Raw genomic sequence first — 57498 nt, 5'->3', positions numbered from 1 at the left:
CGGGCGGGCTGACCGATCAGGCCTTTTCCTACCTGACCGGTACCGGGCGCAGCTGGCAGCAGAACGATCTAACCGTATTGATGGGGGTTCTGTCCGGCACGCTGGGTGACTATGGCATCAAGAGTCCCTTTGCCACCAATGGTATCGGCTTTGCGGTGGTCGCCGAGCAGCGAAATGTCCGCTCGCAATCGCGCGGAGACGGCGTGTGGAGTGTGTGGACGCAGTTCGACGGTCGTGCGCGCGTGCGCGAACTGGCGGGTGAAATTGATATCCCGCTGATCGAGAACAAACCCTTCTTCCATGAGCTTTCGGTGAACGGCGGCTATCGCATCTCTGACTACACCACCTACGACAAGCTGGTGCATACCTGGAAGGTGGAGAGCACCTGGGCTCCAGTGGAGGGGTTGCGCTTCCGCGGCAGCTACAACCGGTCGTTGCGTGTGCCGGTACTGGAGCGGTTGGAAGGAGAGAACCGTTACCCCAACACCTTCGCAACCGATCTATGCGCCCCGCCGCGCCAGCCGACCACGGGGGGGCAGGTCGCTATTCAGCGCTATACCTTCGAACAGTGTTCGATCGGCATGACACGCGCACAATATGACGCGCTGACCAGCTACGCAGGTTGCAACACCAGCGGCCAATGTCCGGCGATCCTTATCAACGGCGGCAATCCCAACCTGCAGCCTGAGCGCGGCCGCAGCTATACTGCTGGTGTTGTTCTCCAGCCGCGCGGGGTACCGGGCTTCTCGGCGACGGTCGATTGGTACAACATCGCAATCAATGGCGCCTTCGAGTGGTCGCGTTGGGGGCAGGCGTTCGACCAATGCTACAACAACAAGATCGAATTCTGGTGCGGTATCTACAAGCGCGACCCTCAAACTGGACAGCTTCTTGAGATCGACGCGCGATACAACAACTCCGGCGAAACGAAGACGCAGGGATTCGATTTCAGCCTGAACTACAATCTTGATCCCCAGCGTTTGGGTATTGCCGAGAAGGCTGGCACATTCGCGCTCAATTTCAACGGTACATTGGCGACCAAACTGACGCGTCAGTTCGCGCCCAACACTCCCACATGGGAATGCAACGGCTATCACGGATTCGCCTGCGGGGAACCATCACCAAAATGGCGACACGTCGCTGGTATCAACTGGGCGCTACCATGGGTCAAGGGCGGCCTAGGTTTCACCTGGCGCTATACCGGCTCGACCAAGGTTTCCAAACTATCGTCGGATACGATCCTGCGCGCGACGCCGCGGCCGAACAATCCAGACACATATCCGTTGATCGCCAAACTGCCTGCCTTCAGCTACTTTGACTTTGCGGCAAACGTGGCAGTGAACTCGCACCTGGATCTGCGGTTTAATGTGCAGAACCTGTTCGACAAGGATCCGCCAATGATCGGATGGGACGAGTTCTACTCAATCGGTCAATTTCAAAACACCTACTCGGGCTATTACACTGTACGTGGTCGGACGCTGCGTGTCGGTCTTACCGCACGGTTCTGACACGGCTTCTTGATGCCCACGCCTAGGCGGATCGACATCAATCGGAGCCAGATCATGGCGGCGAGATGGACGAAGCCGGCGAAGGGGATGGTGCGACGGTCGTAGCGGGTGGCGAACCGGTGGGAGGTGAAGAAGGTTCGTCGCTTGCGCAAGGTATGAGTGAGCGCGTTCTGGGGTGGTGACAAGGGACAGTCTTGGCGGGAGGTTCTTTCCAGAAACTGCCAGGCTGCACGTCCGAGTGTGGAGGAGCGGAACACAGTTAAGCTTTAACAGGCGCAGTCCAACCGATACGCGTAAGCGTGCCAATCAAGGTGGATCGAGCGATGCCGAAATTTCGACACACGGCCGCCTTGCTGGCGCCGCCCGCCAGCGCGGCGGTGATCGCCTCCATCTTCTCGGCATCAATCGCTGGCGGCCTCCCGCCTTGACGCCCCCGACGCTTGGCAGCAGCAAGGCCGGCCATCACCCGCTCACGCGTCAGGGCGCGCTCGTACTGCGCCAGAGCACCGAACAGGGAGAATAGCAGCTCGCCATGCGGCGTGGCTGTATCCATCTGCTCGGTAAGCGAGCGGAAGGCGATGCCGCGTGCGTTGAAGTCGGCGATGATCGACAGGAGGTGTGGGAGTGACCGCCCGAGCCGATCCAGCTTCCAGACAACGAGGGTGTCACCCTCGGCCAGGTAGCCAAGACACGCTTTGAGGCCGGCCCGATCATCGCGCGCGCCGGATGCCTTGTCGGTGTAGATGTGCCTTGGATCGACACCTGCTGCCAGGAGCGCGTCGCGTTGCAGATCGACCGTCTGGCGGTCGTCGGCTGACGACACTCGCATGTATCCAACCAGCATGTACGAAAAACCCCAGAAAGAACGTTGTCACACACTATACCAAAGCGACAGGGTTTGTCGCATGCTTTGGGAGAGCAAGAAGCTGCGCAAACAGGTTTACCGACCAATGTGTCGGTAATCATGTGTTTTCCGACAGGTTGAAGCGTCCCATTTCTCCATCGATTCGGCACCATTTCGGGAAAAGGCAATCGGGCACAGGATTTGGGAAAGCCCGCTCCTGTGGCCGCGATCCGACTTCACAGGGGCACCGTCGTTCTCGATCGACCTTCGTTTTCGGGAATGCTGTCTTGGCAACAATCAGCGCGTCGATTGCCGTAAGCGCCATGGGCCGACCAGCATCACGGCCCCGCCGACCAGTAGTTGGAGCCGGCTCACCCGATTGCTCCAAGGCTGAAGAGCGCCAGACCCGCGGCCGATGTCGCCAGCAAGGTCGTGATGACTCCCGCGCGCGTCATGAAGATCGCATAGGCGGCACCCAGCGACAGGACGAAGGCCGCCGGATCGATGCTGGTCAACACCGGCGCATCAAAGCGGAACGGCCCCGCCGCCACCAACGTCGTCTTACGAAACAGGGTGTGCAGCGCGAACCACACCGCAAGGTTGAGGACGACGCCCACGACCGCCGCGGTAATCGCGGATAGTGCGCCGGCGACTGCGGCATTGCCTCGCAGCCGCTCGATGAAGGGCGCGCCAAGGAAGATCCACAGGAAGCACGGCACGAACGTCACCCAGGTCGCGAGCAGGCCGCCAAGCGTGCCGGCCACCAGCGGCGACAGCCCGCCGGGATCGCGATACGCGCCGAGGAAACCGACGAATTGCAGGACCATGATGAGCGGCCCGGGCGTCGTTTCCGCCATGCCGAGGCCGTCCAGCATCTCCTTCGGCCCCAGCCAGCCATAATTCTCGACGGCCTGCTGCGCGACATAGGCAAGGACGGCATAGGCACCCCGAACGTCACCATCGCCATCGTCGAGAAGAAGGTCGCGATGCGGCTGAACACGTCGTCGGGGCCGAGCGCGATCAGCAGCGCCGCCACGGGCAGCAACCAGAGGGCTAGCCAAACCAGTGCCGTGCGTACCGTCTCACGCCAAGTAGGTCGAGCATGGGCCGGCAGCTCTTCGCCGAGCAGCGTATCGGCATCGGCCACGACCGTGCCCTTGGACGCGCCATGCCCTCCGCCCCTGAAGGCCGTGCTGCCCTGCCGCGCAGACCACCATCCGATGAGGCCGGCACCCAGCACGATCAGAGGGAACGGCGCGCCAAAGAAGAAGATCAGCACGAAGGCGAGCGCGGCAAGCACTCTTGCCGGGGTCGACTTTAGCGCGCGTCCGCCAATCCGTACCACAGCCTGAAGGACGACGGCCAGCACCGCGCACTTGAGGCCGAAGAACAGTGCCGACACGATGCCGACGCGACCATAGAGGACATAGACCCAGCTCAGCGCCATGATCGCGATGGCGCCCGGAATGACGAACAGCACGCCGGCGACGATGCCGCCCTTCGTGCGGTGCATCAGCCAACCCACATAGGTGGCGAGCTGCTGTGCTTCCGGCCCCGGAAGCAACATGCAGTAATTGAGCGCATGGAGGAACCGCTGCTCGCCGATCCATCGTTTCTCGTCGACGAGGATGCGGTGCATGACCGCGATCTGTCCGGCCGGACCACCGAACGAGAGTATGGCGACACGCAGCCATACCCAGAAGGCCTGGCCGAGCGTGACGGGTTCCGGGCGCACCGGGGTTGCGGCTTTCGCCGTCACCGCGGTCATGCCGACACCTTGCCACGTGCCGGCTGATGCGAGGACCAGTTGTGCTTCTCGCCCTGAGCGTCACGGCACCAGCGGTAGAGTGCATCGTACACTGCCATACCGGCTTCGAGCTGGGCGTGATCGTCGCTGTGGATGCGTGACAGGCCGAGCGAAATGGCGAGCAGTCCGGCCGCCTCAGGTACCAGGTCAAGCCGATCGGTATCGGCACCGCGAACGATCGCAGCCAATCGGACGAGCGGTACGTGCGGGTCGAGACCGAAGGCTTCGACCATCACGTCAAAGGTGCATCGTTCGCCGCGATGGCTCCAGAACACACCCTCATCGGCGACGTCGAACGGCTCGGCCTGCTGCTGCGAAGCGACGGTCAGCACCTCGCCGGGTGCAACAAACAGAAATCGAGCCTCCGGATCAACGAAGCGCCGGATCAGCCACGGGCACGCGATGCGATCCACCTTTGGCCTCGCCCGTGTAACCCACCACGTTCGGCCGTCGTCGTGGCGTGGCGGCAAATGGCGCAGCGACACGATAGGCAGTCCGCTTGCCGCCCATGCTGCGAACCCACCTTCCAGCACTTCGGCTGCCATCCCTTCACTGCGCAGGATGGCCGCCGCAGCAACTGCCGATCCGCTGCCATCAGCGTCAACAAGGACGGCTGATGACCCGGCGGCATATCCCCATCGGGCCGGATCAGGATGAGCTGGGAACAATGATCCCGGAATGGCTGCGGTCGGGCCGTCGCGCAGATCGACGATACGAGGCGCGCTGGCAGAAGCGACAAGGCGGGCGAGTTTGTCCGGTGTGATAGCGTTTGGAGCAGGCATAGCGCGTCCCTTGCGTGTTCGTGCTGGACGCGATTCTCTAGCTGACGCCTCGTGGGGAGATCGCGATCCCCATGCGCTCAATCAGCCATGCTCACCGTGCGATGTCAATCACCAGCTCTCCTTCTCAATTCTCGCTACCGGCGAGTTTCGAGACGTCTTTTTCATTCCCGTTTCTCGATCGTTTGCGGGACAGCTGGCGCGTAGCAAGCGGCAGCTATCTGCTGCGGGGCTTCTGATAGCTGCCGGGCAAGAAAGTTCCAATTGAGGTCATCAGCAACCAGATGACGGAAAACCCGGTTGCCGCCATGAATGTGCGACAAACAGGTGGTTTCGGACAACTAAGGAGTGCCATTTAGCGCTGCCAGACCGCGCCAATTAGCTCTGACGCTTACAGGCGCCCTCTCGGATCTCTAAAACTTAAATCTTTTACTTACCATTTTTGAATTATGATCATTTTTATAAATCCCGACCATTCGCCTGCTGAACCATGATTTTGGCCTGACGGGCAACCAACTGATCATGTTCGTTCCCTCGCAAGGTTGCGCTTCATTCGCCGTCACCACGAGTTGCCAGTGCGTCCAACCGCGACAAGGCGATGGTGCATTTCGTGGATTTAGCGTTCTTGTCGATGGCCTTGCGGCATCCATTCAGGGTCTCGCGATTGTCCTGTACGATGATTGCCCCTTCCACCATCGTGTCCCAATTGGCCGGCGACGCTACCGCACCGAGCCGCCTGGCCCCGTTCCACATGTTATCCGCACCGAGCGTTCGTGTCGCCATCCGCTCAGGCCAGTGCCAGCTCGCCGGTGCGACGTTGCGCGCTACGAACCCGGGCAGCACCGACCATAGGAGCGCACCGGCTGCGATCCCGCCAAGGCCGGCCTGGATCATCGCCCGCTTTTGCGCAGCCACGCCGCGCGCTTCCCTGATGTGACCGTAGAGGTCGCGCGAGGCGTCATCGAGCGTGCGCCGCGCCTCCGTGATCAACACCCGGTCCTCGGTTCGGGTGTTTTTGCCGGCGTCCACGATTCTGGCGACGACTGCGGGCGGCGTCAGCGAACCGTCAGCCGCTTTCGCCAGCTTGTCGATCCGGTGTGCGGCCGCGGTGATGTTGTTCGCGATCAGCCCCAGCGTCTCGCTATAATCGGGCAGCTCAGGCACCTCGGCGCGCGCGGCCGCCAGCCCCTCGATCGCCCGGCGCAACAGCGCGATCTCCTCGCCCTGCCGCTCGACGCGGTTGCGCAACCCATCGAACGCCAGCGCTGCCGGATCGTGATCGTCACTCATACGGATGCTTCCCCTTTCCCGCGCGCGAAAGCACGAACGTCACAGGCTGAAGCCCCGGTCGCGCTCACGCCCGCCACCCCCGGCGGAGCGCTCCAGTTCCTGCCCGATCGACCGCCCACGCTCCATCGTCAGCTCCAGCTCGGGCAGGCGCCTGGCCAGCGCTGCCTCCAACTGCGGGTCGCGGGCAACCCCGCTGGCCGCCTTCGCCATACCCGCGCGTATCCGCTCGGCACCTGTGCTGTCGCCGGCACGCTCCAGCCCGAGCCGCGCCTGCTGCATCGCCTGCCAGCCTTCGACGAACCGGGTGGCTCGTGCCTCCGGATCGAGCCGTACCTGCTGTTCCTTGACCATTGCACGCACCGTGCCCGCGGTATTGCCGCTTGCGGCCTGCTCGATCAGTTGCGGATCGCGCGCCAGCGCCGACGCCAGGTCGCGCGACGCGTGTAGGCGCACTCCGTCCAGCCGCTCGCCGGCCTTGCGCAACGCTGTCTCCTGGTGCGGCAACACCGGCAGCCCCTTGGCGCGCATCCGCTCGATATCGGCTACCGCACGGGCATAGCGCTCGATCCCCTGCACCTCTGCGGACTTGCCGGCGATCGCCGGCATCGACGCCTCGGGCGTCCGCACCTTCTCCGTTACCGGCGTTGGCCGGAAGCCGGCGAACATGCCCCGCGCCTTGGGTGGTGAGGTTTGCACCGCCGGCTCGTGCACCGGCTCGGGCAACCGGATCTCGCGCCGGTCCGCAAACGCCCGCACCGGATCGGGACGCTCCGCAAGGTAATCGCCCGCCATGTCCTTGGACCGCTCGCGCGACAGCGTGCGCACCAGCCTGCCCTCGTCGGCAAAGTCGTCGCGCCCGTAATGCACCTGTACCCCGCCGCGGTGCCGCGACAGCCCGACATAGGCCGAATGGCGGTCCATCCCCGGCGTCGCCAGCACGTGCGTGGCATCCACCGTCACCCCCTGCGACTTGTGGAAGGTAGCGGCATAGCCGTGATCGACATGGGCATAGTCCTTGAGGTCGAACGCCACCTGCCGGCCATCATCAAGACGGACGCTCATCCGCTCGGGCGACACCTGCTCCAGCGTGCCGAGCGTGCCGTTCTTTACCCCCATCCCGCGATCGTTGCGGAAGAACATCATCCGGTCGCCGGTCGCAAACTGGCGCTCGCCGCGCTCGGCCATCACCGTCACATCGGCGCCGAGCCCGCCCCCGACCCGGACATGTGCGCGGGCAAGCTGATTAAGGTCGTGCACCTCGGCATTGGTATGGGTGAGGATCATCCGCGTCGCATGCGGAGCCGCCTGTCGCTCACTATCCCAGCCCGTCATCAACGCCGCCCGTGCATCCTCCCGCGTTTCGGCCACATGGACCATGCCGTGGTCGCCGTAAGCGGCCAGCGCCTCCGCCGTCCGCCCGGTCGCCAGCGCACGTGTGGCATCCCGCTGCCAGTCCTCACGCTGCCGGCGTATCTCGGTGATCTCCACTGCACCGTGTTGCTCCGACAGCGCCCGGAACGCCGCCCCCGCCTCGATCGCCTGCAACTGCTCAGGGTCACCAACCAGCACCACCTTGGCGCCAGCCTCGCGGGCATGGGATAGCACCCGCTCCATCTGCCGCGTGCCGATCATCCCAGCCTCGTCGACCACCAGCACGTCGCGCGAGGTCAGGTGCTCGCGCCCCTTGGCCCATTGGTATTCGAGGCTTGCGATCGTCCGCGATCCAATCCCCGACCCACCCTCCAGGTTTTCCGCCGCGATCCCCGACAGCGCCGCACCGCGCACGGTGTAGCCGGCCCCCTCCCATGCCTCGCGTGCAACGCCGAGCATCGCCGACTTGCCGCTGCCGGCGTAGCCGACCACCGCCGACAGGTCGGCGCTGCTCGTGACGTGATCAAAGGCATCGCGCTGTTCGCTCGATAGCACCATCCCACGGCTCACCGCGGCATCGATCGCCGCCTGGCGATGACGCACGCCTACACCATGCCCGTCACGTGCTGCCAGTGCACCTGCGCCCTGCTCCAGCCGCTCCTCCACCGCGATCATCTCGCGACTGGTGAACCGTGCCTGCCCGCGTCCGTCTTCGCCCAATGCCACAAGCTCGGGGCTGGCGCGCACCGCCCCCATCACCGCATTGAACTGCTCCTTGCCATCCGAATGCCGGAACGCGAACGCCGCCAGATCACGCGTCGTAAATGTCGCCTGCCCACGCGTGATCGCATCCAAAGCGACACTTGGATCAGCGATGATCTTCTCACCGTTTTCGCGTGCGATCCGGATGTGATCGTCGGCACGTTCGGCATCCTTGCCGCGCTCCTCACGGCGCATCCCCGCCGGGCCGATCTTGTGCTGCGGCTCCAGCGCGATCCCTTGCGCCTCATAGCTGCGGTGATCGATCCGCGCTTCCAGCCCCAGCTCCGCCATGCGCTCGTTGACATGCGCGGCCCATGCCTCACGCCAATGCTGCAATAGCGCGGTAGCGTTCCAGTCGCGCACCTTCTTGCCGAACTCGTCGCCGTCTACCTCGCGCATCGTCATCATGACATGCGCGTGCGGCTTCGGACTCCCGTCCTTGGCCCTGTCCCAATGCACGTTGAGATCGGCAACCATCCCGCGCTTGACGAACTGCTCCCGCACGAAGTCGCGAGCGAGTGAAACGCCCTGTTCCTTCGTCATCTCACGCGGGATCGAGAACTCAACCTCCCGGGCAAGCTGCGCGTCCTTTCGCTTCTCCCCTCTCTCGACCTCGTTCCACAAAACTGTGCGATCCGACAGTCGCTCCGGCGCGCCTTCCGGTAACATGACCTCGGAGAGGATGACGCCGGCTTTGTTGGAGAAGTCGTGTACGCGCCCAAGGCGATCATCCTGCAACGCGGATGCAGAGCGATAGGCCGCAGCCGCAACGGCGCTGGAGCCGTTACCTCTGCTGACCACCTTGGCGGTAAAATGATAGATCGCCATCGCGACTACTATCATGCACTTCTCAGCGCACGTCGGCAACGACGTATAAGCGCGCACTCACGATCTGCTATGCATCTCCTGATTGACCAGACTGACCACGGTGATCCGGGTTGCTCTTCCAGCTTCGTTTGTTAGGCTGGTGTCTCGGTCAATCGATGGAGGCACCATGCGCAAGGTGCGGGATTACGACGCTGAACTGAAGGCGCTTGGTGACAAAGCCAAGGCGCTGCGAACCCGCAAGGTTCAGCAGCTGGGCGAACTGGTTGTCGCAACCGGTGCGGATGCCTTCGATGCCGAGACACTGGCCGGTGTTCTGCTTGCCGCCATCGGGTCGAGTGATGCCGACCGAAAGGAGGCGTGGCGTACCCAGGGCGCAGCCTTCTTTCAGGGACGTGGGCGCAAAGGTGCAAAACGCATTGGCGGTGACGCTGCGAGCGCTGGCGCGGACAGCACTGGCGATCCGGCGGGCTGAGGCTGGTCGGAAGCGTAGCGATACGCGGGAGTGGATGGTGCAGCGACGCGAACGTACCCGTCATCTGATCGAGCTTGGCGGCCTGGTTCAAAAAGCTGGACTGGTCGATCTCGCCGACGATGATCGCGCGACCATCTATGGCGCGCTGCTGGAGCTGGTCGGCAAGGCGCGGAATGACAGTGCTGGCGATACGCTTGCGCTCTGGAAGCGCCGTGGCAAGCGGGCATTCGAGAGCGAAACTACGAAGGTGGAGACGGTCGAATGAGCGGAGCTGACGAACGTGCGATTTCGAACGGCAGTGAACTTTGGGTGGCCCTGAGAGAGGGCTTGAATCGCGGCGATCTCCAACCCGGTCGCGATCTGCTCGCTGCCGGTCATCCGACCACCTACGCTCACCCCAATCGCGACGATTGCGTCATTCGTGAATATCCGGACGGACGTCGCGAGTTGGTCCGCTACGACGCCGGTGGCGAACACATCGTCGGCTCACCCGACGAGCGTAGCTGGCAGCTGGCAATGTCAGGCCACGGACTGGAACATGTCACCGCCGAATTGCGCCACGACATGGCCCACCTGCTCGACCTCCTGCCATCCGTCTCTCACCTGACCATCGACACCGACGACGGCGCCATCCATGTCGCACGCGACTGGCCGAGTGACCGGATTGGCAATGCCGACCGTTTGGCGGCACGCATCGCACAGGGGCAGGGCATATCTGCAATCGTCGTCCATGACCGTGATGGCGAAACAAGACGCATCAACGCGGCGTCGCTTCCTCCACCAGCCGCAGCACGGTCGGGGCCGTAATGTCTTCGTCCGGGCGATCACGATGCGGCGGGCGGCTGGGCCAGGCAAGCGCCATGCCGCTGCCATTTGAATCCTCCAGCGTGTTGAGCACCATGCCTTCAGGCACCGCGATCATGTTGCGCAGGCGATCCGCCAGACGGTTTGCGGGGCGTTCCTCGATCCGCTTGAGGCTGGCGGCATCGAGGAGAAAATCGATCGGCTTGCCGTCCCGTATGACGGACACGCGGATGCGATCGCTGCCGACCGGCGCCGGCCCCTCAACGAACAGACGGCTGTCGAGCCAGCCTCCACCGCGGAAATCCCAGCGGAAGTTCTCTCAATCGCTGACTTGTTGCGTTCGCCAGCGATCGCCCTCGCGTCGTGCGACGAAGATCTGCGTGTTCCCGGCCTTGTCGAACTTGTGATAGGTGATCATCACCCGCCCGCCGGGGTCGAAGCCGATCACGGTGTTGTTGTTGATCATCCCGCGCTCGACCGGAACGGGATCGACGATCTCGGCGCTGGACAGGCGGATTGGTAGTGTCAGCGGGGTGCCGTCGGCCCGCGTCCAATGCACCAGATCGCGGCTCTTGGCATAGGACAGGTCGTGGTTCGTCTCGGCCATCGGGCTTTCGCGCCAGACCCAGGCGAGATGGAACCAGCCATCCGGGCCCAGTCGTGGTCCGACAAAATAGGCGTTGCGCCGCCCTTCCCCATCGGTTAGCGGTGTCGACAGCAGATGGCGCCACGTCCGGGTGGCGGGGTCATAGACGTTGTAGATCTCGTTGCCGTTGCCGCTGCGCCCATCGCGATATTTCATGACGAGCCGACCATCGGCATCGTGCAGGAATATCGGATAGGTCATGCGCTGTTCGGCCGCGGGGTCCACCATCACCGGTACGCGCGCCAGGGTACGGACATCGCCCGCCTGCGTGGTACGGTAATAGACCAGCGGATCGCCGTGCAGATTGCCGACGACATGGATCTGTCCGGTCGCATCCAGCGCCATCGCGAGGTAATTGTGGCTGTCCCATCCGGTCCAGCTGTCGACCTTGTGATAGACCCAGGCCGGGGCGCCGCGCGGTCGCGAGGCGACGGTCAGTTGCCGGTTGGCATCATAATAGGCGACGATGATCCGGCTATCGGTGACGACCATCGCATAGCCGACCCGGTGGCTGGACCAGACCCGGTCGATTGCAGACAATGCCGGGGTAGCGGCTGCGATCGGCGCCTGCATCGCACCTGTCGGCGCCCCGCTCGAAAGGACCACCCCAGCGAGAAGCGCCAGGACGGAGGTGGAAAGCAGCGAAGGGGGCAAGTGCTTGGTCCTCGTCAAAAGGTGACGCGTTTACCGATCTCATAAAGTTCGCCGGTTATATCCGTATACCACTGCAGATTGATCTTGGATTTATATACTCATGCATGGAAATTATTCAGGTCTAGCGGCATAAGACTGTGAAAACAGCGGCATATTACCGGTCCTTTCTGGCATGAACACTAAACCTTCCGACCGTCAACGCTTTGACGGATCTATAGGAATTAATCAGGTTCGGTTTGGAATGCGCATATGTCACACCGGAAGGCTGCCGCGTCGCACCTGTCCGTACCCTCCCCTCGCGCCCGAAATAGGTCGATTGTAAAGCATTACACAGCGCATTGGGCATATTCAGAAATTGATCCTTATCAGGTAAACGATTGTAAAAGCTTGCGAGCAGGAGGGTGTGTCGTGTTGCGATCCGAGTTGGTGCAGATGATCAAGGAACGGCACGCCGATTTTACGACGCGCGAGGCGGAGCTCATCGTCACCGCGTTTTTCGATGCCATCGTCAGGCAATTGCAGGCCGATGGCCGAGTCGAATTGCGCGGGTTCGGGATGTTCACCACACGGGCTCGTGAAGCCCGGCAGGCGCGCAATCCGAGAACCGGCGAAGGTGTGAAGGTGCCCGCAAAGCGCGTCACCTATTTCCGGCCCGGCAAGGAACTGCGCGAGCGGCTGAACGCGGATGCTCCTGCCGATGTCGAGTATGACGACGTCCTGGCTGCCTGATCGGTCGGCATTTTCGGCATCGGCGTCATTACCGTGTAGACAATGCTGGATTTCTTCGCGACACGTGACACCGCTGTCAGCGCGAGGAAGGGACAAGGTGACGCGATCCGATCTGATTGCCCGGTTGACCCTGGACGATCGCGGATTGACGCCAGACCAGATCGATCAATTCGTCGACCGCTTCTTCGGCCTCCTGCAGGATCGTTTGCACGGCGACACCGTCATCACCGTCTTCGGGCCCGTCCAGCACCTGCAGCTTCAGTCCACCCGCACCCATTCGGCCAGCAGGACCGGGGTCGATGTCGAGGCGTCGCTGATACCGGCGACACCACCGCCCGGCAGCCTGTTGTCATAATCCGCGCGGGGGCTCGCGAACGCCGGTGATCCCGTTCCCAATGCTTCCATGCAGCTAAATGCCTGAAAACTTTGTTCATCGTTAACGCCTCGACCTTAGCGAGGGGGCCGGGCATAGGGGCCACTCACCAAGGGAGATTACAATGATCGCAAAGTTCCTCGCCGCAGCAGCGGCCACTGTTCTGGTTGCCGCTCCGGTTGCCGCTGCTCCTGCGAACCCGGCTGCCAGCCTGTCGGTCGCCAAGTCCGCCCGCGCCTCGGCACCCGCCGCCAAGTCGAACAAGCTCGCCGGCGCCGGCATCGCTGCTGCGGCCATTGCCGCCGGCATCGCGGCGATCGGCGTGATCGCGATCGTGAAGAGCGACGACGACTCCGACAGCAACTGATCGGACCGGCATTCCTGCCGCAAGGAAGGGGGCCTTCACGGCCCCCTTTTTCGTGGTCATGTCTCAGGGGCAGCACCGAGCCATCCGATACCTCTTCTGAGTTATTATCTAGATCAGTTTCGATCGATATAGTACCATAATGGTTGTAAAAACGCGCTGGCGGCAGGCGGCATCCCTGATCGCCGATGATGCCGACCGGGATGCCATCGACCACCGATTGGCGACCGAGGTTGCGCGCTGCCTGTTCGCCGATGATGCCGTGTGTATCGAGCATTGGCGATCCATCGGGCAAATGGTGGAAACCATCCTCGCACCTGACTGTCTCTGCTGATCCGGGCGCGGCCCTGCCGACAGGTAACGCCTAGGAAAATTTGCAAAACATATGCGCGCTATATGCGTTTGCCCCCGATCGATCTCGAATTGCTACGCGCACCAGGCCTAATCGCGCACCCCTGAAGGCGATCGTCACGGGACGGTCGTCGCTCCGAAGGGGTGTGACAATGAAGTTCCGACAGGCGGCCGCGATGGTCGCGTTCCTCGGCATGCCGCTCGCCGTACAGGCGCAGTCGACACCGGATGACAAGGTCCGGACGACCGACGCTCCCGCGCTCACCATCAGCGGCGCCGCCACGATCGCCTCCGACTACCGATTTCGCGGCGTGTCGCAGTCCGATCGGGAAATGGCGGTGCAGGCGGGCATCACCGCGGCGCACGACAGCGGCGTATATGCCGGGGTCTGGGCATCGAACCTTGCCGGTTGGGGCACCTTTGGCGGTGCCAACATGGAGCTGGACCTGATCGGCGGGTACAAGGCTTTGCTCGGGCCGAACGCCGCGCTCGATATCGGCCTCACCTGGTACATGTATCCGGGCGGTGCCGACAAAACCGATTTCGCCGAACCCTATATCAAGCTGACCGGCACCCGCGGCCCGGCCACGCTGACCGCCGGTGCCGCCTATGCGCCCCGGCAGCAGGCGATCGGCAAATGGTACAACACCGGCGCGGATGCGGCGAACGGCACCTATACCGATCCCGGCGACCGGGACGACAATCTCTATCTATGGGGCGACGCGGCACTGGCCGTGTCCGCTACGCCAGTCACGCTGAAGGCGCATATCGGCCATAGCCGGGGCCAGGACGGGCTGGGGCCGAACGCCACCGCCATCGCCCCGACCGGTGCCTATTGGGACTGGTCGCTCGGTGCCGACACCAGCTACCGGAACCTGACCCTGGGCGTCAGCTATGTCGACACCGACATCTCGACCGGGCGCGCAGCCTATCTCCGCCCGAGCTTCAGCAAGGGCCAGGACGGCACCGGCACCATTGCCGGGGGCACCGTCCTGGTCTCGCTGACCGCCGCCTTCTGACCCTTGGAGGACATGCCCGTGCAGGACCTGCTGTGGATCGCGATCATGGTCGGATTGGTGGCGCTGACGCTCGCCTATGTCCGCCTTTGCGACAATGCGTGAGGGGAACGGCGATGACCCTCGACCTCTGGCTGGCGGCGCTGACCGCGCTCGGCCTTCTCGTCTACCTGGTGGCGGTGCTGATCCGCCCCGAACGCTTCTGAAGGAGGCGAACCGATGACCGCTCAGGGCTGGTTCCTGATCCTCGGCTTTACCGCCATCCTCCTCGCGCTCGCCAAGCCCTTGGGCCTGTGGCTGTTCGCGCTGTACGAGGGGCGGCGCACGCCGCTTCACCGCCTGCTTGGGCCCGCCGAGCGCGGTTTCTACGCGCTTGCCGGCGTCGATCCCGCCCGGGAACAGGGCTGGCGCCGCTATGCGGTGCACATGCTGGTGTTCAACGCAGGGCTGATGCTCTTCACCTATGCGGTGCTGCGCCTGCAGGCGGTGCTGCCGGGCAATCCGCAAGGGCTGGACGCGGTCGGCGAGCATCTTTCGTTCAACACCGCGATCAGCTTCACCGCCAACACCAACTGGCAAAGCTATGGTGGTGAGGGCACCATGTCGAACCTTTCCCAGATGCTGGGGCTGACGATCCACAATTTCCTGTCGGCGGCCACCGGCATCGCGCTCGCCTTTGCGCTGTTCCGCGGGTTCGCGCGGACAGAGACGAAGACGATCGGCAATTTCTGGGTCGACATCACCCGGATCACCCTGTATCTGCTGCTGCCGCTCTGCACGCTGCTGGCCATCTTCTACATCGCCAGCGGCGTGCCCCAGGCCTTGGCCGGCGTCGTCGACATCCGGACGCTGGAGGGCGCGCGCCAATCCATCCTGCTCGGCCCCGTCGCCAGCCAGGAAGCGATCAAGATGCTCGGCACCAATGGTGGCGGCTTCTTCAACGCCAACAGCGCGCATCCCTTCGAAAACCCCACCGCGCTGACCAACTTCGTCCAGATGCTGTCGATCTTCGCGATCGGCACGGGGCTGACCTGGTGCTTCGGCAGGGCGGTCGGCAACACCCGTCAGGGCTGGGCGATCCTGTCGGCGATGATGATCCTGTTCCTTGCCGGCACCACGGTCACCTATTGGGCGGAAGCGGCGGGCAATCCCGTCCTGCACCAGCTCGGCGTCGCCGGTGGCAATATGGAGGGCAAGGAAGCCCGCTTCGGCATCGCCGCCTCCGCGCTGTTCGCGGTGGTCACCACCGCGGCATCCTGCGGCGCGGTCAATGCGATGCACGACAGCTTCACCGCGCTCGGCGGCCTCATCCCCCTGTTCAACATGCAATTGGGCGAGGTCGTGATCGGCGGGGTCGGTGCCGGCATCTACGGCTTCCTGCTCTTTGCCATCCTGGCGGTGTTCGTCGCCGGGCTGATGGTCGGCCGCACGCCCGAATATGTCGGGAAGAAGATCGAGGCGCGCGAGGTGAAACTGGCGGTGCTGGCGATCGCGGTGCTGCCGCTCGTCATCCTCGGCCTCACCGCGCTGTCCTCGGTACTCGCGCAGGGCCTGGCCGGGCCGCTCAACAAGGGGCCGCACGGCTTTTCGGAAATCCTCTACGCCTTTACATCCGCGGTCGCCAACAACGGCTCCGCCTTTGCCGGCCTGACCGCCAACACGCCCTATTATAACGGGCTGCTTGGCGTCGCCATGTGGCTCGGCCGCTTCTTCGTCATCATGCCCATGCTGGCCATCGCCGGTAGCCTGGCGGCAAAGCGCTACACGCCGGAAAGCGCGGGCTCGTTCCCGACCACCGGCGGCCTGTGGATCGGCCTCCTCGTCGGGATCATCCTGATCCTGGGCGGTCTCACCTTCCTGCCGAGCCTCGCGCTCGGTCCCATCGCCGATCATCTTGGCATGATCCGCGGCCAATTGTTCTGACGGGGGCCATCATGGCGAAACCAAGTCACAAGAGCCTGTTCACGGCCGACCTCGTCGTGCCCGCGGTCAGGGCATCGTTCGTGAAGCTGAACCCGGGCGAACTCGTCCGCAACCCGGTGATGTTCGTCACCGCAAGCGTGGCGGCGCTGATGACGGTCCTGCTCGTGATCGGGCAGGACGATCTTTCCACCGGCTTCAAGCTGCAACTCGCCGTCTGGCTGTGGCTGACGGTGCTGTTCGGCACCTTTGCCGAGGCGCTGGCCGAGGGGCGCGGCAAGGCGCAGGCGGCATCGCTGCGTGCCGCCAAGGCCGAACTCACCGCCAAGCGCCTGAAGGGCGATGGCCGGGCGTGGGACGACATGCCCGCCAGCCAGCTCAAGGTCGGCGACATCGTGCTGGTCGAGACGGGCGACCTGATCCCGTCGGACGGCGAGGTGGTGTCGGGCGTCGCCTCGGTGAACGAGGCCGCGATCACCGGCGAAAGCGCCCCCGTGATCCGCGAGGCGGGCGGCGACCGCTCGGCCGTCACCGCGGGCACGCGCGTCATTTCCGACGAAATCCGCGTGCGCGTGACGGTGGAGCCCGGCAAGGGCTTTCTCGACCGCATGATCGCACTGGTCGAGGGCGCCGAGCGGCAGAAGACGCCGAACGAGATCGCGCTGACGCTGCTGCTGGTCGGGCTGACGATCATCTTCCTGATCGCGGTTGCCACCATTCCGGGCTTCGCCGCTTACGCAGGCGGCAGCATTCCGGTCGCGATCCTGGCCGCCCTGCTCATCACGCTGATCCCCACGACCATCGCGGCGCTGCTGTCGGCGATCGGCATTGCGGGCATGGACCGGCTGGTCCGCTTCAACGTCCTCGCCAAATCGGGCCGCGCGGTGGAAGCGGCCGGCGATATCGACGTGCTGCTGCTCGACAAGACCGGCACCATCACCATCGGCGATCGCCAGGCCTCCGCCTTCCGCGCGGTCGGCGGGACCAGCGAGGCGGCACTGGCGGAGGCGGCACTGATCGCCAGCCTGGCCGACGAGACACCGGAGGGGCGCTCGATCGTCACCCTCGCGCGCGACACGTTCGGCGTCACCACGGCCCGGCTGCCTGCGGATGCCGAGGTCATCCCCTTCACCGCACAGACCCGGATTTCCGGCGTGCGGGTGAACGGCTCGCTGATCCAGAAGGGCGCGGTGGACTCGATCCTGCGCGCCAGTGCGGGCGCCGGCGCGACCGCGGCCGCGACCGAGTTGCGTCGCATCACCGACGAGATCGCGCGCGCCGGCGGAACACCGCTCGCCGTGGCGCAGGACGGGCGGCTGCTCGGCGCCATCTTCCTCAAGGATGTGGTGAAGGCCGGCATTCGCGAGCGTTTCGGCGAACTCAGGACCATGGGCATCCGCACGGTGATGATCACCGGCGACAATCCCCTCACCGCCGCGGCGATCGCGGCCGAGGCAGGCGTCGACGATTTCCTCGCCCAGGCGACGCCGGAGGACAAGCTGGACCTGATCCGCCGCGAACAGGTGGGTGGCAGGCTGGTCGCGATGTGCGGCGACGGGACGAACGATGCTCCCGCGCTGGCCCAGGCCGATGTCGGCGTGGCGATGAACACCGGCACGCAGGCCGCGCGCGAGGCGGGCAACATGGTCGACCTCGACAGCGATCCGACCAAGCTGATCGAGGTGGTGGGCCTGGGCAAGCAGCTGCTGATGACCAGGGGTGCGCTGACCACCTTCTCCGTCGCCAACGACGTGGCGAAATATTTCGCGATCATCCCGGCGATGTTCGTCGCGCTCTATCCCGGCCTCGGCGTGCTCAACGTCATGGGGCTCGGCTCCCCCCAATCGGCGATCCTGTCGGCGATCATCTTCAATGCGATCATCATACCGCTGCTGGTGCCGCTGGCGCTGAAGGGCGTGGCCTATCAGCCGATGGCGGCCGGGCCGCTGCTCGCCCGCAACCTCGCCATCTACGGTCTGGGTGGCCTCGTCGCACCCTTTATCGGCATCAAGCTCATCGACCTCGTGGTCGGTGGCCTCAGCCTCGCCTAAGGAGTTGAATATATGGGCAAGGATTTCTCCTCCGCATTACGGCCTGCGATCGTCATGATCATCCTGTTCGCCGCCCTTCTGGGGCTTGGCTATCCGCTGGCGATGACCGGCATCGGGCAGGCGCTCTTTCCGGTTCAGGCGAATGGCAGCCTGGTGCGGGGTGCAGGCGGCCAGGTGATCGGCTCGACCGTGATCGGCCAGCCATTCACCGCCGATCGCTATTTCCAGACGCGACCGTCCGCGGCCGGCAAGGGCTATGACGGGCTCGCCTCGTCGGGCTCCAATCTCGGTCCGGCCGCCCGGGCGCTGGTCGACCGGGTGGGAGCCGATGTGGGCAAGCGCCGCGGCGAAGGCGTGCACGGCCCGGTTCCCGCCGATCTCGTCACCGCCAGCGGCTCGGGGCTCGACCCGGACCTGTCGCCCGCCGCGGCATTGGCGCAGGCGCCGCGTATCGCCCGTGTGCGCGGCATCTCCACCGATCGCGTCCGCGCGCTGGTGACCGGGCGGACGCAGGGCTCGGTGCTGGGTGCTCCCCACGTCAACGTGCTGGCGCTCAATCAGGCGCTCGATGCCGGTCTCCGGTAACGGCCGCCCCGACCCGGACGCCCTCCTGCGTGTCGCCGCGCAGGAGGGGCGCGGCCGGCTGAAGATCTTTCTCGGCGCCGCACCGGGTGTCGGCAAGACCTATGAGATGCTGTCCGAGGGTGCGGCCCGCCGGCGCGACGGCGTCGACGTGGTCGTCGGCATCGTCGAGACCCATGGCCGCGTCGAAACCGACGCGCTGACCCGCAACCACGAGATCATCGCGCGCCGTGCCGTCCCCTATGAGGGCCGCACGCTGCGTGAAATGGATCTCGACGCGATCCTCGCCCGTGCCCCGCGACTGGTGCTCGTCGACGAGCTCGCCCACACCAACGCCCCCGGCAGCCGCCATCCCAAGCGATATCAGGATGTCGAGGAGCTGCTGGTGGCCGGGATCGACGTTTATTCGACGATCAACATCCAGCATGTCGAAAGCCTCAACGACGTCGTCGCCAGCTTCACCCGCGTGCGGGTGCGCGAAACGGTGCCCGACATTATCCTGGAAGCGGCCGAGATCGAGGTGGTCGACATTCCGCCCGACGAACTGATCGAGCGGCTGAAGGCGGGCAAGGTCTATCTGCCGCAGGAGGCGACACGCGCGCTCGGCCACTTCTTCTCCAGGTCCAACCTCTCGGCGCTGCGCGAACTGGCGCTGCGCCGTGCCGCGCAGGCGGTCGATGCCCGCATGCTCGACGATGTGCGCGCCCTGGGCCTGGGCGGAACCTGGGCGGGCAGCGACCGCATCGTCGTCGCGATCAACGAACTGTCCGGCGCCGACGGGCTTGTGCGTGCCGCCAAACGCGTCGCCGACAGCCTGCGCGCGCCCTGGACGGCCCTGTTCGTCGAAACCCCGCGCGCGGCCCATTTCACCGACGAACAGCATGCCCGCGTCGCCGCGGCGATGACGCTGGCGACCCAGCTTGGCGGGGCGGTGGCGACCGTTCCCGCCGCAAACGTCGTGGAAGGCATCCAGACCATTCTTCGTGACGCGCGCGCCACCCAGCTCGTTCTCGGCAAGTCGCGCCGGTCGCGCTGGTTCGAGCTTCGCCACGGCTCGGTCGTCGATCAGGTGATCCGCAACACGCCGGACGTGACGGTCCATGTCCTGCCCGTGCCTCCCGGCAGCGATGCCGGCGGGCGCGGCCGGCGCCGCCCTGTCCGGTGGGGCACACCATTCGGCTATACGGCGACGACGGCGATGGTCGCAGCCGTTACGGGCGCCGCCAGCGCGCTCTTCCACGTCCTCGACCTCGGCAACGTCGCGCTGCTCTACCTGTTGCCGGTGATGGCGGCCGCCAGCTTCTTCGGGCTGCGCACCGGCCTTTATGCCGGGATCGCCTCCAGCCTCGCCTACAACTTCGTGTTCCTGCCCCCGGTGGGTACGCTCAGCATCAGCAATCCCGAAAATCTGATCTCGGTCATCGTCCTGCTCGGCATCGCCTTTGCCACCAGCCACCTGATGTCCCGCGTCCGCGCCCAGGCCGATCTCGCCGCGGCCAGCGCCAGGACCAACGCCACGCTTGCCGGGTTCCTGCGCCAGATCGCCGGCGTCAACGATGCCGAAACCGCAGCGCAGATGATCTGCGACGATGTCCGGCGCCTGCTGGGCGTGCAGGTCATCCTGCTCGGACCGGTGCCTGGCGCGACGTTGGAAATCCTCGCCGCCAGCGACCCCGCCTACCGGCTGGGGACGATGGACGATGCCGCGGCGGGCTGGGCGTTCGAAACCGGCAGTGCGGCGGGCAAGGGATCGGCGACGCTCGCCGCCTCGGAATGGCTGTTCCAGCCGCTAAAGGCCGGCGACCGCATTCTCGGCGTGCTGGGTGTCGCCAGCGAAACGGGCGTCGATCCGGTACGGCCCGACCAGCTGCCGCTGCTCAGCAGCCTGATCGACCAGTCCGCGCTCGTCCTCGAACGGCTGCGGCTCCAGGCGGAGATGCGCGATGTCGATGCCGTCCGCACCCGCGACCGCCTGCGCGCGGCCCTGCTCTCCTCGGTCAGCCACGACCTGCGCACCCCCCTCACCGCCGTCATCGCCGCGGCCGCGCAACTCCACCACGGCACCACCCCCGACCTGATCGCCACCATCGAAAGCGAAGCCGCCCGCCTCCACCGCTTCGTCACCAACCTCCTCGACATGGCCCGCGTCGAAGCAGGCGCCATCCGCCTGAACGTCGAGGCGACCGATCTGAGTGATGCCGTGACCGGCGCCGCACATGATGCGCGGCGTGCGCTGGAGGGTCACGGAGTGCGGTTGGATGTACCGCCCGATCTGCCGCTCGTCCGGGTCGACCCGCAGCTCCTGCATCATTGCCTGCTCAACCTGCTCGACAATGCCGGCCGCTACGGCGATCCGGGCACCGAGATCGTCATCGAGGGCCGCAACCGGTTCGGCGAAGTCCGCCTCGCGGTCCTCGATCTCGGCCCCGGACTGCCAGCGGGCCGGGAGTCGCAGGTGTTCGAGACATTCACCCGCCTCGAAGGCTCCGACCGCGCCATTGGCGGCACGGGACTGGGCCTTGCCATAGTCAAGGCGTTCGCCGAGGCGATGAACATGACCGTCGAGGCGACGAACCGCGCGGACGGCATCGGCGCATCCTTCGCCCTGATCTTCCCGCCCGCCCTGATCGTTCGCGACACCCCGACCGAAGGCTTGTCCTGAAATGCCCGCAAAAATCCTCGTGGTGGACGACGAAGCCGCCATTCGCCGCCTGCTCCGCAACACGCTGGTCCGTGCCGACTACCTCGTCGTCGAGGCGGAGGATGCGAAGAGCGCGCTGCATCAGGCCGCGGCCCAGCAGCCGAGCGCCATCCTGCTCGATCTCGGCCTGCCCGATCGCGACGGTCTTTCCCTCATCCCGCTGCTGCGCGCGAGAGCCGATGCCGTGATCCTGGTGGTGTCCGCCCGCGACGCCGTCGACGAAAAGGTCGCCGCGCTCGACCTCGGCGCCGATGATTTCGTCGGCAAGCCGTTCGATACCGAGGAGCTGCTCGCCCGGCTGCGCGTCGCGCTCAGGCATCATGGCCGATCGGTGACGGCGCCGCAGGTCGTGCAGCGCGGCGATCTCAGCATCGACCTTGATCGCCGCATCGTCTGCCGCGGCTCCACCGAGGTTCATCTCACCCGCAAGGAACATGACGTGCTGGCACTGCTCACCCGTCATATCGGCCGGATCGTGACCCATGAACGCATCCTGTCCGCCTGCTGGGGCGGCGAGGAAGACCCGCGCATCGAATATCTGCGCATCGTCATCCGCAACCTGCGCCAGAAACTGGAGGCGCCGGCGCCGGTCGGCAGCGTGATCGCCAACGAACTGGGGGTCGGATACCGCCTGCGCACCGACGCCTGACGCGGCCGGCCCCCGCCCCCATCACCAGCTTCAGGTCAAACGGTAGAGCGCGGCGCCATGCGAGGGCACGGTGCGCGTGACATGGCCGCTTGCGGTGCCCGCGTCCTGACCCGTCCACAGGTCCCGCAACCGGACCGTGCCGGTCTTGCCCAGTTCGCGCAGGGCGATGCCCACCTCCTTGGGTTTGTCGGTGGTATTGAACAGCGCGAGATAGCGGTCCTGGCTCCCCTCCGGCCGGGCCGACCAGATGCGCGTGCCGTCCTCGACGAAATGCGGCTGGTTGTCGGTCGAGGCCTGGTTGACCGCCAGCACCGCGCGATTGGTGAGCAGCGCCAGCGTCGGCGCATCCAGGTGGCGCAGGTCGCCCCCCATGATCAGCGGCGAGCGTGCGATCGACCACAGGGTCATCAGCGTGCGCTGCTCGTCGGGCGTGAACCTGGTGTCGCGCTTGCCCAGTGCCAGCAGGCCGAGCGGCAACATGTCGGCATCGGGCCAGGCACCGGGGCGGCGGTGCGGGTTCCAGTTCTCCAGCCGGGTGAACTGCGCCTCCAGCATTCCCCAATCGTCCCAGAAATCGTCCGAGATCCGCCACATCTGTGCATATCGGCGAACATGGTCGCCGCGGATCACCGGCGTCTCGCCTGGTGACAGGCTCAGCATGATCGGGCGGCCGGTGTTTTGGATCGCCTTGTGCGCGCCCTCGATCTCGGGCGCGTGCGCGTCATAGGGGCGGCTCATGTCGTCCATCTTGACGAAGTCGACGCCCCAGTCGGCATAAAGCTTGAACACGCTGTCGTAATAGGCCTGCGCGCCCGGCTTCGTCATGTCGACGCCGTACATGTCCGGGTTCCACGAACAGATGCTGTTCGTATCGGCGATATCCTGCGCGCGGTACGGCGTGCCGAGCACCGGCAGGTTCTTCTTCACCGCCAGGCGCGGGATGCCGCGCATCAGGTGGATGCCGAACTTCATCCCCATCTTGTGGACATCGGCGGCCAGGGGCGCGAACCCCTTGCCGCCCGCGCTGGAGGGAAAGCGATTGGGCGCGGGGATCAGCCGGCCATAGCCGTCCATCGCCGGCACCGGCTCGGCATTATATTCGTAGCTCGACGCGGCGGGCTCATACCATTGGATGTCGACGGTGAAGATGTCGTAGCCGAAGGGCAGCAGCTTTGCGCGCATGATCGCGGCGGTTTCGCGCGCCTGCGCCTCGGTGATCGTGGTCGCAAAGCTGTTCCAGCTGTTCCAGCCCATCGGGGGCCGCGGCGCCAGCAAGGTGCCGGCCGGTGCCGATGCCGCTGCCTGTGCCACCGCCTGCCCGGCAACGCCGACCGCGGCCACGCCACCCGCCAGGCCGGACGCCAACAGCGCCCTGCGGTTCATCTCGACATCCCTCATGATAACCCCCCCCCGTCCGACACATCCGCTGCCACGTGTCCGGCAGGCGGTTTTTTCTACTCGTACAATTGCAGGGTTGGGCTTGCGCGGCAATCCGTGCGCCGCGCCGATATGGCCGCCTAATCGCCGATCGGGCTCTCGCCATATTTCTTCAACACGTCGTTGAACGCCTCCGCCATCAGCGCCTGCAGGCTCCGGCCCTGACGCCGCGCGGTCATATGCATCGCCAGCGACATTTCCGGCGAAAAGAAGCCGGCGATCTGCTTGCGGCCTTCGCGGCTGGCGGGGCGCGTGGCGCGATCCTCTTCCGGCTTTGCGGCAGGAGCAGCGGGGGCATGGCTGCGCAGATTGGCGAAACTGGGTTTGCGGCTCATGCGGGCACCTTCCTGAAACGGGGCTTGGGGAGGCCGAGCTGGCGGCTCGCCCATGTGTAGAGCTGGCGGATCTCGTCCGCGGCCTTGCCTGCAGGTTCGGCCTCCATCACGGTCCGCCCCTCGGCCGCGGCATGGCGATAGATGGCACGGTCGGGCAGGATCACCGGGCAGGGCGGCGTGCCATAGCTGTCCACCAGCTCGCTCGCCTCGGCATAGATGCGTGGGGCATTGGGCGCGCCGGCGGTGAACACGACGAAAGCCGGCTTGCGCAGCAACTGGACCAGCTTGGCGGTGGTCTGGATCGCCGACAGGTCGAACGCACTCGGTCGACACGGGATCAGCACCAGGTCCGCCACCTCGACTGCCGCCCGCGCCGCGCTGTCGGCATGGGGCGGCGTATCGATCACCACCAACTGTGCGCCCTGCCCCATCGCCTGCTGCACCTTGGCGGCCAGCCGCGGTGGCGGGCTGTCGATCACCTCGGGCGGCGCATCCTGGCGCCATGTCGCCCATTGGCCGGCAGTGGCCTGGGGGTCGGTGTCGATGATGAGCGAAACCTGGCTTGCCTCCTGCCCCGCGCTGGCGAGATGGATGGCCAGCGTCGTCTTGCCCGCCCCGCCCTTCTGACTGATGATCGCGATTGTCGGCATATCGACTGCTCTACGTGTCGACACCGCGACATGTCGAGCAGCGAATCGCCGTCGACCCTAGTTCTGGTGGGCGAGATCCGCTTGCGGCGCGGGTGCGGGTTCGGCGGGCACGACCGGCTTTGCCTCCATCGCGCCGATCGCACGCGCCAGCACGAGCCCGGCCGTCACCGACACGACGATCCACGCAACCGCAAGAAGAAGGATGAGCACCGCGCTTATGCTTTCGGATAAAGTGATTACACCGCGCTTATGCCACGGATCACCTTATCAGAACATTGATAAACACGGCATTGAGTGATCGATTATGGCACTCTTTTCAGCCTCTTGGCCGTGCCGGGTTGCCCATCACCGTGGCCCCTGCGGCCACATCGCGGGTAACCACGCTGCCCGCGCCGATGATCGCGTCGTTGCCGATCGTCACGCCCGGTACGATGATCGCGCCGCCCCCGATCCATACATTGGCGCCGATCCTGATCGGTCGGCCGAACTCCAGCATCTGCGCCCGCGCGGCAGGATCGCGGGGATGATCGGCGGTCAATATCTGCACGCCCGGCCCGATCTGCGTTCCCTCGCCGATATCGACGCGCACCACGTCCAGGATCGTGCACCCGAAGTTCAGGAACACGCCCTGCCCCAGATGGATGTTGTAGCCATAGTCGCAGTGGAACGGTGGCCGGATCGTCGCCCCCGCGCCGGCGCTGCCCAGTCCCTCCACCAGCATCGCGTGCCGATCGGGGGCAGGCGCCGCCAGCATCCGGTTGTAGCGCTCCAGCCACCGCATCGCCCGCGCGGCATCGGCCGCCAGTTCGGGATCGTCGGCAGTGTAGAGTTCGCCCGCCAGCATCTTGTCTTTCTGGGTCATGCGCGCCCCGTCTCCATGGTCGTTGCTTCTCCGTCCCGCGACGCGGCCGGAAAGACAATCCAGATCAAGAAACACGCTCAAAACACAAGTATTTTACGTATGCGTATCAATAACTTGGAACATAGGGGTTCGTTCGGGAGCTTCGCGACCATCCTGATGGGAGGTTCGCACATGACACAAAGCGATCAATTGCTCGAAGCGTTGGAAGGACAGGCACGACGCCGCGAAGGGCGCCGCGCCTTTTTCCGCGCCGCAGTGGGGGCGGCTGCAATCGGTGCCGGCTCATTCCTGGTTGCCAACCGGGCGGCCGCACAGACGCTGACCGATGCCGATGTGCTGAACTTCGCGCTCAACCTGGAATATCTGGAAGCAAACTTTTATTCCTATGCGGTGTTCGGCACACCGATCGCTGCGACCTCGGTGGGCGGCACCGGTACGCCGGGCGCTGCGACCGGCGGGCGGGCGGTACGCTTCTCCGACCCGATCGTCGCGCAGCATGCGCGTGAGATCGCGCTGGACGAGATCGCCCATGTCAATTTCCTGCGCCAGCAGCTCGGCGCTGCGGCCGTCGCACAGCCGACGATCGACGTCGGCACCGCGGCAGGCGGCGGGTTCAGCAGCGCGGCCCGCGTAGCGGGCGTCATCACCGGCGCGGATGCGACCTTCGACCCTTATGCCTCCGACGAGAATTTCCTGCTCGGCGCCTTCCTGTTCGAGGATGTCGGCGTCACCGCGTACAAGGGTTCGGTCGGGCTCCTCACCAACAAGACCTATATCGATGCCGCAGCCGGCATCCATGCGGCCGAGGCCTATCATGCCGCGATGATCCGCACGACGCTGGACCAGAAGGGCATCGCCACGCCGACGCTGATCGCCAATACCGAGGCGATTTCCAATGCGCGCGACCGGCTCGACGGCAGTGCCGACATCGACCAGGGCATTGCCCGCGTGTCCAGTGCGGCCGGCGAGGTCGCCAATATTGCGCCTACCGACGCCAATGGCATCGCCTTTGGCCGGACCGCGCAGCAGGTGCTGAACATCGTCTATCTGAACGCGGCCGCGGTCACCGCAGGCGGGTTCTTCCCGGCCGGCGTCAACGGCACGATCCGCTCCAGCGCGCTTTCCGCCTGACCTCCTCGCTTATCCCAAAGGGGACACAGCATGATCGATCATGACAGTCTGCTTGAAGTGTTCGAACTGGCGGAAAAGCGCCGGGCGGCGCGACGTCGGTTCCTGAAGTTCGCCGGCACCGGCGTCGCTGCCGTTGGCGGTACCGCGATGCTCAGCGCGTGCGACGATGACGAGGAACAGACGATCATACCCGGCCCCACGCCCACGCCCACCCCGACACCGGCCCCGGTCGGCGCGGCCGATGCCGACATTCTGAACTTCGCGCTGAACCTCGAATATCTGGAGGCGAACTATTACCTGTCCTCCGCGCTCGGCACCTCCCTCGCCTCCTCGCTGACCAGCGGCACCGGCACGCAAGGCGCCGTCACCGGCGGTCGCCGCGTCAATTTTGGCGACAACAGCATCGCCGCCTATGCCCGCGAAATCGCAGCCGACGAAAATGCGCACGTCACGTTCCTGCGCCAGCAGCTCGGCAGCGCCGCGATCGCCCAGCCCGCGATCAACATCGATGGCGGTGCCAACGGCGCCTTTACCGCAGCCGCGCGCTCGGCCGGGGTGATCGGCCCGAACGAGACGTTCGATCCCTATGCGTCGGATGAGAACTGGTTGCTGGGCGGCATGCTGCTCAGCGATGTCGGCGTCACCGCGTACAAGGGTTCGGCCGCGGCGATCGCCAGCCCGGTCATCCTGGAGGCGGCAGCCGGCATTCTGGCGGTGGAGGCCTATCATTCGGGCCTGTTGCGCACGATGATCTATCGCAAGGGTCTCGACCTGCCGGTGCTGCGCACCAACGCCGGCCGTATCTCGGACGCGCGCGACAGCCTCGACGGTCCGGCCGATCTCGACCAGGGCGTGACGGGCGATGCCGACACCTCGAACATCGTGCCGGCCGATGCGAACGGCATCGTCTTTGGCCGTACCCCGCAACAGGTGCTCAACATCGCCTATCTCAATCGTGCCGCGTTGACGCAGGGCGGGTTCTTCCCGGCCGGCGTCAACGGCAATGTCCGGTCGAGCGCCGCGAACGGCTGATAACGCCGGCGGCCATGACGTGTAGGATTGTCGACCCCCCGCCACTTCTACACGTCATGACCGCGAGGGGACCAGCCGTCATCTCTCGCTGCGGCCAACCGCCTGCTTCCATCGGGAAGCATTCGCGCCGGCATAGCCGGTGCGCCGACCGTTCCCGTTTCGGTTTCCTTTGTTGTTCTGGCTGTCTTTTCCGCGTTCGGCGTCGTCAGGCGGATGTCGTCGGCCGGCTAGGCCGACACCGTCAGGTGCATATGAATAGACTCTGAGAGCGGTTGAGGATCCTTTTGAGACTCGCACCCCTGTCGATCGAGAGTCGCGCCCAACCGGGCTAGGATCCTGCCAAGCGGACCACTGACCGTCACTTCCGCCAGGTCACGGCATGAAAGCGTGCCGAGCATGTCACGCATCGTCTCGGCGCGCTCCGCCTGATGCTGCGCCTCGTCATCGGGCAGCGGCGCAGGCCGCATCCAGCGCGGCAGATAGGCCTCGACCGATGCCGGCATCAGCGCCCGGTACACGTTGGAGGTCTGCGCATAGCGCGCGGTGCCGCCTTCGCTGCCGACACGCTGGAAACGCCGCTGCCGCACCAGAAAGCCGATGCCCTCCAAAACGGTCAGGGCGCGCGCCACGGTCGCCCGTCCCATCCCCGTCGCTTCCGCCAGATGGTCATAGGAGGGATAGACGCGGCCGCGGTTAAGGCGCGCCAGCGTCAATAGCTCTTCGAAGATGCGCACCGCTCCCGCGCTCAGCCGCACGATCCACCGTTCGCGCACACTCAGCGTCCGCATTCCGGCCCGTGCATCCCGGCGCAGCCGGCGGCCCGCGTCCAGCGTGCGCCGCGCGACATGGAGCAGGCGATCGGTCTCGCCCTTTGCCGGCACCGCAAAGAACGCCTCCTCGAAGCTGCCCGCTTCCAGGCTGCCGCGCAGCACCGGCGCGCCGGTACGATGCACCGCGCCCGATCGCGCAGCTTTGCGCGCGCGCATGTTACCTAGCGCCTGGAGCGAGGCCGCTCCAACCGTGATGATCGCCATCGTCATGATCCCCATGCGGGACATGCTCGGGCAAAGGAATGACGTGGCGCGAAACGCGCATCCTTGCGGGAAGGGGCAGGATCATGTATCCGGAGATCACGAGTGAGGTGATCCCGCACACGCTTGCCGGCGTGTCGATATGAACCTTGGATGCCCGGCCTTCGTGCCGGGTTTCCTTTATCCGGTCATGGTGGTCCCTTTTTCGTCCCCGGCCGCGGGGTCATACCCGCCACCACCCGACCCTGGCCTGTGCCCGGCATCATCAAACCGCCGGCTGCACACACCTGAATCGCGCAAGGGTCATCATTGCCGCCAAAGCGGTTTTACCCAAGCGCGTTGAATCGTGCTTTCACGCGGAAAACCTCAACAAAGATTCGTGCTTTCACGCGGAAAACCCCCCGTTCGAGCGCCGATCATGGTCCGCATCGGCGCCGTGCGCGCAGAATCGCCTGCCAGAAGGACGGGTCCTTACGGATTCGTGCTTTCACACGGAAAATCCGGCTCCGCGCCCTCCCCGCCGATCTCGTCCATGTCACCGCTTTCATCCGATAGCGGCCTTGGCCGCGTCCGGAAGCTGACCAGCGTGCGCACCCGCGGGCGTCCGCCGCGTGCCGAGGGCATCTTCTCCTCATCCAGCATCACGGTATATTCGGGCAGCGGCTGCTTGTCGGCGACGTCGCGCAACTGCTTCTTCAGATATTCCAGCCCGCGCTTGTCGGTTGCGCAGCCGACCCGCGTCGCCAGCGCCTCCAGATCGATGGTGAAGCCGGCCTCGTCGTCGATGCAGTTGAACTTGGCCAGCTCGTACAGGCGGCGTTCGATCGGTCCCAGCTTGAAGAAGTCCAGATGATAGGCCGCGATCCGCCGGTCGGTCAGGATCGCGCGGTACAGCCAGTCGCACACCATCACCTCGACCCGCTTCACCCGGCGCTCGCCGGACGGCAGCTTGGTATATTTGATGTCCGCCTTCAGCAGCCAGGAAAAGGCGCTGTCCGACCCCTCCCCGCCCGTCTCGATATTGGTGATGATCTGCGTGCCCTGCAGACGGTTGAGCGACGCTTTCAACGAGGTGTAGGACCGCGCCGAGGCATTGGTGCCGGTCACCCGGAACAGGTCGTTGGCGGTAAAGCTCATCACCCGCTCGACCTGTTCGCCCTGCTCCATCCGCGCGGCCATCAGGCTGGCGATGTAGAGCAAGATCTCCTTGTCGTAGATCGTCGCGACGCCCGTCTTGCTGGGATTGATCTCGATCCGCGCATCACCGCTCTCGAAGATCATCGGCGTCATCTGCGCCTTCTTGGTCAGCGCGAAGAACGGAAATTCCGCAACGGTCCGCTCGCCCTGAACGTCGCCGTACAGCGGACTGTCGAGCGGAAACAGATCGTCTTGCCGTCGTGAAATCTCGCCCATCGTCCCGCCTTCCCGTCGGGCCGGAGCATGTGGCGATCCCCGCGCCTTGTCCACATCGCCGGGCGGCGCGAGGGGGTTTTCCGCGTGAAAGCACGAATATTCGTCACCCGCCGCTGCCATTGGGGGCGAATTGCTTGGAAAAACCCGTATTTCCGCCGCCTGGACGCCGTCACCGGCCAACGGACCTGTTTTCACGCGGAAAACGCGAGGGGCCTGGCGCTCCACGGCCGGCGATCGCCCGCCCCATTCGTGCTTTCACACGGAAAACCCCCCTTTGCTCCCGCCCGGCATGGGGGCCGCCCACAATCGTGATGATCCGGATCAAGCCTGGGAACGGCGGGCCGGCACGTTCGATTATCGGTCTATGCGACTGTATCTATTAGCTTTATTTGACCAGTCGGGTCGCATCGTCGACCATCGCAGGCTGCAGGCCGCCAGCGTCTCGCTGGCGCTGGCCCATGCCAATCGCCGGCTGTGCAGCCTGCTCAAACGGGCCGGACGCAGCAGGATCGACCCGCACGGACGCATGGACGTGCTGGACGAAAACGGCATGCCCGTCGCACGCGTCTATTGCCGCGATGCGCTGCACTCGATGTCCTGACGCGCCCGTTCCGGTCCCCCCTCCCGCCTGTTGCCGGAGCTTTCCAGTGCACAACATCGCCCCGCCCCTTCACCTGCCGCATCCGCTGCCCGATCCGCCCGGCATCCCCGAACCCGTCGATCAACCCTATTGCGGGGTGCTGCACCTCGCCGTCGATGCGACCGACGTCGATCGCGGCATCTTCCGCGTGCGCGAAACCATCCCGGTCACGGGCGCCGGCGAGCTTGTGCTGCTATATCCCAAATGGCTGCCGGGCTTTCACGCCCCCCAGGCGCCGATCGAGCTGTTCGCCGGGCTGTGCGTCCATGCCGGCGGGCGCGACCTGCGCTGGCGGCGCCATCCGGTGACCGTCAATGCCTTAGCCATCGACGTGCCGGACGGCGTCGACGCGATCGAGGCGGAGTTCCAGTTCCTGTCGCCTACCGATCCGGCGCAGGGCCGGGTGCTGTGTACCCCCGACATGCTCTGCCTGCCCTGGAACACCAGCGTCCTGTATCCGGCGGGTCATTATGCGCGCGGCATCATGGTCGATGCCAGCCTGACGATACCGCTTGGCTGGCAGGCGGCATGTGCCCTGGCTGTGCTGGATCAGGCCGATGGCACGATCCGGTTCGAGCACACCGCGCTCGACACGCTGGTGGACTCGCCGGTGCTGGCCGGGCGCCATGTTCGCCGCGAGGCGCTCGACGATCAGGTCAGCCTGACCATCGTCGCGGACGAGCCGCATCTGCTCGGCGCGACGCCCGAACAGATCGACGCCCACCGCGCGGTGGTCGAACAGGCCGACCGGCTGTTCCGCTCGCGCCCCTTCGACCGGTTCGAGATGCTTCTGGCGCTCAGCGAAACGCTGACGAGCGTGGGCATCGAACATCATCGCTCGTTCGAGGCGGTCAGCATCCCCGGCTATTTCCGTGACTGGGCGGACAATGCCGCGCGGCGCGACACCGTGCCGCACGAATATGTGCATAGCTGGAACGGCAAGCATCGGCGCGGTGCGGACTCCTGGACACCCTGTTTCGAAAAACCGATCCGCAACAGCCTGATGTGGGTCTATGAGGGGCAGACCCAATATTGGACACATGTTCTGTCCGCCCGCTCCGGCCTGTGGTCTGCGGAGCAGGCGCTGGGCGCGCTCGCCTTTACCGCTGCGCGCTACGATGTCCGCGCCGGCAGCCGCTGGCGTCCCACCATCGACACGACCCGCGATCCCATCATCGCCGCCCGCGCGCCCCTTCCTTGGACGAGCTGGCAGCGCAGCGAGGATTATTACGCCGAAGGGGCGCTCATCTGGCTCGATGTCGACACGCGGTTGCGCGAACTGTCCGGGGACACCCGTTCGCTGGACGATTTCGCCCGCATCTTCTTTGCCGCCGCGCCGGGGGACTGGTCGACCCACACCTATGAATTCGACGAGGTGGTCGACACGCTGAACGGCATCGCGCCGTTCGACTGGCAGGGCGTCTTTGCCGCACAACTGACCGAAACCCACGAGCATGCGCCGCTCGCCGGGCTGGAGCGGGGCGGCTACCGGCTGGTCTATCGCGATCACCCCAGCGCCTATCAGACGTCGTTCGAGGGGGTGTTCGGCCAGATCGACCTGACCCATTCGATCGGCCTCGCCGTCACGCCGGAGGGCAAGATCGCCGACGTGCTTTGGGAGGGCCCGGCCTATCAGGCCGCCCTCACGCTGGGCACCCGGGTCGAGGCGGTGAATGGCCGTCGCTTCACACCCGACCGGCTTCGCCAGGCGGTACGGGCATGTGCGGCGAGCGACGGGATCGAACTTGCCGTGTCGCATGGCACGCGGCACCGCAAGGTGCAGGTCGGGGTGCCCGCAGGCCTGCGCTATCCGCATCTCGAGGCGATTGCCGGCGCGCCGTCCCGGATCGACGCGATCCTGCAACCGCTTCCATGGTAAAACCTTACTAACCCACGATAAACAAAGGAACTTCACCCCTCCCTTACGCTTCATCCCCTGACGCGGCGACACCGCCGGACTATGCAAGGGAGCAGCGCATGCTGGCGATGAACTACCGCGGGCCATACCGCGTCAGGGCCGATGAGAAGCCGATGCCGACCATCCTCCACCCCGAGGATGCGATCGTCCGGGTGACGCGGTCATGCATCTGCGGATCGGACCTGCACCTGTATCACGGCATGGTGCCCGACACGCGCGTCGGCATGACCTTTGGCCATGAATTCTGCGGCATCGTCGAACAGGTCGGCCCCGCGGTGCAAAATCTGAAGGTCGGCGATCATGTGCTGGTGCCGTTCAACATCGCCTGCGGCAAATGCCATTTCTGCCAGCAGGGGCTGTTCGGCAACTGCCACGAATCCAATGCCCAGGCGACCGCCGTCGGTGGCATCTTCGGCTATTCGCACACGGCGGGCGGCTATGACGGCGGGCAGGCGCAATATGTGCGCGTGCCTTATGCCGATGTCGGCCCGATGGTGATCCCCGACTGGATGGACCCCGACGATGCGGTATTGATGACCGATGTCGTGCCGACCGGATATCAGGCGGCGGAGCTGGGCGGCATCCGCCCCGGCGACACGGTGGTCGTGTTCGGTGCCGGACCCGTCGGGCTGATGGCGGCGCGCTCCGCCTGGCTGTTCGGCGCCGGCCGGGTGATCGTGATCGATCATATCGAATACCGGCTGGATTTCGCCCGGCAATTCTGTCCGGCCGAGGTCTATAACTTCCGCGAGATCGACGATGTCGTCGTGTTCCTGAAGAAGCAGACGGACTCGCTGGGCGCGGATGTGTGTATCGACGCGGTGGGCGGCGACGCTGCGGGCAACGCGCTGCAATATCTGATCGGCACCAAGCTGAAGCTGGAGGCGGGCAACGCCATCGCGCTCCACTGGGCGATCAATTCGGTGAAGAAGGGCGGGATCGTCTCGATCGTCGGCGTGTACGGGCCGACCGGCAACATCGTGCCCATCGGCAATGTCGTGAACAAGGGCATCACCATCCGCGCCAACCAGGCGTCGGTGAAGCGCCTGCTGCCCCGCCTGATCGACCATCTGAAGGCCGGGCACATCAATCCCAAGGCGATGATCACCCACCGCGTCCCGCTGACCGACATTGCGGACGCCTATCACCTGTTCTCGGCAAAGCTCGACGGCTGTATCAAGCCCGTGCTGCTGCCTCATGGCGCATGAAGGAGCAAAGGGCATGAGCAAGTCTCTGGTCGACACCTCGACAATTCCGGGCTGGGGCGTCGATGCCGATGCCCGGAACGACCCCACCTATCCGATGCGCCATGTCGAGGATCAACAGACCCGCGGCCTGTCCTGGACGCGCCCGCCCGAGCAGCAGCCGGATGTCGAGGTGCTGCAATCGATCGAGCATAACCGCCTCCCCGCGGTCATCGGCACCTCGACACCGCCCAGCGGGGTGAGCGGCATGATCCGCCGCTATGCTTTTCGGCGCAGCGAGTCCGACTGGTGGCACTGGCTGCTGCTGATGGGCGCCGACCGGATCAACGTGGTCGAGGGCGTGGTGGAGGATCTCGGTCGCGGCATCATCCCCAACATCCCCGGCGAGATGGGCGCCCGCGCGGAATGGCAGCACAACAAGAAGGGGCTGGCGATGAAGCTGGGTGTCGGCGCTGGCTTGTCGCTCGGCCTGTTTCTCGCCCTTCGCAAGCCGCGCCGCGAAACGCCGCCCGCCCCCGTCCCGGTAAAGCCGATCACGATCGAAACCCGCGAAACCGCGCTTGGCGACAATCTGCGCAACCAGCCCGGCGAGGTGATCGTCGGCTAGCGGCATTTCCTCCATGCGCCTGTCCGGGTATCGCACGGCCACGGACAGGCGCGGGGACAGGCACATGCGGGTATTGATGGTCGGACTAGGCGATATCGCGCGCAAGGCCTATCTGCCGGTCCTCGCCGCACTGCCCGATATCGAACTGCACCTCGCCACGCGCGACGCCGGCGTGCTGGATGCCGTTGCGGCCCGCTACCGGATCGCAAACGCCCATGTCGGACTGAACGCGGCACTGGCGTCGGGCACATTCGACGCGGCCTTTGTCCATGCCGCGACGCCGGCGCATCCTGGCCTCGTCACGACGCTGCTGGAGCGCGACATCCCCGTCTTTGTCGACAAGCCGCTTGCCGACAACGCGGACGAGGCGGCACGGCTGGTCTCCCGGGCCCAGAACCGGGATGTGCTGCTCGGCGTCGGATTCAACCGCCGCTTCGCACCCGACTATGCCGCGCTCCGCCAGACCCCGCGCAGCCTGATCCTGATGCAGAAGCACCGCCACGCACAGGCCGACATGCCCCGACGTGTCGTGTTCGACGACTTCATCCATGTCGTCGATACCCTGCGCTTCCTCGCCCCCGCACGGCCCATGCGCGAGACGATCGAAACCGTCATGCGCGATGGACGGCTGGAGGCGGTGACGCTGACCCTGGCAGGTGACGGCTATCACGCGATCGGCACGATGCACCGCGCCTCCGGTCTGGACGAGGAGCGGATCGACATATTGGGCGGCAACGGCAAGCGCGCCGTCGTCAACCTGGCCGAACGGATCGAACAGGACGGTACCGAGCATGTCCGCCGGCGCGGCGACTGGACGCCGGTTGCCGAACAGCGCGGCTTTTCCGCCATGTGCGCCGACTTCCTGGCCGCGGTGCGCGCGCGGCGCCCGACCGCGGCAGACGACATCATGGCCACCCACCGGCTGTGCGAAGCGATCGTGCAGCACGCCGGGGGGCGATGACGAGTCCACCGAAGCGGAACCAATCCACCCGGTGGAACGATGACCGGGCAGACCGCCCGACAAAGGACCATGCCATGACCGAACAGCCGCTCGTCACGCGGACCGGCATCCGCCTGGTGGTACGCACCGCCCGGCCGGACGATGCCTCCGCGCTTGCCGCCTTTTTCCGCGAGGTCTCGCCCGAGGATCTCCGCTTCCGCTTCCTGACCGCGGTGCGCACCGTCGGCGCGGCACAGATCGCGGCGATGGTCGCCCCCGATCATGATCGGTCGGAGGCGTATCTCGCCCGCGATGCCGACAGCGAGGAAGTGGTCGGCGCCGCGATGCTGGCGACCAGCGATGACGGCAGCCGCGGCGAGGTCGCGATTTCGGTGCGCGCCGACCTGAAGAACCGCGGCATCGGCTGGACCCTGCTCGATCATGTCGCCACCCGCGCCAAAGCCAAAGGCGTGCAGACGCTGGAATCGATCGAAAGCCGCGACAATCGCAGCGCGATCGAACTGGAGCGCGAGATGGGCTTCACCAGCGAGCCGGTTCCCGGCGACAGCACACTGGTCCTGCTGCGCCGGCACCTCGCCTGATCGCCAAAACTTGCGCCGATCTCAGTTGAGGCATATATCAGCCTCAACTGAGAAGAGGCAGATATGGCGACCCAACCCGCATCGATCGAAGCGCTGCTCGGCGTCACCGCCGGCCTGCATGCCTCACGCCTCGCGCTGGCCTATTCGATCGAAAAGGGGTTGCCGGTTACTGCGCTGGACCGGCTCGCCGACAGCGTCGCGCCCGACGATGCGCGCTTCAAATTCCGGCTGATCCCCAAGGCGACGCTGGAGCGTCGCCGCAAATCCGCCTCCAAGCGGCTGACCAGCGAGGAGGGCGACCGGCTGGCCCGGCTGGCCAAGGTGTTCAGCTTCGCCCTGTCCATCTATGGGGAGCCGGAACGCGCCCGCGCCTTCCTGACCCGCCCGCACGCCATGCTCGACGGCAAACCCCCGCTCGACGTCGCCCTCGCCACCAGCCCCGGCGCCGACCTCGTCATCAACCTGCTCGGCCGCGCCGCCTATGGCGGCGGCGCGTGACGAAAGGCCACCGCACCGATCGCGTCCTGACCGCGTATCGCATCGGTGACCCTCACGGCGCGCACCCGATCTACGACAGCGAAGGCGCGCGCCTTTATCCGGGCCGCTGGAACACGGCGCTCAGCCCGGTCATCTACACGTCCGAACATTATTCGACCGCGATGCTGGAAAAGCTGGTCCACGCCAATGGCGTGCTACCGCCCAACCAGCATTATATCCGCATCACCATCCCCAATGGCACCAGTTACGAGATCTTCCAGACCGCCGCCCATCCCGGCTGGGACGGCAAGGATGAAGGTCTGTGCAAGACGTTCGGCGCGGACTGGTTTACCGCCCGGCGCAGCGCACTGTTGCTCGTTCCCTCGATCCCGGCGCGGTTGGAACGCAACATCCTGATCAATCCCGCGCATCCGGATGCGGCCGCGATCACTTATGGTCTGCCGGAGCCGGTCTGGTGGGACGAACGGCTCTACGGTTAGGTCCGCCGGTCAGCGCGATCCTGCCGATGTCTGGTCGATCACCGCGTTCAACAGGTCGTTCACGATTACCGGATCGCCCGCTTCAGCTATGTTCTCGGCTGGAACAGGATCGGGCACCGGTTGTCCCAACACGACGGTGGCAAGCGCTTGCGTGTCGACCGAGCTGGCGTCGACCTGGTCGCGGCCGACGCGCTGCACCTCGGCAAGGATCCCGCGCTCCTGCTGCGGCGTATAACGCTCGACGAGCAGTCGCTCCTCTGGCGACAAATCGGGACGCTCGGTCGCAAAGCTGTCGGCGCGTGCCTCGATCACCTGCTGGCAGACGGATGAACCCGAAGCAGCCGGATTTTGCGGGTCACAGCGATCGGCGCCGGCGATGCGCGATGTCGCCACATTGCGACTTTCCTTCGGCTGGGTCAGCCGCTCGCCCGCCTGCACCGAACGATCGCCGCGCGACGCCTGTGCCGTCGGGACCAAAGGCGATGCCGGTGCGGAAACCTGGGGAAGCGGCATTCTGCGGTCGACCGGGGCGATCTGGGCGGCCCCGCTCAGCGGTGCGGCACGCTCGGGCTGCTGCACGGTTGCGGGCCGGTCGCGTTCCGGCGCGATCTGCGGCACCGTCTGGACGTCGCCGGTGCGTGCATTGGAAATCTGACCGCCCGGTGGGGTCGTGCGATCCCGATTCTGCGCGGCTTCAACAGGCACGGCAAGCAGAACGGACGCGACCATGACACCGGACATCACAGACCGACAGGAGATGGGGCGATCGATCTGCGGCAACCGGATCATATCAGGGTTTGCCGTAACCAGCCGTTTGCATGATCTGCACCGAAGCACCGCCAGACTGGGTGATTTCCAGATCGGGAAGCTTGTTACCCTGTTGATCCCAGACCAGCATGTTGCGACTGCCAAGCTGTGTCGCGGTCATCGCGTTGTCGTCGCCGGTTTGGGTCAGCTTCGCCTGGTTGTCGCTGCCCGACTGGGTCAGCGTGGCGGTGTTGCGGTCGCCCATCTGTGACATCACCGCGGAATTGATGCCTGCGCTGCCCATCTGGGTGGCGGCCATCTGGTTGCCGACACCCTGCTGGACCATTGCAAGCGACAGAAGACCCTGACCTGCCTGCGTTGCGGACGCGCTGTTATTGCTGCCCGACTGGATCATCGTGGCGCTGGCGCGCGCGTTGCCATCGGTACGAATGGAGGCAACGTTGCGATTACCCGATTGATGCACGATGCTCTGGCTGCGGTCGGCATTCTGCCGGACCGTGGCTATGTTTGCTTCGCCGATCTGGGTGACAAAGGCGCTGGAAGCGGACGATATCCGTGCATCGGCGCTGCGCTGCGCATGTGCAGGAAGGCCGGGTGCCGCGATCAGTAGAGCCGTCATGGCGCCATATAGCCATATGCTCATCGTGCTCATGTCCTTTTGTCCGGAAGCCGATCGGCTCGCACCAAAGACAAAAGGTGCGCTCGCATCGCTGCGAGCGCACCTTCCTGCAACTTAGTGCTGCGTAACGGTCGCGGCGTTGCCGAGGCCGTTCTGGCCGACATACGAGTAGTTGTTGGAGCTCATCTGGAACACCGAAGCGCTGTTCTGGTCGAACTGCTGGGTGATCACCGACTCGTTGCTGTCGCCGTTCGACGTGTAGTCGGCGAAGTTGCCGGCGCCGTCCTGGTTGATCAGCGAAACCGAGTTGCTCGAGGACGGGCTGAAGGTCGTGTACGACACGTTGTTCGCACCGCTCTGAACGACATAGTTCTTGTCGCCGTCGCCCGACATGCGGTTTTCGCTGAGGTTGCCGCCCTTGACGAACTCGGTCTCACGCTGCAGCACGATCGACTCGTTTCCGGTACCGTTCTGCTCGACGAGCGCGGTGTCGTTGCTGCTGAGCTGCTGGATGGTCGACTTCTGGTTGCCGCTGTTCTGGTCAACGGTCGAAGTGTTCACATTGCCGATCTGCTGGACGAACGAAGCGTTGCTGTAGTCCTGCGCCATTGCGGGCGTGGCGAAAGCGAGGACCGAAGCCGAAGCGAGAACGAGAAACTTCATGGTTGTCATTCCTTAGGATATGAGGTGATAACCATGGCGCCCTGCTGGTTGGTGCCGGCGAGGCGACATGATCGTTGTTTTTCCACGGCAACGTTCCTTCACGGCGGGGTTACCGCCCCGTCGTGAAGACCCCCGGTTATTGTTCGTATGCCGCGGGGGTACGGCCATCAGGGTCGTTCGGCGGTCCACTTAAAGCGCGCCTCCCGATCCGGATGATTCCTTTGACGACCCGTCCTTGCGGCCGGATGCGGGCTCGTCCCGGTCCTTCAACCGGTCCCGCGTCGCCAGGATCTTGAGCGGCGGGGCAGCATCGGCCGCCTTCATCGCCGTCTGGACCTGTTCGGGGGCGAATTGCCCGTCGCGCTCGACCTTGTAGTCGCGCAGCAACGGCGAGCCCGCCGCAGGGTCCTTGAAATCCCAAAGCTTGAGTTCGACACCCTCCATGACCAGGCCGTACACCGCCTTCTCGATCGCCTGACGCAGCGCCAGCTGATCGGGCTCGTTGGTGGTGATGCCCATTTCTGCCTGGAGCAGCTCCTTGAATGCCACGTAACGGAACGTGCTGGCGTTCAGCGAGCGGGAAGCGATCGTCTTGGAGGCGGTTACCGTGGTCATCACCTCGCCGGTCCGTACGGACACGGCGCGCAGATAGACGGTTACCGTATCCTGGCGATACTGGGTGTGCGCTCCGATCCCCAGGAATGCGGCGCCCGCGCCCCCGGTGACGGTGTTGGTGTCGTACCCGATCACGCCGCCTTCCAGCAGCACGCCGGCGAACAGCAATGCGGGCAGCGCCTGCGGGTTGACCGCGGTTTCACCCAGATAGCGCTCGCGCATCTCACGGATCACCTGCCGTTCGCTCAGCAGGTTCTTGAACTGCTCGCGCTCCACCACGGTGAACCACTGGCGGTTGCCGGCATCCTGCAACGCCTTCATCAGGATCGAGCCGGCTCCCTGCGTCACCGCCCGCGACAGCGTTTGGCCGGTTTCGCTGGGCTTGAACTGGCCCGTCTGGTCCCCGAAGCCGTACACCGCGACCGCAACCTGGCGTGCCGGCGACGGCAACTGGTTCAGGCGCAGTTCGGTTGGCGTCTTGGCCGGAACATAGGCCTGGGGATTGTAGCGCGACGGACCGACATCATAGGCGGCGCATCCCGACAGGCTCGCGGTCAGGCCGGTCGCCATCATAAGGAGAGAAGCGCGCATCTCAGCTCGCCTTCACCAGCGTGGGGATGGAGATCACGGTTTCCTTGCCCGTGGACTGATCGGTGATCCGAAGCGTCACGCTGTCCAGACCGCGATCGAACTGGATCGTCTGGCCGCCGAACTGAATGGTGCCGCTCTGCTGCGGGTCCTTGCCGAAAATCGCATCAACAACCTGCGACGACAGCGAGGATAGAAGGCGCGACTGAAGTTGTTGCGCAAATATATCCGCCTGGCTCTGGTTAGAGCGATCGTTGGGATCGGTATATTTATTCTGTGCGTTCGCCTCACCAAGCAGATGGTTGGAGTTGAAAGGATTACCACCAAATCGTGGATTGATCGGCTGGTAGGAAAGGTCCTGCGCAGACACGCAGATCGGCGTCAGCATCATGCAGGTGCATATTGCAGCACTGAATGTTTTCATACTGATCACAGGAGCCTTGCCCCTACCCCCCGCATTGCCATCACTTCCGATGACCAACTGCTATGCGAATCACTTGGCTTCGTGAACAGCCAATCGCTTCACCTGGAAGGATCATTGTTCCATTTTAGATCAGATATTAAGTGTATTTACTTACAATGCACGGAGTTCTTGTCGAAACAGTATATTCTCAAAACCTAAACTAAAAGGCTAAGTATGCAGAAAGCCCTGTTAATTATTTACACTAGAGCGTGCGATCGCATTCTTCCGCTTGGTTGGTAATCCGCAGCGATTTTCTCGATTTCGCCTGTTCCGGCCCCCTTTTGGTTAATCGCGGGCATCCGGACATCAGAAATGTGCGGTGTACCCGCCATCCACGGCCAGCACCTGTCCGGTGACATAGGATGCCGCGGGCGACGCCAGGAACAGCACCGGGCCGACGATCTCTTCCGGTCGCCCCCAGCGGCCAAGCGCCGTGCGCGTCGCCAAGTGCGCGGCGATTGCCGGATCGGCACGCATCGCGGCATTGGCCTCGGTCGCGAAGAAGCCGGGTGCAACCGCGTTCACGGTGATGCCAAGCGGCCCCAGTTCTGCGGCCAGGGCACGGGTCAAGGCATCCAGCCCACCCTTGCTCGCCGTATAGGCCGCATCGCCCCCGCGCGCGATCTGCCCGGCGATCGAGGTCACGTTGATGATACGCCCCCCGCCCCCATGCGCGGCGCGAGCAGCCGTGCCAGGTCGAAGGGCGCAACCAGATTCACCTCCAGCATCCGGCGCAGCGCGTCCCGGTCCAGCGCGCCCAGCGGCCGGCGATCGCGCCGCCCGGCATTGTTCACGACGATATCGATACGCGGCCAGGGCTTCAGCGCTTCGACCACCGCCGCCCCGTCCGCCAGGTCGACCACCAGCGGCCAGGCCACCCCGCCTGCCGCCCCGATCGCTTCTGTCACCTCTTCCAGCGCCTCGGCGCGACGCCCCTGCACGATCACCGCCGCGCCCCCGGCCGCCAGCCCCTGCGCGATCTCCCGCCCCAGCCCCCCGCCAGCCCCGGTCACCAACGCAACCCGCGCACTCTGTGTCGACATATCGGCTCCAACCCGCCTGATGATCCCCGCTGCTATGCGGGTGAGCATCGATCTTTGCCAGTGGCTTGGACGCATGTATGCGCCTCGACGTGTCGACAGTTCGACGCGGTTATCCCTGCCCCAAGCCCCAAGTCGCCGAACCCGATCCCTTTCCAAAGCGTTTGACGCAACACGCATCAGGAAAGGCCGACCATGTCCAATCTCGACCAAGCGATAGAGCGACTGCAGGGCTTTCGCGCCCGCCATGCGGCCGGGCAGTCGATTGACACCGACAGCGGCCTGACCGCCGACGATATCGACACTATCCTTGAGCAGCTGCGTCGCCCCACCGATCTCGAACCGGGCGGGTCGCTGGGCGCGGACGACCTTGGCAATCTGGCCTGACGATCCGGCGGGATGGCTGACACCCCGACATGTCGACAGCACGACGTCGGGAGTTATGCCGGGTGCACCCCCTCGTTCAGGCGATTGATCGCCGCCAGATCGCGATCGATCGCCTCGACCGCATGCGCCAGCGACGAAGCATCCGTTGGTACGGCCGGCCCGGGCTCCGGTAAGGCGTAATCGATGACCCCGCCGGGCTGCAGCGTCGCCAGTCCGGCTCCGGCCAGCGTACGCATCTGCATGTCCGCTCCACCGCGCGAAAGCGCCAGCGCGTGCGCCAGTTGACGGCGGGTGAGCATCTGCAATGCCGCAACTACGCCCCAGGCATCACGCGCGCGCGCATTGCGCGACAGATGCGCCAGCGCCGCCCCCCCGCGCGCCAGTTCGTCGTCCAGCGTCAGCAGGCGTCGATAGGTCCGCTCGCCGGCCGAAACGGCATCCGTCATCAGTTGACCTGCAACCGCATCCGCGTCGGCAAGTCCATGAAACAACGCACGGCTGACGATGCCGATGGGGGGCGGCGCGCGCCCGGCCACCCTGGGGTCGGCCAGCATCGCGAGGTTCAGCGCCCAGGCGGCGCCGGGCGAAGGAGATGCCACCCGGTGCCGTACCGGAGCACCGGCCAGAGGCCGAACCAGACCACCATCCTCCGCTTCCAGAAAGTCCGGCACGACGCGCAACCGGTCGACCGCACCCGCAACCGTGATGAGCATCATGCCACTGTCCGGCCCCAGCGCAGCGGTTACCGGCCCCGCGACCGGTGCCGCCAGCGCGCCGCCCGCCACCTCCAGCAAGGCCAGATCGGCCGTGCCGAACCGGGTTTCGGCATCCACCATCCGCGCCATCCAAGCTGCAGCCTCACGCAGCACCGGGGCGGCATGATCCGCCAGCCAGAGCAGCACGGCATCCCGCCGCGGATCCTCGGTGAACAGGATATGGGTCGAGCTCGCCTCGTGCGCGGGCCCGACATGGCCCGGCCCGGCATCGCGCCGAACGATGTCCCAGACATCCCGGATCAGCGCCAGCGCTGTGAAGCGGCGGAGATCGGCCGAGGCGAAGCGCCAGCCGGCATCGATCCGGCCCAGCATATGCGCGAAACGGAAAACAGGCGTCATGCCCGCGGCCTATATCAGCGGATGCGACGCCGTGGCAGAACCCGCCGCACGATGACCGACGCCCCACCGCTCCCCAACCTGTTCGCCGATATCCCGGCACCCGCCGGGCATGAGGAATTTCGCGAGATCCTGTCCCGCCCCGGTTGGCGGATCGAGCGTATCGTTTCGCAGGGGCAGGTCACGCCGGCCGATGCGCCCTATGTCCAGGATCATGACGAATGGGTGCTGCTGCTGGCGGGAAAGGCGGTGGTCGCACTCGCCGATCGCGCGGTCGTGCTGGCACCGGGCGATCACCTGATGATCCCGGCCGGTGCGGTCCACCGCGTGACCTTTACCGACCCGGCCGCCCCGACCATCTGGCTGGCGGTACATTTCGATCGATGATCATCGCTGTCGACACGTCGACGTGCCGACATGTCATGTCGGGGCCCTGCTCCATCCCTGATCGGCCGGCGCCAGCCCGTCCAGAAAGGTCGCCGCGCTGTCGCGACAGGCGGTTCGCTGTGCCGCATCGAACCGGTCCCAGGTGGCGTACATGCCGCGCATCCGTGGATTGCCGCGCAGGCGACGCTCATGGCGGGCCAGGAAATCCCAATATAGCGCGTTGAACGGGCAGGCGTCCGGTCCGGTCCTGGCCTTCACGTCATACCGGCATCGCCCGCAATAATCCGACATGCGGTCGATATAGGCGCCGGTCGAGGCATAGGGCTTGGATGCGATGATCCCGCCATCGGCGAACTGGCTCATGCCGATGACGTTGGGCAGCTCGACCCATTCATAGGCGTCGAAATAGACGACCAGGAACCAGTCCGAGATCGCCTGCGGCGCCACCCCGGCCAGCATCGCGAAGTTGCCGAGTATCATCAGCCGCTGGATATGATGGGCATAGGCCTCGCGCCGGGTCTGCCCCACCGCTTCGGCGAGACAGCGCATGTCGGTGTCGCCGGTCCAGTAGAATTGGGGCAGCGGCCGCGTCGCCCCCAGCGCATTGCGCGCGCCGAATTTAGGCATGTCCCACCAGTACATGCCGCGCATATATTCGCGCCAGCCGATGATCTGGCGGACGAAGCCCTCCACCGCGTTGATCGGCGCCGCTCCCTTCTCATGGGCGGCGACCGCCGCCTCGCACACCTCCATGGGCCCCAGCAGCCCCAGGTTCAGGCACAGCGACAGGCTGCTATGGTACAGATAATCCTGCCCCGCGATCATCGCATCCTGATAGCGCCCGAAATCGGGGAGCGCGGCCGCGATGAAATGGTCCAGCGCCGCCAGCGCCTGTTCGCGGGTGACCGGCAGGCCGAACGGCTCCAGATCGCCAAAATGCCCGCCGAACCGGTCCGCGACCAGCGCCAGCACGCCTTTCGTGATCGCATCCGGCGCGAAGCGGGCGGGCGCCGGATAGTTCAGCCCGCGGGGAGGCGTCTCGCGATTGTCCTTGTCGAAATTCCATTGCCCGCCGACCGGCTTGCCCTGCGCCGTCATCAACAATCCGGTGCGACGGCGCATGTCGCGGTAGAACCACTCCATCCGGTAATCGCGGCGCCCCCGCGCCCAGTCATAGAAGTCGGGCAGAGGGCAGACGAAGCGATCGTCCTCCATGATCTCGACGGGCAGGCCGGTGCGCGCCGCCCAGTCGTCCTGATCGCGCCGCACCCGGTATTCGCCGCCTGCCACCACCCGGATCGCTTCGGCCCCGTGCCGCTCCGCGGCGCGTGCCACCTCGCCGGCGAAGCTCTGGCTGTTCCCGCCCGCATCCAGCGTCACATAATCGACCGTCCAGCCGTCACCGCGCAGCGCCTCGGCGAAATGGCGCATCGCCGAGAAGATCAGCGCGATCTTCTTCTTGTGATGGCGCACATAGGTGGCCTCGTCCCACACCTCCATCATCAGCACGACGGCCCGCGCCCGGTCGACCCCGCGCAGGCTGGCCAGCGTCATCGACAGTTGATCGCCCAGCACCGGGATAAGCAGCGTCATGCCGCCCACAACGCGCGATCATCCTGGATCGACGCGATTTCGATGCCCCCCGGCTCATGGTAGGAGGCGCCATGCGTTTCGAGTTGAAGGAAGGCCGCGCCCAGGCAAAGGCATCCCCGGTGCCCGCAGGCGAGATCATCGTCCACCGCACCGATGGCGAGGCGCTGCCGATGCGCGGTCGCCGCACCCGGCCGGAGCCGGTCGACGCCCGGCTCGCCCGCGTGCTGGGCGCGCTCGTGCCACCCGGTGCCGCACCGGTCAGCGCGATCGGCTTCGACGCGCAGCTGACCGCCATGGCGGAGGCGAGCAAGGCCGCACTCGCCGCGGACCTGACCTGCTATGGCGCATGGTGCGCGGACGATGGCTGTTCGCCCTTTCCCGCCGATCCGGAGGCGCTGGTGCGCTATCTGCGCCATCTCGACACGAACGGCTCCAGCCCCGCGACGCTGGCGCGCCGCCTCGCCAGTCTCGCGACCGCGCACCGGTTGATGGGACTAGCCGACCATGCCGAGCTGCCGACGCGTCACGCCATGGTGCGTGCCGCGTTGAAGGGAGTGCGACGTCGAAAAGGCGCCGCACCGCGCCAGGCCGCGCCGCTGCGCTTCGGGGCCGCGCTCGATCCGCATGCCGGCAAGGGAGTCACGCTCAGCGCGATGCTGACGGCGTGCGGCACCGATCTTCAGGGCCTGCGCGACGCCGCCCTGCTCTCGCTCGGCTATGATGCGGGCCTGCGCGTCAGCGAGCTCGTCGCGGTCGAGGAGCGCCATATCGATCCGCAGCCTGACGGCACCGCGACACTGTTCATCCCCTCGTCCAAAACCGATCAGGAGGGTCAGGGCGCCTGGGCGTGGCTGTCCGCCGACACCATGCGCCGCGTCGGCCTCTGGCTGCAAGCCGGCGGGATCACCAGCGGCCCGCTGTTTCGGCGGGTCGGCGTCGACCGGCGCCGCGCCCGCGCCGAGGCTGCACCGCTCGCCTATGCCGCGATCCCCGGCCACACTCGCCAGTGGCGGGAGAAACTCACCGGCCAGCCCGCCCAGTCCGCACGCATCACCTACACCGTCGGCACCACCGCGCTCAGCCGGCAGGGCGTCTGCCTGATCTATCGCCGCGTCGCGCTTGCCGCCTGGGATGCCGGTCTGGTCGATCTGCCCGCGTCCGACATTGCGGAGGCGGTGCGCGCGCTATCCACCCACTCGCTGCGCGTGGGGCTGACGCAGGATCTGTTCGCGGCCGGCGAAGACGGCGTCGGCATCGCCCAGGCGCTGCGCTGGACCTCGCCGGCCACCGCGCTGCGCTACGGCCGCAAGCTGGCCGTGCGCAGCAACGTCGCCGCCCGCGTCCTGTCACGGGTCCGGGGATAGAAAGACGGTCAGAAGTCGACGTTTACCGAGACATATACCCGACGCGGCTCCTGGTTGTTCGCATATTGCTGCGCGTACACCGTGGCGCCGCGCTCGGTATACGGCAGGTAGCGCACGAAGTTGCGGTCGAAGACATTGTACAGCACCGCGTTCAGCGTGATGTTCTGCGCCAGTGCCCAGTTCGCGCCCAGATGAAACACCTCAAACCCGTCGAAATCCCCCAGCGCCGCCTGCGCCGTGTTGGCGCCCCGGTAGCGGCTCGACTGGATCTGGCCGCGTGCCCATAGTGACAGGTCGTCCAGCGCCTTCCACCGCACCTGCGTGTTGAACATGTGGTGCGGCGTACCGATCAGCGGCTGGCCCTGCTCGCTGCCCGATCGTTGCACGCTGTCAGTCAGCGTATGGTTCGCGGTCAGGGTGAGGCGCGGCGAAAAGACGAAGCGCAGCGCGGTCTCGATGCCGCGCGTCCGCGCCTGATCGACGTTGATCTGCTGGCCGAACAGATCGACGTTCGGGAAATTGCCGACATCGATGCAGCCCGGCCCGTCGCGCGCCAGCCGGAACGCACAGTTGGGGATGCCTGGGCCTGCCGCGATCTTGTTGTCGAAATCATTGTTGAAGACGGTGACGTTGCCCGAAATGCCGGTGAACGTGTCGAAATACACCCCCAGTTCGCTCGATGTCGTCGTCTCCGGTCCCAGGTTCGGGCTGCCGATCTGCGGGATCGTGCCCTGCCCGCCGAAACCGACGATGCCCGGCGTGATCTGATTCAATTGCGGCGTCTTGAACCCGCGCGACACCCCGCCCTTCACCGTGATCCCGCGCGTCGCGTTCCACACCGCATAGCCGCGCGGGCTGAACTTGCCGCCAAAGGTGGTGTGTTCGTCATAACGCCCGCCTGCGGTCAGCGTGAACGTTTCCGCGATCTTCCAGCTCGCCTCCAGAAAGCCCGCCCACTGGTCGAAGGCATAGTCGCGCGGCGCGACGCCGTCGGTCATCCGTGCCCACCAATATTGCCCGCCGGCGGTAAAAATCACCGGCCCGACCTCGGAAATCAGGCGCGAGTCCAGGATGGTGTTGGTCGCGCGCAGCGCACGCTCGTCACCGGGCGTGCGGCCCGGCGTGCCGGGCGGGATGGTGCGGCCGAACGTCTCGGTCGCGTTGCGTGTCACCGTCGTCTCCAGCGTACCAAAGCCTGCCCGCCAGTTGTGCGCGGCGCTATACTGGTCGCGCACGAAGCGCATTTCGGGGCCGTAACCGCCCTGCACCGTGCCCGTGCCCAGCTGCGAGTCCGCATTGTCGTAGCGCTGGTGCGACCGGTCATATTCCAGCCACAGGTCGTGGTTCGACGCCGGCGTCACCGACAGGCGCCCGCCAAAGGTATAGATATCCGCCTCGACCGGGCTCGGCCCCCGCGCGCTCACCTCCACCGGATTGCCGTTCACGTCGGTATAGTTCAGCGAGGAGGCATCGCGCCGCAGATAGCTGCCGCGTACCGACAGGCCGATCAGGTCGCGTACCAGCGGCCCCTGTGCAAAGGCGTTGCCCGAATAGGTGTTGCCGAAATCGCCATCGCCCTGGATCGTCGCGTCCGCGGTCGCGGTGCCGACCCAGCGGTCCCCCACCTTGCGCGTGATGACGTTGATGACACCGCCCATCGCGTCCGACCCGTACAGCGTCGACATCGGCCCGCGCACCACCTCGATCCGCTCGATCGCCGACAGGGGCGGCAGGAAGCTGGTCGACGTCTCCCCGAACCCGTTGGGCGTCACGTTCCCCGGCGCATTCTGGCGCCGCCCGTCGAGCAGCACCAGCGTATAGTCGCTCGGCATGCCGCGGATCGACACGTTCAGCCCGCCCGTTTTCCCCGCGGTGCCGCCTACATCGACGCCTTCCACATCCACCAGCGCATCCGCCAGATTGTTGAACCGCTCGGTTTCCAGCTCGTCACGCCGGATGACGCTGATGCTCGCCGGTGCATTCTCGATCTTCTGTTCGAAGCCTGCGGCGGTGACGACGATCTCGCCCGACTGGCTGGACGGTCCGGTCGCGCGGATGTCGCGCTGCGCGGTGCTGGCGGGTGCCTCGCTGTTCTCGCCACTGCGCTGCGCGGTGACGGGTCCGCCTTGTGCCCCGACCTGTGCCCCCACCTGCGCCACCGCCATCGCATGACCGGACGCAGCCAGCATGATCGCCGTCACGACGAGCGTCTCCATAGTCCCCCAACCCCTGATATTGCTAATTACTCGCAAGTGCGATTGGGGCGTGGGTCGTGACGGGTCAAGTTACGAAGTGTTGCTGGATGGTTGATCGGTGACAGGCTGCCCGGCCGGACCATGGCTTGTGGGGCCGGGCATCAGATACGGCTCCGCCAGACGGAGATACGCCGGCAATCCGCTACCCTTCCGCCTGCCGGCCGACGAGGCCGACAACCGATATGGCCGGTGGATCCACCAGACCGAGCAGCGCCGCGAAGGCGAAGCGACGGCAAGCCATGCTGCTCGCACGGCTGGTGCAATGCACCAGAACGGCTTGCCGCGCCCCGCTCCCTTGTCAGCGTGGCAGGGGAAGGATCTCGAAGCCGCCTTTGAGCGTGCGCATCTGCAGCCCCGTGCCATTCAACATGGCCTGCAAGGCCTCGATCGGCGTCATCGTGCCGACAACCGGCCGCGAACGCTTGCCCTTGGCAAGTTCGGTGCCCGAAATGGGGCAATGCGTAGCGATGCGGAGCTGATCGAGCGCGTTGTCGAGGCGGTCGCCGGGAATGGCGATCGCGATCGGATCATTCTGGCAGTTATAGCGGAACTCCGGCGCCTGATTGCCGCTTCCGCCTGCTACGGCCATGCCATGTCCGTTGCGACGCGCCACGCCGCCCCGGTCGAGTACGCCATCGATCGTACCCAGGGTCCGATTATAGGAGGCAAGTTCCGCGGCACTTACGAAGCCTTGTTGGCGGTTGAGCCGGGTCATGCTCGCTCGCGTCTGCGCAACCTGCTGACGCAGCGCGGCGGCACGGGCGCGGGTAATCGCGCCACTGCGCTGGCCCTCGGCAATCCGCTGCTCCGTCGCGCTGAGCCGCGCGCGCAGATCGGCCGTGGTCCGAAGGTTCGCCGATCGCTGTGCCTGCGTCCCCTGTGACTGGGCGATGGCCTGGCCGGGAAGACCAACCGTCGTGATCGCAGCCGCAAGCGCGAGCAAATTACCTTTGAACTTCATTATGATACAAGTCCTGGTGTTTGGGAGTGTGGTGTAAAACGCGTGATTAGGCAGCAGTTTCCTGACACATCCCCGATGATCGCCATATGAACACATGCAGCAGGAGCCGCTTTTCTAAGGATTTGGCGCATTGCACACTTCAAGACATTGATTTTATGGAATCATGTCGAAAATCATGCGCTGGATCATGGTGGCGGATATGACCGATATTTAATCGGGTTCCGCACGTCGTGGGCAATCACTGGATCGCTATCCCCCGCAGATTGCGGCTCGGGGTGCAGGCCGATCGCTCGCCGGTTTGCCCTTCCACGACATGTAGCGGGCAGTATGAAGCGATCCGCATGCGCGCCCTGTGCGCCCCATGCACAACAGGCTAGAAGCGCCCCTCCTCCAAATCAAATGGTCCACGCGTGAACAACCCGGAAGCGGTAACCAGACAAGAAGCGCTCGCGACCGAAAACGCGCGGCTGCGCGCGCTTTTCAACAGCGCCATCGACTTTGCGATGGTGGTCACCGATCCGGACGGGATCATCGTGGACTGGAACCCGGGCGCCGAACACGTGATGGGGTGGAGCGCGCAGGACATGTGCGGCAGCGACGCCGCCCGCTTCTTCACGCCCGAGGACCGCGCCGACGGCCGCCTCGAACACGAGATGCAGCAGGCGCTTCGCCATGGCCGCGCGACGGACGAACGCTGGCACCTGCGCCGCAATGGAGAGCGGTTCTGGGCATCGGGCGAGATGATGCCGCTGTTCGACGGCGGCACCCATCTCGGCTTCGTGAAGATCCTGCGCGACCGTACCGAGGAGCATCTGTCCGGCGCCGCCTTGCGACAGGCGCAATCGCGCTTCCAGACGATCACCGAGACGATCGATGCCGCCTTCGCCATCGTCGAGGTCAAGTTCGACGCCGAGGACCGGCCGATCGATTATCGCTTTGTCGAGGCCAACCCCGCCTTTGAACGCCAGGCCGGGGTCAATCTGCGCGGCAAATGGGTGACCGAGTTCGCGCCCGATCTGGAACAGTTCTGGTTCGACACTTACGGCCATGTCGCCAGCACCGGCGAGCCGGCCAATTTCGAAAGCTATGCCGAGGCGTTCGGCCGCTGGTTCGACGTGCGTGCGGTCCGGGTCGGCGATGCCGCGGACCGCCAGATCGCGATCCTGTTCAACGACGTCACCGCCAGGCGCGAGGCGGCGGAACGTCTGCGCATCAGCGAGGCACTGGCACGCGAGAATGTCGAGCGCGTGCAGCTTGCGCTGGAGGCCGGTGCGATCATCGGCACCTGGCACTGGGACCTGCCCAGCGACCAGTTCACCGTGGACGAGGCGTTCGCCCGCACCTTCGGCCTCGACCCCGCGCTCGGGCGCCAGGGCATTCCGCTCGCCCGGATCGTGGCCACGGTGCATCCCGACGATCAGGCCGGGCTGGCCGAGGCGATCAACGCCGTCATCGCGCGCGGCGGGGCCTATGCGCACCAATACCGCGTCCGCCGCGCCGATGGCCGCTATTACTGGATCGAGGCGAACGGACGCGTCGATCACGGCCGCGACGGCACGCCGCTCAGCTTTCCCGGGGTCCTGATCGACGTAGAGGAACGCCGCGCGGTCGAGGCGGAGCGCGACCGCGCCACGGCCGCCCTCCGCGCGCTGACCGATACGCTCGAACAGCGCGTGGTCGAGCGCACCGACGAGTTGATGCAGGCCGAGGAAAAGCTGCGCCAGTCGCAGAAGATGGAGGCGGTTGGCCAACTCACCGGCGGCCTGGCGCACGACTTCAACAACCTGCTCGCCGGTATTTCGGGCGCGCTGGAACTGATGGAAATCCGGCTTGCGCAGGGGCGCCTGACCGATCTCGACAAATATATGGCCGCGGCCCAGGGTGCGACGAAGCGCGCCGCAGCGCTCACCCACCGGCTGCTCGCCTTTTCGCGCCGCCAGACGCTCGATCCACGGCCGACCAATGTCGATACGCTGGTGGAGGGCATGATCGACCTTATCCAGCGCACCGTGGGGCCCGGCATCGCGGTGGCGACCGCGACGGCACCGTCCTTGTGGCCGGCGCTGGTCGATCCCAGCCAGTTGGAAAACGCCCTTCTCAACCTGTGCATCAACGCCCGCGACGCCATGCCCGATGGCGGCCGCATCACCATCGAGGCCGCCAACCAGCATCTCAATAGACAGGCAGCGCAGGCCTATGACATGCCCGAAGGCCAGTATCTGTCGCTCAGCGTCAGCGACACCGGCACCGGCATGCCGCCCGAGGTGATCGCCCGCGTCTTCGAACCGTTCTTCACCACCAAGCCGCTCGGCCAGGGCACCGGGCTGGGCCTGTCGATGATCTACGGCTTTGCCCGGCAATCGGGCGGGCAGGTCCGCATCCACTCGCATGTCGGCCAGGGCACCACGGTGCGGCTCTATCTGCCACGCTACGAAGGTACGGTGGCCGACGAGGAGAAGGTAAAGGACGCCACCCTTCCCAGCTTTGCGCGGGCGGGGCAGACGGTGCTCGTCGTCGATGACGAGGAAACCGTGCGGATGCTGGTGACCGACGTGCTCGGCGATCTTGGCTATAGCGTGATCGAGGCGACCGATGGTGTCGCCGGCCTCAGGATCCTGCGTTCCGACACCAGGATCGATCTGCTGGTCACCGATGTCGGCCTGCCCGGCGGGGTCAACGGGCGCCAGATGGCCGATGCCGGCCGCGCGGTACGCCCCGACCTGCGGACGCTGTTCATCACCGGCTACGCGGAAACCGCCGTCATCCGCAACGGCCAGTTAGAGCCTGGTATGCAGATCCTGACCAAGCCATTTGCCGTCGATGCACTGGCCGCACGCATCCGCGAGTTGATGAAGGATTGAGAAGCCGTTCGCCGATAGAGTGGATAGCGTCGCGATAGGAAGGGCTAGCGACGGACGCCTCCTTCCAGACCAAGAAAAAGGGGCAGGCCGGCATTTTGCCGACCTGCCCTGATCACCCCCTGCTTTACGGGCTGGAGCGGCTTTAGAACGCTAGATTGACACCGACGCGGAAGCGACGACCAAGCGCGTCATAGGTGGACGGATAGGTGTTGCCGCTGTTGAAGGCGGTCGCACCGATGGTGTTACCGACGTTCGGCGGATCACGGTCGAACAGATTTTCCACCAGGAAGGTGAAGGTCAGCACTTCGGTGATGTCGCCGCGGTAGGCCAGGTCGAAATAGTGATGCGGCTTGATCGACTGGAAAGCCGGCAGGATGTTCGCCGGACCGGCGTTCTGCGCCTGATCGACCGGCGGACGCTGGCCCGCCGGCAGAGCCACCGGCTCGACACGGGTACGGCCGATATAGCGCCACAGCAGCGACAACGACTGCCCTTCATAGCCACCGGTGATGCGGCTGTTCCACGACCAGCGCGGCTGGATCGATTCGCACGACACGCTGTAATAGCGCACGCATTCGCGGTTGATCGACGTCGGCGTCGCCTGGAAGCGGTTGCGGTCGGTATAATTGCCGTTGAACGCAACCGTCGCGTTCACCAGCCCCAGCTTGCGGCGATAGGCGAAGCCGAAATCGACGCCCGACACTTCGATCCGGCCCTGGTTGGTCTGCCGCAGGATCGGGCCGCGCGTCGTGCTGGCATCGCCCGACAGACCGCCGGTCAGCGGGTTGCGGAAGATGTTCTGACAGAAAGGCGACGTCGCGCTGGCCTGTGCGAAGCAGCCATCGATGATGTCCGACTGGGTCGGTGACGAGATCGCATCGCGCACGCGGATGCGGTACCAGTCCGCCGTCGCCGAGAAGCCGGGCAGGAAGCTGGGCTCAAGCACGACGCCAGCCGTGATCGTTGTCGCGACTTCGGGCGCGAGGGCCGTGTTGCCGACCGTCGTGATGTTGATCTGCCCTGCAGCTGGCGGTGCGATCGTACCGACGACCGAGGTCGGCAACCCCGCAGCGACCACCTGCGCTTCGCACAGGCCGATATAATTCGCCCCCCGTGCGGTCACCTGTGCCCGCGTACCCTGACAGGGATCGACGGCACGGTTGTTCAGGATCGTGTTCTGCGGCGCGAACAGTTCGAACAGGTTCGGCGCACGGACGGCGCGGGAGTAGAGGCCACGGAAGCGCACGTCGCGGATCGGTGCGTAGCTGCCACCCGCCTTGTACGTCCAGTTGCCACCAGTAGTGGAATAATCCGAGTAGCGGACGCCCGCTTCCACCGACAGCAAGTGCACGCCGGGGACGTTCTCGACCAGCGGCGCGTTCAACTCGCCATATACTTCCTTCGAGTTGTACTCACCCGATGCCGACACGAAGGCACCACCGGCACCCAGCACCGCGCCCGGCGTGGACGAGGGAAGATCGCCGCGCTGCGAACCGGCATAGCGGCGATATTCGGCACCAACGGCGATGCCGATCGGCTGCTCGGCCAGCGGGCTGGCAAAGCCCAGGTCGCCGCTGATCGATCCCTGCACGTCACCCAGTTCGGTGTCGGTAAAGGTGTTCGTTGCCACGTCGAGGAAGCTGAACATCGCCGGCGTGAAGCTGCCGGGTCCACCGAAGATGTTGATCGGCACGCAGCCCTGCGCCGACCCGGCCGGGCATGCCCGCAGGCCCTGCTGCAAGCGCTCGGCCAAGCCCTGCCGCGTCGAGGTGTTGGTGCGCGAGGATTCGCCGTACTGGCCGCTGATTTCCCAGTTCAGGGTCGATGTCAGCGCACCGCGTGCACCGGCCGTGATCTGGAAGGTGTTGGTGGTGAACTCGGTGACGCGCGGCCCGGCTTCGGTGAAACGGCGGGCGATGATCGCGTTGATCTCGGTTCCCGCGGCGATCGCGCTGGCGCAGTCGGTTCCTGCCGGCAGACCACCGGAAATCCCAACCGCCTGGGTGCATAGCTGGGTGCGCTGCGTCGGCGTCAGGAACTGGTTGTTCAGCGGAACGCGGAACTGGTTGAAGAAGCTGCCGCCAGGCGCAATGTTCTGCGTGATCCGCGACTTGGTGAAGAAGCCTTCGGTAAAAATCTCGATCGCCGGCGAGACTTCGTAGCGGGCAGACCCAAAGACGTTATAGCGCTCGGCGGGGGTCTGATACACGTTGAGCGGCTGGAAGTTGAAGTCGCTCAGCCCATTCACGATGGTCCCGGTCGCCGGATCGAAGCGCGCCGCGGGGAACGGAAACAGGATGCTGGCCGGGTTCGCCGCGGAACTGCCCTGCGGCAGACCCGTGGTGGAAGACAGCGATACGCGCCCCAGGTCGCGTTCGCCCTGCAGCACCGCATTCGACTTCAGATAGCCCAGACCAAGGACGACATTGCCGCGGCCGCCATCCAGATTGGCGCCGACCAGCAGATCGGTACGATAGTTGCGACCGTCGCCGCGCTCGGTGATGCCGTAGTTGCCCGACAGGTTCACGCCCGAAAAATTGCGCTTGGTCACGAAGCTGACCACGCCGGCAACGGCATCGGCACCGTACACGCTCGATGCGCCGCCCGTGAACACATCCACGCGATCGATCAGGGCGACCGGGATCACGTTGGTGTCGACTACGAGATTGAGTTGCGCCGGTACCACGCGGCGACCGTTGATCAGCACCAGGTTACGGTTGGTACCCAAATTGCGCAGGTTGGTAGTCGCCGAGCCATTGGCACCATTGTTGACCTGCGTGCCGATGCCGGGTGCAGTACCAGGCAATTGGCGAAGAAATTCTTCCGCCGATTGCGGCTGGCGCAGATTGATTTCTTCCGAAGTGACCGCGGAAACCGGGCTCGACAACACTAGGTTGGGATTGCTGATCCGCGAGCCGGTGACGATGATATCCTGGCCACCATTGGCCTCGTCCATTTTACCGTCTTCCGGGGTCGCATCCTGACGGACATTCTCGACCGGGACGGTCTGCGCGAACACTGGTTGTACCAGCGCCAGCGAGCCGAACAACAACGTGGATGCCAGAAGGCGTGATCGGGTGTCGATGTTCATGCAATTCCCCACTTTCGCTCCTGCTATCAGAGCTGTTTTTTGCGATCGGCAGCGCGACCAATGGGGCAATTAGAATTGCAAAAACTTGCACGGCAATATCTATGTAGAGGCCTTCTTTTGTTTAAAGCAGATATGTTGCAGCTTCGTCACACAATCTTACCACCACTATGATGAGGTTACCGGGCTTTAACGTCAGAAAACATGACCTTTTCCATTTTACGAAAAGTCTATCCTGCTGAAAAATATTGTTATATTTTTTTGTTTTTCCGATAAGTCATGTTTACTGGCTAAATTTTATCAATCGGTATGGATTGCTGTCACATATTATATTTGCCGAACGCAAAAGGCGTTGAAGCAGCTTTAAATCGCCCGACTTGATCATCTTCGATGCAGCCAGACGCCGAAAATAGATGCTCCGGTGCAGCTAACGTGCCGGTCTGATAGATATCTACGAGGAACTCGCCAACGCCTCCATTTCGATGCGCCGTGCGAGATGCCGCTTCAGCCGGGCCAGTCCAGGCGGTGTCCATCCCTGCGGCTGGGTCACCGCAGTCCAGGCATCGACATAATGCTCAGGGGCATAGACATGGCCGTGCCCCATCGGCGTCGTCGTCCCGATCGCCATGTCCAGTCCCAGTTGCAGGAAGGTCACCAGCGGATACCAGCGCAGCGACGCGGATACGTCGGGCCCGCGCGGCCCGCTCAACCAGGCGGGAGGGCGAAACGCGGACCGCGTCTCGAAAAAGGTGATCGGGTCGCTGGCATATTGCAGATAGACGATCCGCATCGGCCCCCAGGGTGCCGGTGTCTGTTGTACCGTGTGGCCCTGTCCGGTGAAGCGGATCACCGATCCGTCGCGAAACCGCGGCAGCCAGGCGGGTGATCCGGGCACACGATCCCGCGTCGCTTGCAGCCATGTCCGGCTCTGGAAGGGCGGACCGCTCCACAACGCGCCCTGGTGCGGATCGCCGATCACGTCGAACAGATCGGCCGACAGGTCCGAATTGAGCGCGCCCAGGCTCAAACCGTGCAGGTACAGGCGCGGCCGGCGGTCCCGCGGCAGGCGGTGCCAATGGTCATAGACCTTGCGGAACAGCGCACGGGCGGTGTCGGCGCCGTAGGTCGGCTCGACCATCAGTGCCAGCCAGCTCGGCATATAGGAATATTGCACGGCCACCGTCGCCACGTCGCCGCGGTGGAGATATTCCAGCGGCATCTGGCTTGCAGGATCCAGCCACCCTGTCCCGGTCGGCGTCGTCACGACCAGCACGGAGCGCTCGAACGCCCCGACCCGCTGCATCTCGGCCAGAGCCAGCGCGGCGCGGGCCTCGATCGTTTCGGCGGATTGCAGGCCGACATAGATGCGCAGCGGCTCCATTGCCGGCTGCCCGGTGAAGCGCGCGATCTGCGCGCCCGTCGCCCCGACCGAGACGGCTTCGCGCCCCATACG

The 57498-nt window shown here is 65.3% G+C and carries 53 protein-coding genes and 2 pseudogenes (2 of these 55 running past the window's edge); 29 read left to right on the top strand and 26 right to left on the bottom strand.

From position 1 onward, the window contains the following. Positions 1-1508 carry the 3' portion of a TonB-dependent receptor gene (locus NPJ82_RS17710; protein ID WP_342659282.1) on the top strand. It extends 1534 nt beyond the left edge of the window, so the window shows 1508 of its 3042 coding nt (coding positions 1535-3042); its start codon lies off the left edge, out of view; its stop codon occupies positions 1506-1508. Between the two features lie 259 nt (positions 1509-1767). Here the strand turns inward: NPJ82_RS17710 and NPJ82_RS17705 are convergent, their stop codons facing one another. The 5 genes and pseudogenes from NPJ82_RS17705 to traA form a co-directional block, all read right to left on the bottom strand. Further along, the gene (locus NPJ82_RS17705; protein WP_342659281.1) at positions 1768-2352 is read right to left on the bottom strand and encodes a recombinase family protein; all 585 of its coding nucleotides are present in this window, start codon (positions 2350-2352) and stop codon (positions 1768-1770) included. A gap of 371 nt (positions 2353-2723) precedes the next feature. Beyond that, a pseudogene (chrA, locus tag NPJ82_RS17700) lies at positions 2724-4120 on the bottom strand (chromate efflux transporter). Further along, positions 4117-4941 (bottom strand): sulfurtransferase/chromate resistance protein, encoded by an 825-nt coding sequence (locus tag NPJ82_RS17695; protein ID WP_342659280.1) that lies wholly within the window; start codon positions 4939-4941, stop codon positions 4117-4119. Before NPJ82_RS17695 ends, chrA begins: the two are co-directional and overlap by 4 nt. Positions 4942-5487: 546 nt before the next feature. After that, complete coding sequence (locus tag NPJ82_RS17690) at positions 5488-6228, bottom strand: DUF6118 family protein (protein WP_342659279.1); 741 nt, start codon at positions 6226-6228, stop codon at positions 5488-5490. Positions 6229-6267: 39 nt separating this feature from the next. Then, the gene (traA, locus tag NPJ82_RS17685) at positions 6268-9189 is read right to left on the bottom strand and encodes a Ti-type conjugative transfer relaxase TraA (RefSeq protein WP_342659278.1); all 2922 of its coding nucleotides are present in this window, start codon (positions 9187-9189) and stop codon (positions 6268-6270) included. 166 nt (positions 9190-9355) lie between these two features. On the opposite strand from traA, the gene NPJ82_RS17680 reads away from it, so the two are divergent. From NPJ82_RS17680 to NPJ82_RS17670, 3 genes are read left to right on the top strand one after another with little or no spacing between them, the layout of a single operon-like run. Then, complete coding sequence (locus tag NPJ82_RS17680) at positions 9356-9661, top strand: conjugal transfer protein TraD (protein WP_342659277.1); 306 nt, start codon at positions 9356-9358, stop codon at positions 9659-9661. 37 nt (positions 9662-9698) lie between these two features. Continuing rightward, positions 9699-9926 (top strand): conjugal transfer protein TraD, encoded by a 228-nt coding sequence (locus NPJ82_RS17675; RefSeq protein WP_342659350.1) that lies wholly within the window; start codon positions 9699-9701, stop codon positions 9924-9926. Next, positions 9923-10468 carry a hypothetical protein gene (locus NPJ82_RS17670; protein WP_342659276.1) on the top strand — a complete coding sequence of 182 codons (546 nt, stop codon included), beginning with the start codon at positions 9923-9925 and terminating at the stop codon, positions 10466-10468. The genes NPJ82_RS17675 and NPJ82_RS17670 overlap by 4 nt, the downstream gene beginning before the upstream one ends. On the opposite strand, the gene NPJ82_RS17665 is transcribed toward NPJ82_RS17670, so the two are convergent. Together NPJ82_RS17665 and NPJ82_RS17660 are read right to left on the bottom strand one after the other, a co-directional pair. Further along, on the bottom strand, positions 10419-10691 hold the full coding sequence (locus NPJ82_RS17665; RefSeq protein WP_342659275.1) for a hypothetical protein: 273 nt from the start codon (positions 10689-10691) through the stop codon (positions 10419-10421). The genes NPJ82_RS17670 and NPJ82_RS17665 overlap by 50 nt on opposite strands. 93 nt (positions 10692-10784) lie before the next feature. Further along, entirely contained in the window at positions 10785-11684 is a 900-nt protein-coding gene (locus NPJ82_RS17660) for a BNR repeat-containing protein (RefSeq protein WP_342659274.1), read from the bottom strand. A gap of 489 nt (positions 11685-12173) precedes the next feature. Between NPJ82_RS17660 and NPJ82_RS17655 the strand changes: the two genes are divergently transcribed. The 11 genes from NPJ82_RS17655 (at position 12174) to NPJ82_RS17605 (ending at position 22501) form a co-directional block, all read left to right on the top strand. Beyond that, entirely contained in the window at positions 12174-12494 is a 321-nt protein-coding gene (locus tag NPJ82_RS17655) for an HU family DNA-binding protein (protein WP_149683324.1), read from the top strand. 97 nt (positions 12495-12591) lie between these two features. Beyond that, positions 12592-12849, top strand: coding sequence for a hypothetical protein (locus tag NPJ82_RS17650; RefSeq protein WP_149683323.1), 258 nt, complete (start codon positions 12592-12594; stop codon positions 12847-12849). A 142-nt stretch (positions 12850-12991) separates the two neighbouring features. Further along, complete coding sequence (locus tag NPJ82_RS17645; RefSeq protein WP_174236668.1) at positions 12992-13234, top strand: hypothetical protein; 243 nt, start codon at positions 12992-12994, stop codon at positions 13232-13234. A gap of 139 nt (positions 13235-13373) precedes the next feature. Then, positions 13374-13565: a hypothetical protein gene (locus NPJ82_RS17640; RefSeq protein WP_342659273.1), complete on the top strand. Its 192-nt coding sequence runs from the start codon at positions 13374-13376 to the stop codon at positions 13563-13565. 169 nt (positions 13566-13734) lie between these two features. Next, positions 13735-14601, top strand: coding sequence for a TorF family putative porin (locus tag NPJ82_RS17635; RefSeq protein ID WP_342659272.1), 867 nt, complete (start codon positions 13735-13737; stop codon positions 14599-14601). A 113-nt stretch (positions 14602-14714) separates the two neighbouring features. After that, positions 14715-14804 (top strand): K(+)-transporting ATPase subunit F, encoded by a 90-nt coding sequence (gene kdpF, locus NPJ82_RS17630; RefSeq protein WP_037531783.1) that lies wholly within the window; start codon positions 14715-14717, stop codon positions 14802-14804. Between the two features lie 13 nt (positions 14805-14817). Further along, positions 14818-16521: a potassium-transporting ATPase subunit KdpA gene (gene kdpA / locus NPJ82_RS17625; protein WP_342659271.1), complete on the top strand. Its 1704-nt coding sequence runs from the start codon at positions 14818-14820 to the stop codon at positions 16519-16521. A gap of 11 nt (positions 16522-16532) precedes the next feature. Continuing rightward, complete coding sequence (gene kdpB / locus NPJ82_RS17620; RefSeq protein ID WP_342659270.1) at positions 16533-18569, top strand: potassium-transporting ATPase subunit KdpB; 2037 nt, start codon at positions 16533-16535, stop codon at positions 18567-18569. A 12-nt stretch (positions 18570-18581) separates the two neighbouring features. Continuing rightward, positions 18582-19154, top strand: a complete 573-nt coding sequence (kdpC, locus tag NPJ82_RS17615; protein WP_342659269.1) for a potassium-transporting ATPase subunit KdpC — start codon at positions 18582-18584, stop codon at positions 19152-19154. Continuing rightward, positions 19138-21813: a sensor histidine kinase KdpD gene (locus NPJ82_RS17610; RefSeq protein ID WP_342659268.1), complete on the top strand. Its 2676-nt coding sequence runs from the start codon at positions 19138-19140 to the stop codon at positions 21811-21813. Before kdpC ends, NPJ82_RS17610 begins: the two co-directional genes overlap by 17 nt. 1 nt (position 21814) lies before the next feature. After that, the gene (locus NPJ82_RS17605; protein ID WP_342659267.1) at positions 21815-22501 is read left to right on the top strand and encodes a response regulator transcription factor; all 687 of its coding nucleotides are present in this window, start codon (positions 21815-21817) and stop codon (positions 22499-22501) included. Between the two features lie 30 nt (positions 22502-22531). Here NPJ82_RS17605 and NPJ82_RS17600 read toward each other — a convergent pair whose 3' ends face one another. From NPJ82_RS17600 to NPJ82_RS17580, 5 genes are all read right to left on the bottom strand, one after another. Beyond that, positions 22532-23884 carry a glycoside hydrolase family 27 protein gene (locus tag NPJ82_RS17600; RefSeq protein WP_342659266.1) on the bottom strand — a complete coding sequence of 451 codons (1353 nt, stop codon included), beginning with the start codon at positions 23882-23884 and terminating at the stop codon, positions 22532-22534. 134 nt (positions 23885-24018) lie between these two features. Next, entirely contained in the window at positions 24019-24273 is a 255-nt protein-coding gene (locus NPJ82_RS17595; protein ID WP_342659265.1) for a ribbon-helix-helix domain-containing protein, read from the bottom strand. Then, positions 24270-24923: a ParA family partition ATPase gene (gene parA, locus NPJ82_RS17590; RefSeq protein ID WP_342659264.1), complete on the bottom strand. Its 654-nt coding sequence runs from the start codon at positions 24921-24923 to the stop codon at positions 24270-24272. Before parA ends, NPJ82_RS17595 begins: the two co-directional genes overlap by 4 nt. Positions 24924-24980: 57 nt before the next feature. Next, entirely contained in the window at positions 24981-25133 is a 153-nt protein-coding gene (locus tag NPJ82_RS17585) for a hypothetical protein (protein WP_161555593.1), read from the bottom strand. Positions 25134-25239: 106 nt separating this feature from the next. Beyond that, positions 25240-25785: a sugar O-acetyltransferase gene (locus NPJ82_RS17580; RefSeq protein WP_342659263.1), complete on the bottom strand. Its 546-nt coding sequence runs from the start codon at positions 25783-25785 to the stop codon at positions 25240-25242. A 171-nt stretch (positions 25786-25956) separates the two neighbouring features. Here NPJ82_RS17580 and NPJ82_RS17575 point away from each other — a divergent pair, with 171 nt between their 5' ends. Both NPJ82_RS17575 and NPJ82_RS17570 read left to right on the top strand, forming a co-directional pair. Next, a complete protein-coding gene (locus NPJ82_RS17575; protein WP_342659262.1) occupies positions 25957-26916 on the top strand; it encodes a ferritin-like domain-containing protein in 960 nt (319 codons plus the stop codon). A gap of 30 nt (positions 26917-26946) precedes the next feature. Then, complete coding sequence (locus NPJ82_RS17570) at positions 26947-27948, top strand: ferritin-like domain-containing protein (RefSeq protein WP_342659261.1); 1002 nt, start codon at positions 26947-26949, stop codon at positions 27946-27948. A gap of 227 nt (positions 27949-28175) precedes the next feature. Here NPJ82_RS17570 and NPJ82_RS17565 read toward each other — a convergent pair whose 3' ends face one another. Both NPJ82_RS17565 and NPJ82_RS17560 read right to left on the bottom strand, forming a co-directional pair. Beyond that, the gene (locus NPJ82_RS17565) at positions 28176-28988 is read right to left on the bottom strand and encodes a helix-turn-helix domain-containing protein (protein ID WP_342659260.1); all 813 of its coding nucleotides are present in this window, start codon (positions 28986-28988) and stop codon (positions 28176-28178) included. Between the two features lie 462 nt (positions 28989-29450). Continuing rightward, positions 29451-30392 carry a replication initiator protein A gene (locus NPJ82_RS17560; RefSeq protein WP_211368549.1) on the bottom strand — a complete coding sequence of 314 codons (942 nt, stop codon included), beginning with the start codon at positions 30390-30392 and terminating at the stop codon, positions 29451-29453. A gap of 274 nt (positions 30393-30666) precedes the next feature. Here NPJ82_RS17560 and NPJ82_RS17555 point away from each other — a divergent pair, with 274 nt between their 5' ends. The 8 genes from NPJ82_RS17555 to NPJ82_RS17520 all read left to right on the top strand — a co-directional run bounded on the left by NPJ82_RS17555 (position 30667) and on the right by NPJ82_RS17520 (position 37281). Next, entirely contained in the window at positions 30667-30993 is a 327-nt protein-coding gene (locus NPJ82_RS17555) for a hypothetical protein (RefSeq protein WP_342659259.1), read from the top strand. Positions 30994-31039: 46 nt separating this feature from the next. Continuing rightward, positions 31040-32911 (top strand): peptidase M61, encoded by a 1872-nt coding sequence (locus NPJ82_RS17550; protein WP_342659258.1) that lies wholly within the window; start codon positions 31040-31042, stop codon positions 32909-32911. A 98-nt stretch (positions 32912-33009) separates the two neighbouring features. Next, positions 33010-34158: a zinc-dependent alcohol dehydrogenase gene (locus tag NPJ82_RS17545; RefSeq protein WP_342659257.1), complete on the top strand. Its 1149-nt coding sequence runs from the start codon at positions 33010-33012 to the stop codon at positions 34156-34158. 13 nt (positions 34159-34171) lie between these two features. After that, the gene (locus NPJ82_RS17540) at positions 34172-34762 is read left to right on the top strand and encodes a hypothetical protein (RefSeq protein WP_342659256.1); all 591 of its coding nucleotides are present in this window, start codon (positions 34172-34174) and stop codon (positions 34760-34762) included. Between the two features lie 64 nt (positions 34763-34826). Beyond that, entirely contained in the window at positions 34827-35723 is an 897-nt protein-coding gene (locus NPJ82_RS17535; protein ID WP_342659255.1) for a Gfo/Idh/MocA family oxidoreductase, read from the top strand. Between the two features lie 74 nt (positions 35724-35797). Continuing rightward, positions 35798-36304 (top strand): GNAT family N-acetyltransferase, encoded by a 507-nt coding sequence (locus NPJ82_RS17530; protein ID WP_342659254.1) that lies wholly within the window; start codon positions 35798-35800, stop codon positions 36302-36304. A gap of 63 nt (positions 36305-36367) precedes the next feature. Next, positions 36368-36802 carry an antitoxin Xre/MbcA/ParS toxin-binding domain-containing protein gene (locus NPJ82_RS17525; RefSeq protein WP_112384095.1) on the top strand — a complete coding sequence of 145 codons (435 nt, stop codon included), beginning with the start codon at positions 36368-36370 and terminating at the stop codon, positions 36800-36802. Beyond that, positions 36799-37281 carry an RES domain-containing protein gene (locus tag NPJ82_RS17520; protein ID WP_342659253.1) on the top strand — a complete coding sequence of 161 codons (483 nt, stop codon included), beginning with the start codon at positions 36799-36801 and terminating at the stop codon, positions 37279-37281. Before NPJ82_RS17525 ends, NPJ82_RS17520 begins: the two co-directional genes overlap by 4 nt. Before the next feature lie 9 nt (positions 37282-37290). Here NPJ82_RS17520 and NPJ82_RS17515 read toward each other — a convergent pair whose 3' ends face one another. The 6 genes and pseudogenes from NPJ82_RS17515 to NPJ82_RS17490 all read right to left on the bottom strand — a co-directional run bounded on the left by NPJ82_RS17515 (position 37291) and on the right by NPJ82_RS17490 (position 42040). Continuing rightward, positions 37291-38010: a hypothetical protein gene (locus NPJ82_RS17515; RefSeq protein WP_342659252.1), complete on the bottom strand. Its 720-nt coding sequence runs from the start codon at positions 38008-38010 to the stop codon at positions 37291-37293. A gap of 61 nt (positions 38011-38071) precedes the next feature. Continuing rightward, the gene (locus NPJ82_RS17510; protein WP_342659251.1) at positions 38072-38701 is read right to left on the bottom strand and encodes a hypothetical protein; all 630 of its coding nucleotides are present in this window, start codon (positions 38699-38701) and stop codon (positions 38072-38074) included. A gap of 81 nt (positions 38702-38782) precedes the next feature. Further along, entirely contained in the window at positions 38783-39331 is a 549-nt protein-coding gene (locus NPJ82_RS17505) for a hypothetical protein (RefSeq protein ID WP_342659250.1), read from the bottom strand. 189 nt (positions 39332-39520) lie between these two features. Then, on the bottom strand, positions 39521-40537 hold the full coding sequence (locus tag NPJ82_RS17500) for a CsgG/HfaB family protein (RefSeq protein WP_342659249.1): 1017 nt from the start codon (positions 40535-40537) through the stop codon (positions 39521-39523). Between the two features lies 1 nt (position 40538). Then, on the bottom strand, positions 40539-40925 hold the full coding sequence (locus NPJ82_RS17495) for a curli assembly protein CsgF (RefSeq protein ID WP_342659248.1): 387 nt from the start codon (positions 40923-40925) through the stop codon (positions 40539-40541). Positions 40926-41303: 378 nt separating this feature from the next. Next, positions 41304-42040: pseudogene (locus tag NPJ82_RS17490) on the bottom strand (SDR family oxidoreductase). Positions 42041-42232: 192 nt separating this feature from the next. Here NPJ82_RS17490 and NPJ82_RS17485 point away from each other — a divergent pair. Then, on the top strand, positions 42233-42424 hold the full coding sequence (locus NPJ82_RS17485; RefSeq protein ID WP_112383658.1) for a hypothetical protein: 192 nt from the start codon (positions 42233-42235) through the stop codon (positions 42422-42424). Positions 42425-42477: 53 nt separating this feature from the next. On the opposite strand, the gene NPJ82_RS17480 is transcribed toward NPJ82_RS17485, so the two are convergent. After that, positions 42478-43539, bottom strand: coding sequence for a hypothetical protein (locus NPJ82_RS17480; protein WP_342659348.1), 1062 nt, complete (start codon positions 43537-43539; stop codon positions 42478-42480). Between the two features lie 51 nt (positions 43540-43590). Here NPJ82_RS17480 and NPJ82_RS17475 point away from each other — a divergent pair, with 51 nt between their 5' ends. After that, a complete protein-coding gene (locus tag NPJ82_RS17475) occupies positions 43591-43923 on the top strand; it encodes a cupin domain-containing protein (protein ID WP_342659347.1) in 333 nt (110 codons plus the stop codon). 33 nt (positions 43924-43956) lie between these two features. Here NPJ82_RS17475 and NPJ82_RS17470 read toward each other — a convergent pair whose 3' ends face one another. After that, on the bottom strand, positions 43957-45516 hold the full coding sequence (locus NPJ82_RS17470; protein WP_342659346.1) for a cryptochrome/photolyase family protein: 1560 nt from the start codon (positions 45514-45516) through the stop codon (positions 43957-43959). Between the two features lie 71 nt (positions 45517-45587). Here NPJ82_RS17470 and NPJ82_RS17465 point away from each other — a divergent pair, with 71 nt between their 5' ends. Further along, positions 45588-46880 (top strand): integrase, encoded by a 1293-nt coding sequence (locus tag NPJ82_RS17465; protein WP_342659345.1) that lies wholly within the window; start codon positions 45588-45590, stop codon positions 46878-46880. Positions 46881-46888: 8 nt separating this feature from the next. On the opposite strand, the gene NPJ82_RS17460 is transcribed toward NPJ82_RS17465, so the two are convergent. Together NPJ82_RS17460 and NPJ82_RS17455 are read right to left on the bottom strand one after the other, a co-directional pair. After that, positions 46889-49096 carry a TonB-dependent receptor gene (locus tag NPJ82_RS17460; protein WP_342659344.1) on the bottom strand — a complete coding sequence of 736 codons (2208 nt, stop codon included), beginning with the start codon at positions 49094-49096 and terminating at the stop codon, positions 46889-46891. 337 nt (positions 49097-49433) lie between these two features. Further along, a complete protein-coding gene (locus tag NPJ82_RS17455) occupies positions 49434-50096 on the bottom strand; it encodes an STN domain-containing protein (RefSeq protein ID WP_342659343.1) in 663 nt (220 codons plus the stop codon). A 410-nt stretch (positions 50097-50506) separates the two neighbouring features. Between NPJ82_RS17455 and NPJ82_RS17450 the strand changes: the two genes are divergently transcribed. Continuing rightward, positions 50507-52957, top strand: a complete 2451-nt coding sequence (locus NPJ82_RS17450) for a PAS domain S-box protein (protein ID WP_342659342.1) — start codon at positions 50507-50509, stop codon at positions 52955-52957. A 142-nt stretch (positions 52958-53099) separates the two neighbouring features. On the opposite strand, the gene NPJ82_RS17445 is transcribed toward NPJ82_RS17450, so the two are convergent. Together NPJ82_RS17445 and NPJ82_RS17440 are read right to left on the bottom strand one after the other, a co-directional pair. Next, the gene (locus NPJ82_RS17445; protein ID WP_342659341.1) at positions 53100-56048 is read right to left on the bottom strand and encodes a TonB-dependent receptor; all 2949 of its coding nucleotides are present in this window, start codon (positions 56046-56048) and stop codon (positions 53100-53102) included. A 448-nt stretch (positions 56049-56496) separates the two neighbouring features. Then, positions 56497-57498, bottom strand: partial view of an alpha/beta-hydrolase family protein gene (locus NPJ82_RS17440; RefSeq protein ID WP_342659340.1) — the 3' portion only. 594 nt of this gene lie beyond the right edge of the window; the window shows 1002 of its 1596 coding nt (coding positions 595-1596); the start codon falls outside the window, past its right edge — the gene reads right to left on this strand; the stop codon is at positions 56497-56499.

It is taken from the genome of Sphingomonas sp. NY01, from assembly GCF_038809135.1.
Taxonomy (GTDB): Bacteria; Pseudomonadota; Alphaproteobacteria; order Sphingomonadales; family Sphingomonadaceae; genus Sphingomonas; species Sphingomonas carotinifaciens.
Note: the sequence above shows the minus strand (reverse complement) of the source record. Positions and strands in the feature narration are given on the sequence as shown.

Bases quoted from the DNA above. Each gene is read 5' to 3' on its own strand.
- NPJ82_RS17470 (WP_342659346.1), bottom strand. From the start codon at position 45,516: ATGACGCTGCTTATCCCGGTGCTGGGCGATCAACTGTCGATGACGCTG.
- NPJ82_RS17545 (WP_342659257.1), top strand. From the start codon at position 33,010: ATGCTGGCGATGAACTACCGCGGGCCATACCGCGTCAGGGCCGATGAG.
- kdpA (WP_342659271.1), top strand. From the start codon at position 14,818: ATGACCGCTCAGGGCTGGTTCCTGATCCTCGGCTTTACCGCCATCCTC.
- NPJ82_RS17690 (WP_342659279.1), bottom strand. From the start codon at position 6,228: ATGAGTGACGATCACGATCCGGCAGCGCTGGCGTTCGATGGGTTGCGC.
- NPJ82_RS17565 (WP_342659260.1), bottom strand. From the start codon at position 28,988: ATGACGATGGCGATCATCACGGTTGGAGCGGCCTCGCTCCAGGCGCTA.
- NPJ82_RS17635 (WP_342659272.1), top strand. From the start codon at position 13,735: ATGAAGTTCCGACAGGCGGCCGCGATGGTCGCGTTCCTCGGCATGCCG.
- NPJ82_RS17480 (WP_342659348.1), bottom strand. From the start codon at position 43,539: ATGACGCCTGTTTTCCGTTTCGCGCATATGCTGGGCCGGATCGATGCC.
- NPJ82_RS17465 (WP_342659345.1), top strand. From the start codon at position 45,588: ATGCGTTTCGAGTTGAAGGAAGGCCGCGCCCAGGCAAAGGCATCCCCG.
- NPJ82_RS17460 (WP_342659344.1), bottom strand. From the start codon at position 49,096: ATGGAGACGCTCGTCGTGACGGCGATCATGCTGGCTGCGTCCGGTCAT.
- traA (WP_342659278.1), bottom strand. From the start codon at position 9,189: ATGGCGATCTATCATTTTACCGCCAAGGTGGTCAGCAGAGGTAACGGC.
- NPJ82_RS17495 (WP_342659248.1), bottom strand. From the start codon at position 40,925: ATGATGCTGACGCCGATCTGCGTGTCTGCGCAGGACCTTTCCTACCAG.
- NPJ82_RS17445 (WP_342659341.1), bottom strand. From the start codon at position 56,048: ATGAACATCGACACCCGATCACGCCTTCTGGCATCCACGTTGTTGTTC.
- NPJ82_RS17670 (WP_342659276.1), top strand. From the start codon at position 9,923: ATGAGCGGAGCTGACGAACGTGCGATTTCGAACGGCAGTGAACTTTGG.
- NPJ82_RS17705 (WP_342659281.1), bottom strand. From the start codon at position 2,352: ATGCTGGTTGGATACATGCGAGTGTCGTCAGCCGACGACCGCCAGACG.
- NPJ82_RS17680 (WP_342659277.1), top strand. From the start codon at position 9,356: ATGCGCAAGGTGCGGGATTACGACGCTGAACTGAAGGCGCTTGGTGAC.
- NPJ82_RS17500 (WP_342659249.1), bottom strand. From the start codon at position 40,537: ATGCGCGCTTCTCTCCTTATGATGGCGACCGGCCTGACCGCGAGCCTG.
- kdpC (WP_342659269.1), top strand. From the start codon at position 18,582: ATGGGCAAGGATTTCTCCTCCGCATTACGGCCTGCGATCGTCATGATC.
- NPJ82_RS17580 (WP_342659263.1), bottom strand. From the start codon at position 25,785: ATGACCCAGAAAGACAAGATGCTGGCGGGCGAACTCTACACTGCCGAC.
- NPJ82_RS17540 (WP_342659256.1), top strand. From the start codon at position 34,172: ATGAGCAAGTCTCTGGTCGACACCTCGACAATTCCGGGCTGGGGCGTC.
- NPJ82_RS17645 (WP_174236668.1), top strand. From the start codon at position 12,992: ATGATCGCAAAGTTCCTCGCCGCAGCAGCGGCCACTGTTCTGGTTGCC.
- NPJ82_RS17510 (WP_342659251.1), bottom strand. From the start codon at position 38,701: ATGAGCACGATGAGCATATGGCTATATGGCGCCATGACGGCTCTACTG.
- NPJ82_RS17560 (WP_211368549.1), bottom strand. From the start codon at position 30,392: ATGGGCGAGATTTCACGACGGCAAGACGATCTGTTTCCGCTCGACAGT.
- kdpF (WP_037531783.1), top strand. From the start codon at position 14,715: ATGACCCTCGACCTCTGGCTGGCGGCGCTGACCGCGCTCGGCCTTCTC.
- NPJ82_RS17570 (WP_342659261.1), top strand. From the start codon at position 26,947: ATGATCGATCATGACAGTCTGCTTGAAGTGTTCGAACTGGCGGAAAAG.
- NPJ82_RS17660 (WP_342659274.1), bottom strand. From the start codon at position 11,684: ATGCAGGCGCCGATCGCAGCCGCTACCCCGGCATTGTCTGCAATCGAC.
- NPJ82_RS17610 (WP_342659268.1), top strand. From the start codon at position 19,138: ATGCCGGTCTCCGGTAACGGCCGCCCCGACCCGGACGCCCTCCTGCGT.
- NPJ82_RS17575 (WP_342659262.1), top strand. From the start codon at position 25,957: ATGACACAAAGCGATCAATTGCTCGAAGCGTTGGAAGGACAGGCACGA.
- NPJ82_RS17505 (WP_342659250.1), bottom strand. From the start codon at position 39,331: ATGAAGTTTCTCGTTCTCGCTTCGGCTTCGGTCCTCGCTTTCGCCACG.
- parA (WP_342659264.1), bottom strand. From the start codon at position 24,923: ATGCCGACAATCGCGATCATCAGTCAGAAGGGCGGGGCGGGCAAGACG.
- NPJ82_RS17475 (WP_342659347.1), top strand. From the start codon at position 43,591: ATGACCGACGCCCCACCGCTCCCCAACCTGTTCGCCGATATCCCGGCA.
- NPJ82_RS17485 (WP_112383658.1), top strand. From the start codon at position 42,233: ATGTCCAATCTCGACCAAGCGATAGAGCGACTGCAGGGCTTTCGCGCC.
- NPJ82_RS17515 (WP_342659252.1), bottom strand. From the start codon at position 38,010: ATGGTCGCGTCCGTTCTGCTTGCCGTGCCTGTTGAAGCCGCGCAGAAT.
- NPJ82_RS17535 (WP_342659255.1), top strand. From the start codon at position 34,827: ATGCGGGTATTGATGGTCGGACTAGGCGATATCGCGCGCAAGGCCTAT.
- NPJ82_RS17600 (WP_342659266.1), bottom strand. From the start codon at position 23,884: ATGAACCGCAGGGCGCTGTTGGCGTCCGGCCTGGCGGGTGGCGTGGCC.
- kdpB (WP_342659270.1), top strand. From the start codon at position 16,533: ATGGCGAAACCAAGTCACAAGAGCCTGTTCACGGCCGACCTCGTCGTG.
- NPJ82_RS17525 (WP_112384095.1), top strand. From the start codon at position 36,368: ATGGCGACCCAACCCGCATCGATCGAAGCGCTGCTCGGCGTCACCGCC.
- NPJ82_RS17595 (WP_342659265.1), bottom strand. From the start codon at position 24,273: ATGAGCCGCAAACCCAGTTTCGCCAATCTGCGCAGCCATGCCCCCGCT.
- NPJ82_RS17455 (WP_342659343.1), bottom strand. From the start codon at position 50,096: ATGAAGTTCAAAGGTAATTTGCTCGCGCTTGCGGCTGCGATCACGACG.
- NPJ82_RS17605 (WP_342659267.1), top strand. From the start codon at position 21,815: ATGCCCGCAAAAATCCTCGTGGTGGACGACGAAGCCGCCATTCGCCGC.
- NPJ82_RS17640 (WP_342659273.1), top strand. From the start codon at position 13,374: ATGGTTGTAAAAACGCGCTGGCGGCAGGCGGCATCCCTGATCGCCGAT.
- NPJ82_RS17695 (WP_342659280.1), bottom strand. From the start codon at position 4,941: ATGCCTGCTCCAAACGCTATCACACCGGACAAACTCGCCCGCCTTGTC.
- NPJ82_RS17530 (WP_342659254.1), top strand. From the start codon at position 35,798: ATGACCGAACAGCCGCTCGTCACGCGGACCGGCATCCGCCTGGTGGTA.